The organism is Leucobacter sp. wl10, from assembly GCF_003569785.1.
GTDB lineage: Bacteria > Actinomycetota > Actinomycetes > Actinomycetales > Microbacteriaceae > Leucobacter.
In genome coordinates this window covers 40931-97905 of record NZ_KZ983998.1, presented here as the reverse complement: position 1 = coordinate 97905, position 56975 = coordinate 40931, and the positions used below count along the sequence as shown (strand labels likewise).

Sequence of the window (56975 nt, the reverse complement as noted above, 5' to 3'; positions counted from 1 at the left end):
GCGCGTCGAGATCCTCGTCGTGCCGACCGACGAGGAGGCCGAGATCGCGCGGCAGACGCATCGGCTCGTCGGTTAGCCGGGCCGGGCGGCCCGCTGTTGATCCTGAGGTGTACGTCGCTGAATCGGTGGCGACGGGGCTGCCGCTCAGAAGGCCCCTCGCCTGCGCGGCTCCGACGCCTCACGACAGGGCACCTCTCCGTGGTTCATCGCGGACCGCGTGAAGATTCGCGGCATCTTCCACGGATTCCGCAGCCCATTCGCATGCGCGGTTCTCGATCCGCGTCCAGGATGGGGAGTACCAGAAGACCGAAGGCGAGTGCATAGGAGCAACGTGACATCGACGACACGCACGATTCACCTGGGTCGGAGGGAACGGCCGAAGCGCGGATCGCTGCTGCTGGTCATCCCGGGGGTCGCCTCGGTCGTGCTGCTGGGCGTCCTGCCGCTGTTCATCGTGGCCCGGAACAGCTTCGCGGTCGCCGACGACTACGGCGGGATCACGGGCGGCTTCACGCTGGAGAACTACGCGAAGCTGCTCGATCCCGTCTACTCGAAGACGCTGCTGTTCTCGCTCGGTCTCGGCCTGCTGAACACGGTCGTCTGTATCGTGGTCGGCTACCTGACCTCGTACTACATCGTCTCGCGGCCCGAGGGGAGGCAGGGGCTGCTCCTGCTGCTCATCATCATCCCCTTCTGGACCGACTTCCTGGTGCGCACCTTCGCGTGGATCACGATCCTCGGATCAGGCGGCCCTATCGCGGGCCTGCTCGGCGTCTTCGGCGTCTCCGGGTTCTCGATGATTCCGAGCAACGTCGCGGTCGTGCTCGGCTTGCTGTACGCCTTCCTGCCGACCGCCATCTTCCCGATCTACGCCTCCATGCGCTCGATCGACCCCTCGCTCAAGGAGGCCGCGACCGACCTCGGCTGCAGCTGGTGGGGCGTGCACCGCCGGGTGATCCTGCCGCTCAGCCGCCCCGGTATCCTTGGGGCCGCGCTGCTCACCTTCATCCCCACCATGGGGGTGTTCGTGATCCCGGTGCTGCTCGGCGGTGGCAAGGATCCGCTCGTGGGCAACCTGATCGTCACGCTCTACACCGAGTTCCGCAACCAGCCGATGGGCGCGGCCGTGTCGATGGTGCTGCTCGTGCTCATGGTGCTCTCGATGGGCCTGATCGGACTCCTGATGAGGCGCACCTCGAATCAGAAGGGGGCGTAGCCCGTGGACCGCATCGTGAACGGCATCGCCCGCGCAGTGTTCGTCTTCCTCTACCTGCCCATCGCGGCGGTGATCGTCTACTCGTTCAACGCGGCGGGCACGAACACCCGCTTCGAGGGGCTCACCCTGCAGTGGTACGCCGAGCTGTTCCAGGACGGCGCGCTCATGCAGACGCTGCGCACGAGCGCCGTCGTGGCCGTGCTGTCGGCGACCGTCGCGACCGTCGTCGGCATCATGTTCGCGCTCGGCATGGCCCGCTACCGGGGCCGCGGCAAGGGCGGCCTGATCGCCCTCATCGCCCTGCCGCTCGTCGTACCCGAGATCGTGCTCGGCGTCGCTCTGCTGAGCGTCTTCAGCGCGACGAAGGTACCGCTCGGCATTACGACCCTCGTGCTCGGCCACCTCATCGTGTCGCTGCCGCTCGCGACGCTCGTCCTCATGAGCTCGGCCGCAATGCTCGACCCGAGTCTGCCCGAGGCCGCCGCCGATCTGGGTTGCACCCCGTGGCAGACATTCGTCCGCGTCTACTTCCCGCTGCTCCGCCCCGCGGTGATCGCGGCCTGGCTGCTGAGTTTCACCACGTCGTTCAGCAACATCGTGATGTCGACATTCCTGAGCGGCGTCGGATCGACCACCCTCCCGCTGCGGATCTACTCGAGCCTCAAGACCGGGCTCACCCCGAGCATCAACGCGCTCGGCGCACTGCTGATCCTGCTCACCCTCGTGCTCGTGCTCGCGGTCGGCGTCACGCAGATGCGGCGCATCCTCGTGGACTCCCGCTCGTAGCACGCCGAACCAGCTCTACCCCAATCCATGGAAAGGAACACCGTCATGAAGAAGAAGACTCTTGCGGTCGTCGGCATCGCCGGCATCGCCGCGTCGCTGGCGCTGACCGGCTGCACCGGCGGGGGCGGTTCCCAGCAGCTCAACGTCTACGCATGGGCCGACGAGATCCCGCAGAGCGTGTTCGACGCGTTCACGAAAGAGACCGGCATCACGGTCAACGTCGACAGCTTCGACAGCAACGAGACCATGATCTCGAAGCTCGCCGCGGGCAACTCGGGCTACGACATCGTCGAGCCGAGCCAGTACGCTGTGCAGCAGCTCGTCGGACAGCAGCTCATCGAGCCGCTCGACAAGTCGAAGGTCGAGGGCATCGACAACATCGCCTCGACCTTCGCCGATCCGAGCTACGATCCCGGCCTCGAGTACTCGGTGCCCTGGGTATGGGGCACCACCGGCCTCATGTACAACTCCGAGTGCACGGGCGGCGAGGAGATAACCAGCTGGAAGTCGCTCTTCGATCCGAAGTGGAACGGCAAGGTGAACATGCTCGACAACATGCTCGCCGCGTACATCGCCGGTCTGCAGGTCAACGGCTTCGACGCCAACAGCACCGATGAGCAGGAGATCGCCAAAGCCACCGAGTCGCTCATCAAGCAGAAGCCGATGCTCGCCGGCTACAACTCCACGAACTACGGCGACCTCGTTGCGAACGGCGACGTCTGCATCTCCGAGGCATGGGGCGGCACCAGCACCGCGAAGATCGTCGAGGAGAACAAGAACGTCCGTTACGTCATCCCTGAGGAGGGCGGCAGCCTCTGGGTGGACGGCCTCGCGATCGCGAAGGGCGCGCCCAATCAGAGCGCTGCTTACGAGTTCATCAACTTCCTGCTGCGCCCCGAGATCGCGGCGATGGCGACCAACGACGGCGGTCTTGCGAGCGCGAACCAGGCGGCTCAGCAGTACGTGACCGATCAGGGCCTGCTGGCGAACGTGGCTGTCTACGCCTCCGAGGAGCAGGTCGCCAATGCCGACTTCATCGTCGACCCAGGCAAAGCCATGAAGTTCTACCAGGACGGCTGGACTCGGGTGAAGGCCTCCTGACCGGCGCCCGCCGATTCGAGCGAACAGCGATTGGGATCATGAAGACGCAGACCACGACCATCACCGTACCGGCCGTCGAGATCGAGGGCATATCGAAGAGCTTCGGCGGCCACCTCGCGGTGCATCCGCTCGATCTCGAGATCCGGGAGAACGAGTTCTTCTCGATCCTCGGCCCCTCGGGGTGCGGCAAGACGACTCTCATGCGCATGATCACCGGGTTCGAGAGGCCCTCGAGCGGCCGCGTGCTGCTCGGCGGCGCCGACGTGACGAAGGTCCCGACGCGCAATCGCGATCTCAACATGCTGTTCCAGAGCTACGCGCTCTTCCCGCACCTCACGGTGTTCGACAACGTGGTCTTTGAGCTGAGGGTGCGCCGCGTGCCGAAGGCCGAGGCCAACCTTCGGGCTCAGGAGGCGCTGGAACTCGTGAAGCTCGCCCACCTCGGGGACCGGAAACCCGACCAGCTCTCGGGCGGCCAGCGGCAGCGCGTCGCCCTGGCGCGCGCCGTGGTCTCCGGCCCCAAGGTGGTGCTGCTCGACGAGCCGCTCGGCGCGCTCGACCAGCAGCTCCGCAAGGAGATGCAGTACGAGCTGAAGCGCATGCAGCGCGAGGTCGGCATCACCTTCATCTATGTGACGCACGACCAGGAGGAGGCGCTCACGATGTCGGACCGCATCGCGGTCATGTCCGAGGGCGTGGTGCAGCAGGTCGGGGGGCCGGAGGACATCTACAACCGGCCCGAGACCCGCTTCGTGGCGGGCTTCATCGGCAGCTGCAACCTGCTCGACGTAACGGTGCCAGCGGGATCCGCCGGCCAGGAGACCGGCGCCGTGCTCGAGGGCGTCGGCGTGCTGCCCGGCGTGCTGGCCGAGGACCTGCCCCGTGAGCAGGCGGCGACGCTGCTGCTGCGGCCCGAGCGCATCGACGCGCGCCGCGACGGCGACGGCGTGTCCGGCACCGTCGAGACGCTCACCTTCCTCGGCGAGGAGTGGCACGTCCACCTCGCGATCGGCGGACGCACGATCAGGGTGTCGCTGCCCAGCCTCGTGAAGGAGCGCGACCTTCCTGGGCTCGCGATCGGCGAGGAGCTCCGCATCGGCTGGCGCCCCGAGGATGCGCGGATCGTGATCCGCTGAGCCGCCCTTCCTCCCGACTCCACCCCGCGCCGCCCCGCGGCGCCCCACCCGAGCAGACCACGCAAGCAGAGGAGGACTCGATGAGAGTCGCCGTCGTCCAGACGTCGCCCGGCATCGACGCCGACGTCAATTTCGCCACCATCCGCCGCTACACCGCCGAAGCCGCCTCGCGCGGCGCCCGCCTCGTCGTCTTCCCGGAGGAAGCGGCGCTGCTCGCCGACGACGAGATCAAGCCGCGGTTCGCGGAGATCCTCCGCGAGGTGTGGCCCCGTTTCGAGGCGCTGCTCGCGGAACTCGCCCGCGAGCACGACGTGACGATCATCGCGGCGGGCTACGAACCGAACGAGGCCGGGCTGCCGTACAACACGATCCTCGCCTTCGGACCCGGGGGAGAGGAACTCGCCCGCTACCGCAAGATGCACACCTATGACGCGTTCGCGTACCAGGAGTCCGCGTACGTCACCCGAGGTTCTGAGCTGCCCCCGGTCATCGATGTCGAGTCGCGGCGCGTCGGCATCGCGAACTGCTACGACGTGCGCTTCCCCGAGTTGTTCCGCAGCATGGCCGACCGCGGCGTCGACATCATCTCGCTATCGGCCGCGTGGGTCTCCGGCAAGGGCAAGGAGGAGCACTGGGAGGTGCTGACCAAAGCCCGCGCCATCGAGAACGTGAGCTGGTTCCTCGCCTCCGCCACGGTCGGCCCCGACTCGGTGGGCCTCAGCCGCGTGATCGACCCGTTGGGCGTGGTCGTTGCGGCCGCCGACGCGCACGATGAGGGCCTCGTCATCGCCGACATCGACGACGAGCGCACCCGGGGCGCCCGCGAAATGCTACCCGCGCTCGACAACCGCCGTATCGAACTCGACTACAGCGTCCGGTAGGCGAACGACCCGAAAGGAACCCTGATGCTCTTCCACACAGGAAGCACCCCGCACGGCCTCTCCGGTGAACTGCGGGCGAAGCTCGAGCGCTTGAGCTTCCCCACGCTCGGCCATTACCTCGAGGAGGGGTTCGTCGATCCCGCGATCCGGCGGATCGCCGCCTCGGGCGGCCGCGTCATCGGCACGGCCTTCACCGTGCGCACCACCGCCACGGACTCGACCGCGTTGCACCATGCAGCGGGCATGATCGAGCCCGGCCAGGTGCTCGTGATCGACACGGGCGGGGACCGCAGACACGCCCCGCTCGGCGAGGTCGTGGCGGCTCAACTCGTCGTGCGCGGCGTTGCGGGCGCGGTCGTCGACGGCGTCGTCACCGACATCGACGAGATCGAAGGGCTGGGGCTCACGGTGCACGCGCACGGTACGAGCATGCTCACCACGAAGCTGCACGGGATCGACGCCGGCGGTGTCAACGTGCCGGTGACCTGCGGTGGGGCGGTCGTCCATCCGGGCGACGTCGTGCTCGCCGACGCCAACGGCGTGCTGGTGGTGCCGGTCGACGTGCTCGAGCGGATCATCGACGTCGCGCTCCAGGACGACGCCGAAGAACCCGATCTCGTGGCCGACCTGCGGCGCGGCGCACAGCTCGGCAGCTTGACCGGTGCGAGTGCGACCGTCGAGGCCCTGCTCGCCGGCGACGCCCCGCAGTAGCGGCACCCACTCCCCCCCCTCGGCGGGGGATCGGCCGATCGGGCCGGTGCTTCGCCGTGCCCGAAAACCCTGGAAAGGATCGAACATGATGCTGAAAGCCGCCATCAACGGTGGTCGCCCGACCGAGGAGCACGCCGCGGTGCCGCGCACGACGGAGCAGATCGTTGAGGCGAGTCTCGCCGCGATCGCCGCCGGCGCAGACGTCGTGCATGCGCACGTCATCACGAACGAGGGGGAGCAGACCATTCATCCCGACGCGGTGGGGGCCTGGGCGCGCGCGATGCGCGCCGCCGATCCGACCGTCGTCATCGGCACCACCACCGGCCTCTGGACGGTATCCTCGCACCAGCAGCGCATGGCGCACGTCGCCGCCTGGCCGGCCGACGCCCTGCCGGACTTCGCGTCGGTGGCGTTCTGCGAGGAGGGCGCGGCTGAGGCTGCCGAGCTGGTGCTCGAGCGCGGGATGATACTGGAATCCGCCGTCTGGTCGATGGACGACGTGCCCGCCCTGCTCGCCTCGCCCACGCTGCACCGCAACGTGCGCGTGCTCATCGAGCCCGAGACCGAGAACGCCGACCTCGCCGTCTCGCAGTGCCGTGAGATCGCGGGGGTGCTGCGCGAGGCCGGGGTCACCGCCCCGCTTCTCTATCACGGCTACGACGAGACGGTGTGGCCCGTGGTCGAGGCCGCCATCGCGGACGGCTGCGAGACCCGGATCGGGTTCGAGGACGGGGTGACGCTGCCCGACGGTTCGGCGCCGCGCGACAACGCCGACCTGGTGCGTGCCGTGCGCGAGCTGGAGCGTCGCTGACGCGTCCCCGCGCTTCTCACCGCTACCCTGTATGGCAGTGGTGAGAAGGGCGGCGGGCATGCTGGACGACCTGGATCGGAGACTCATCGAGATGCTCGCGCGAGACGGGCGGCGCAGCTTCGCCTCTCTGGCCGACGAACTCGGGGTCTCCCAGTCGACGGTGCGCGCGCGCCTGTCGAAGCTGCGCGAGGACGACGTGCTGCAGATCGTCGCGCTGTGCAATGCCCTGCTGCTCGGCCACCAGGTCGTGCGTCTTTTGCTGCGGGTGCGCAATCTGACCCCTCGCTCCGTCGCGAACGGGCTGCTCGGGATCAGCCAGATCAATCACGTCGCGCTCGTGGCGGGCTCTCACGACCTCTATCTCGAGGCGACCTGCCGGGATCAGCCGCAGCTCATCGACCTGCTCGACGAGATCCGTCGGCACCCGGGCATCGCCTCGATCCAGCCGATCATCGTGACCTCCCTCGCGAAGGACTACACCTGGGAGGGCCTGCGCGGCACGGCCGGACAGAGCATCAGCGACCCGGACGGCTGAGCGGCCGGCCGGCGCGATTCGCGGGGATCGGCTCGCGGAACCCCTGCCACAGGTAGGTGTCCTTCATGACCTCGAGCACCGTGAGCGTTTCGAGATCCGAGATGCCGCGGATCCGGCGCAGATCCTGCAGCACGATCCTGCCGAGCTCCTGCGCGTCCTGCGCGACCACGTCGAGGAAGATGTCGTAGTAGCCGAGCGCGCACGCCACGTATTTGACGTTGGGATGGTCCGCGATCTCCTCGGCGACGCGCGCGACGGGCTGCTCGGTGACGCGAATGCCGATGTGGGCTGCGATCCCGCCGATCTTCGTCTCGTCGTACATGCCGGCCACGTAGATGATGCCGAGCGAGACGAGGCGATTGTAGCGCTGCCGGACGGTGGGCTCGGAGAACCCGATCCGCCGCCCGATCTCGGAGAACGAGAGCCGCCCGTCGACCCGGAGCTCGTCGATGATGTCTCGGTCGACGTCGTCGAGCAGGGAATCCTCTTCCTGCTGCTTCGTAGCGTACACGGAGCCAGTGTAGCCGGGCTCCGCGGGCGCCGTCCCGCGCTCCCTGGCCCGCTCCGAAGATGCGGGATCTGCCGAAGATCTGGAATCCTCCTCGTGATCCCGTGCACCTTCGGCCGGTGCGGCGTGCGTCGCCGTCGCGCGACCCAACCGAATGTCGGAGGTCGCCGGTAGCATGGAGTCCGTGGTTGCCGCACTGTATCGCCGTTACCGGCCAGAAACGTTCGCCGAGATGATCGGCCAGTCCCAGGTGACCGATCCGCTCATGACGGCGCTGCGCACTGAGCGCATCGGCCACGCGTACCTCTTCAGCGGCCCGCGCGGCTGCGGCAAGACCACCTCCGCCCGCATCCTGGCCCGCTGCCTCAACTGCGCCCAGGGACCCACCGATACGCCGTGCGGCTCCTGCCCCAGCTGCGTCGAGCTGAGCCGCGACGGCGGCGGGTCGCTCGACGTGGTCGAGATCGACGCCGCGAGCCACGGCGGCGTCGACGACGCGCGCGACCTGCGCGAGCGGGCGGTGTTCGCGCCGGCCCGGGACCGCTTCAAGATCTTCATCATCGACGAGGCGCACATGGTGACGCCCGGCGGCTTCAACGCGCTGCTCAAGATCGTCGAGGAGCCGCCGCCCCACGTCAAGTTCGTGTTCGCGACCACCGAGCCCGACAAGGTCATCGGCACCATCCGCTCCCGCACCCACCACTACCCGTTCCGGCTCATCGCGCCGGGCACGCTCATCGACTACGTGCAGTCGCTGTGCGAAAGCGAGGGCGTGCGGGTCGAGCCCGGCGTGCTGCCGCTCGTCGTGCGCGCGGGCGGGGGGTCGGTGCGCGACACGCTCTCGATCCTCGACCAGCTCATCGCCGGCTCGGAGGGCGACCTGGTCACCGCCGACCGCGCAGCCGGGCTGCTCGGATTCACCCACGCGGAGCTGCTCGACGACGCGGTGACCGCGCTCGGCGCGCACGACTCGGCGGCCGCCTTCCGCGCCACCGATCGCGTGGTGCAGACGGGGCAGGATCCGCGTCGCTTCGTCGAGGACCTGCTCGAGCGCCTGCGCGACCTCATCGTGGTGAGCGCCACCACCGTCGACGGCGCTGCGGCGGTGTTCCGCGGTGTGCCCCAGGACCAGCTCACGCGCATGTTCGAGCAGGCCCAGAGCTTCGGCGCCGGAGAGCTGTCGCGCGTCGCCGACGTGGTGAGCGGCGCGCTCGACAAGATGGCGGGCGCCACCGCACCCCGGCTGCAGCTCGAGCTGATGGTGGCCCGGGCGCTCGTGCAGAGCGGGGGCGAGGCGTCCCGCGGTCGTGCGCAGGCGGCGGCCACCCCGGCGGTCGAGCGGGGACCGGCCCCGCCGGTCGAGCGGGGACCGGAAGACGGCGCCGCAGCCGCTGGGCGCGCTCCCGTCCCGCAGCAGACCCGACCCGACCCCCTCGCGGCGCTCGCCGCCGCGCGCAACGCCGTGAACGACCCGGCGGCGGCACAGACGCTGCCGCAGTCGGACAGCGATCCCGCGCAGGCCGCGACCGGCGCCGGCCGGCAGGAGCAGAACGCCGCGCAGACGGCGGCCTCGATCCGCGAGTTCCTGCGCGAGGACTCGGCGGGAACCGAGTCGCAGCGAGGGGAGCAGGCTCAGGACGGGCCGCCACCATCACCGGACGGGCGGGCCGATGCCGGCCGCTCGGACCCCGCGGCTGCCCCACCGGACGGGCGACATCCCAATGAGGGGGCCGCATCGTTCGGGCGGCCGATCTCCGACGTGCTCAGCCCGGCTGACATCGCGAGCATCGGCGCCGACCGTGCCGCCCCGTCCCGATCCGCGCAGCCGGCCCTGGACGATGGAGGAGCGCAGGAGAAGCCGTCGCCGGAGCACCGGGCTCCGGACCGGCGCTCGGGCACCGATGAACTCGCCGCCGCACCGCCGAGCGGAGGGGCCGGGGCGGGCGCGGAGGCGCCGGGGAACGCAGAGGCTTCCTCGGGCGGCTTCGAGGACCTGGTCGAGCTGTGGCCCGAACTGCTCGAGGAGATCCTGCACCAGGATCGCGACTCCTGGAACGCGGTGCGCGCGGTGACCCCGCTGGCGCTCGAGGGCGACGTGCTCACCGTGGGGCTCGCGTCCCAGTCGGACCTCGCCGCGTTCAAAACGGTCGGCGCCGGCCCGCTGCGTGAGACCATCCACGCCGCCATCGGCGTGAGCGTGAAGTACGTGCCGAAGCGCGTCGCTCCGCGCGAGAACCGCGGCGCCCAGGGCGAGGGCCCCGGCGGAGGGCAGCAGCGCGCTCCGCAGGCCGACGCAGAGGAGCCTCATCGAGCGTCGCGCTCCGAGGCGCAGACGGCCGACATGAACGATCCGGTGCAGCGCGCGGCGGCGAGGCTGAGCGCACTCGGCCCGGCGCTCGCCGCCCCTGCGTGGGCTGACCCGGCGCCCGCGGATCCGGAGGACGCAGGGGAGGGACCCGCCGAACTGACGTCGACCGAATCGGCATCCGCGGGAGCGGGCAGTGCTCGCCAACCGCTACCGCCCGAGCCCGCACCGGACGCGGGGCACGGGGAGCAGCGGTCCGAGGTATCCGGCACTCCCGAGACCGACGACGAACCTCGCGAGGGCGACCCCGCTCGGTACGATCCGGGCGCCTACGGCGACGGCGCCTATGGGGATGCGGATCCCCTCGACGACCCCTTCGGCGACGGCGATCCCTACGCCGGGGCCGACCGCAGCGCCGACGGGAGCGCGGACGCGGCGGGATCCGCGGAACCCCGGCCCGCGGATCCCGCATCCACCGCGCCCGAGCCCGCGAACCCGCAATCGGGGGCCCCTTCCGCGGCCGAACCCGCGGATCCCGCCCAGCCCGCCCGGCCCGCGGATCCCGAACCCGCCGAACCCGCTCCGGCGAAGCGCTCCGCCCCGGCTTTCACCCGCTACGGCGAAGCCGTGGTGCGCGAGGTGCTCGGTGCGAGGTTCGTCGAGGAGCGCCCGCTGCCGCCGCGATAGCGGACCGTTCCCGATTCGCCGCACCCGCACCAGACCGATTCCACGAGGAGACGAGGAGACACCGTGTACGACGGCATCGTCCAAGACCTGATCGACGAGTTCGGCAGGCTTCCCGGTATCGGCCCGAAGTCGGCGCAGCGCATCGCCTTCCACATCCTGCAGACCCAGAACTTCGACGTGTCGCGCCTCGCCGAGCTGCTCGTGGAGGTGCGCGAGAAAGTGCGCTTCTGCGAGGTGTGCGGCAACATCACCGAGCAGGAGCGGTGCTCGATCTGCCGCGACCCGCGGCGCGACCAGGCCCTCATCTGCGTCGTCGAGGAGCCGAAGGACGTGGTGGCGATCGAGCGCACCCGGCAGTTCCGCGGGCTCTACCATGTGCTCGGCGGCGCCATCAGCCCCATCGACGGCATCGGCCCGGATGACCTCAGCATCCCGGCGCTCATGCGTCGGCTCAGCGCGGCAACCGGCGACGAGGCGGTGCGCGAGGTGATCATCGCCACCGACCCCAACCTCGAGGGCGAGGCGACCGCCGCGTACCTCTCGCGCCTGCTCGTGAGCATCGAGGTGCCTGTCTCCCGCCTCGCCTCGGGGCTGCCGGTCGGCGGCGATCTGGAGTTCGCCGACGAGGTCACCCTGGGCCGCGCCTTCGAGGGGCGCCGGCAGGTGTGATCCGAAGCGGTGACGGACGAAGCGGTGACAGACGAAGCGGTGCAGCGACGAACGAGGACGAGTATGACGAATACGAGCGCACCCGCGGGATGGTACGACGCGGGCACCCCGGGTCGGCTCCGCTGGTGGGACGGCAGCCAGTGGACCGCGCACGAGTGCGAGGCTCAGGCCCGGCCGGTGACGGCCGAGACGTCGCGATCGGCCGCGCTCCCGACGCAGCCGCTCCATGACCCGGGTATCCCGATGGGCTGGTACGCCGTGCCCGGCACCGCCGAGACGCGGTGGTGGGACGGCGGCCACTGGACGGCGTATCGCATCGCCGGCGGAACTCCCCGCGGCAGCTGGTACGCCGTCGAACCGCCGGGCGTCGCCTACGCGTTCGGCGTGATCTTCCTCGCGCTCGGTCTCGTCCAGGCGAGTCTTGCCCTCGTCTCGCCCTCGGCGGTGCTCGCCGCCGTCGGCCCCCTGCTGCTCGGCGTGTTCTGGCTCAGCGCGGCGATCGCGCTCTCCGCCGTGCGCGGCAGACCCGCACCGGCGATGGCCGCAGCCGACCCGGAGGCGGTGCAGCCGCTTCCCGGACGCGCCGAGGGCCCGGGCGCGGGCTGGGTGCCGCTCACCCCGAGGCTCAGCCGCTGGTGGTCGGGGGCGCGCTGGGGCGAGTACGTCCTCGAGTCGGGACGAGTGCGTCCGACCCACGGCGGCGCCAGGACCTTTCGGGTCTTGAAGGTCATGGCTGCGGTGGCGCTCTGGGGCGGTCTCCTCGTGATCGCCGCGGGCGTCGTGCTGCTCGCGACCGGATGGCTCGGGTCCGCGACGTGGATCGGCGCCCTCGTGCTCATTGGGGGTGTCGCGTTCGCCGTCGTGGGGGCGATCCTCATTCCCGTCGTGCACTCCCGCCGCCACGCGCTGCTGCTGCCCGAGCAGGCGCCGGCGCCGTCCGTGTGAGGGCCCCTCGCCTCCGCTCCGGATCGGGGTGGGTACGTAGAACCGGGCATTCTCCGAGTAGTAGACTGAATACTCGCGTAGAAATCTGAGGAGGAACCCGCGTGGCGTTGATCGTGCAGAAGTTCGGGGGTTCGTCCGTTGCCGACGCCGAGAGCATCAAGCGCGTCGCCAAGCGCATCGTCGAGACCCGCAGGGCGGGCAACGAGGTGGTCGTCGCGGTGAGCGCCATGGGCGACACCACCGACGAGCTGCTCGACCTCGCAGCCGAGTGCACGCCCATCCCCGCACCGCGCGAACTCGACATGCTGCTCACCGCGGGGGAGCGCATCTCGATGGCGCTGCTCGCCATGACGATCAAGGGCATGGGGATCGAGGCGCTCTCGTTCACGGGCAGCCAGGCGGGCATGATCACGACGGCCGAGCACGGAGCGGCGAAGATCGTCGACGTCACCCCGGGCCGCGTGCGCGAGGCGCTGGATCAGGGCGCCATCGCCATCGTCGCCGGTTTCCAGGGCTTCAGCCGTGACTCCCGCGACATCACCACGCTGGGGCGGGGCGGATCCGACACCACCGCAGTCGCGCTCGCGGCCGCCCTCGGCGCCGACGTCTGCGAGATCTACACCGACGTGGACGGCGTCTTCACGACCGATCCCCGCATCGTGCCGCTCGCCCGCAAGATCGACGCCATCACGGCGGAGGAGATGCTCGAGCTCGCGGCCGGCGGCGCCAAGGTGCTGCACCTGCGCGCGGTCGAATACGCCCGCCGCCACGGCGTCGTGCTGCACGTCCGCTCCTCCTTCTCCGACGAGCCGGGCACCATCGTCTACGACCCCGCGAAGGGGCATCCGAAGGGAGATCAGGTGGAAGAGCCGATCATCACTGGTATCGCCGCAGAGAAGAGCGAGGCCAAGGTCACCGTCGGCGGAGTGCCGGACGCGCCGGGCAAGGCGGCGCAGATCTTCGAGATCGTGGCGAAGACGAACGCCAACGTCGACATGATCGTGCAAAACGTCTCGGCCGCGCAGACCCACCGCACCGATATCTCGTTCACCATCCCTCTCGGCGACGGCCGACGCGTGATCGAGGCGCTCGAGGCCGAGCGCGAGGCGCTGGAGTTCGAGAACCTGCAGTACGACGACCAGATCGCCAAGGTCGCCGTCGTCGGCGCGGGCATGCGCACGAGCACCGGAGTCTCGGCGCAGCTCTTCCGCGCGCTGTACGAGGCCGACATCAACATCGAGATGATCTCGACCTCCGAGATCCGCATCTCCGTCGTCACGCGCGCCGACCTCATGGAGAAGGCCGTTCGCGTGCTGCACACCGCTTTCGGCCTCGACGCCGACGCCGAGGCCACCGTCTACGCCGGCACCGGTCGCTAGACCCGCGAACGTCATCAGAACAGGATCCCGAACCATGGCAGAACAGCAGGGCTTCAACGTCGCGGTCGTCGGCGCCACCGGCCAGGTGGGTGCCGTGATGCGCCGCCTCCTCGACGAGCGCGACTTCCCGATCGCCTCGCTGCGCTTCCTGTCGAGCGCCCGCTCGGCGGGAACGCGGCTCGAGTTCCGCGGTGCGCAGATCACCGTCGAGGACGTCGAGGCGGCCGACAAGAGCGGCATCGACATCGCGCTCTTCTCGGCCGGCGGCGCCGCGTCGAAGCAGTACGCGCCCCTCTTCGCCGACGCCGGTGCGATCGTCATCGACAACTCGAGCGCGTGGCGCCTCGATCCCGATGTGCCGCTCGTGGTGAGCGAGGTCAACCCGCACGCCGTCGACGGCGTGGTGGCGGCGGGGCGCGGCATCATCGCCAACCCCAACTGCACCACGATGGCCGCGATGCCCGTCATGAAGGCGCTCGACGCCGAGGCGGGGCTTGAGCGCCTCGTGGTCACCACCTTCCAGGCGGTATCGGGATCGGGTCTCGCGGGCGCCCGGGAGCTCACGGGCCAGACGGTCGCCGCGGTCGAGGCGGGCGAGATCGAGCGGCTCGTCCACGACGGCTCGGCCGTCGAGTTCCCCGAGCCTCAGATCTACGTCAAGCCCATCGCCTTCGATGTGCTCCCGCTCGCCGGATCGATCGTCGACGACGGCCAGGGCGAGACCGACGAGGAGAAGAAGCTGCGCAACGAGAGCCGCAAGATCCTCGAACTGCCCGAGCTGCGCGTCGCGGGCACCTGCGTGCGCGTGCCCGTGTTCACGGGGCACTCGCTGTCGATCAACGCCGAGTTCGCCCGCCCCGTCTCCGCGGATCGCGCGCGCGAGGTGCTCGCCTCGGCGCCCGGCGTCGAGCTGAGCGAGGTTCCCACCCCGCTTGAGGCCGCGGGTCGGGATCCCTCGTTCGTCGGCCGTATCCGCGAGGACCAGTCGGCGCCCGACGGCCGCGGACTGGTGCTCTTCATCTCGAACGACAACCTGCGCAAGGGCGCGGCGCTCAACGCCGTGCAGATCGCGGAGCTCGTGGCGCAGCGGCTCGCGGCCTGAGGCCGCGCCTCGGAGGAGCTCTCCGGCGGGGCCGGCCGCGTCCCCCGCGGATGCGGCCCGCCGCGTCCCCGCTCACGGCAGCGCATTGAACTGCCGCAGCCGCGCTCCTTCCCCCTCGACGTCGACAACGGTCAGGCTCGCCGGCGAGACCGGGTCGATGCGGTCGGCGCCGAGCCCGAGAAACCGGTCCAGGACCGCTCTGATCGTTCCGCCGTGCGTGACCACGAGCACGGGGCCGGGGAGCGCGACCGCCGTTCGCACCGCGCCGGACACTCGCTTGCGAATGGCCGCCGCGGGCTCTCCGCCGGGCGGCACGAGCGCGCCGGCGCGCCAGCGGTGGTATGCCGGGCCGATCACGGCGGGGGTCGCGCCCTCCCAGTCTCCCAGTCCGTGCTCGATCCAGGCGTCGTCCACGATCGGTTCGAGGTCGCTGAGCAGCGCGGCGCTCATGCGCGCTCTCGCGAGAGGCGAGGCGATCACGGTCGCCGGGTGCCACGGCGCGATGAGTGCGCGCAGCGCGGCGACGTCGGCCCGCCCCCGCTCGGACAACTCGATGTCGGTGCGTCCCTGAAGGCGCTGGGCGCGGTTCCAGTCGGTCTCGCCGTGGCGGACGAGCAGCAGCGTCGTCACAGGCGAGCACCGTCCCGGCCGAACTGGGCGGAGGGCCGCTCGGGAAGCCTCAGGCGGGTCGAGTCGCCCGGCTGCGCCGCCCGGTCCGCCACGACGGTGACGCGCCGCCCGTCCGCGACCCGGCCGGTGACGAGGTGCCGTCCGCCCTGCGGGGTCGACTCCAGCACGCGGATGTCGACGGATCCGGAGTCGTCGAGCAGCACGTCCTCGGGCCGGTACATCACGTGCGCGACGCCGGGGGTCCGCGCATCCGCTACGCCGATCGCGCGTCCGGCGAACACGAGGCCGCCGCCTTCGACCTCGACCGGCAGCAGCACCGCCGCCGGGCTGCCGAGGAACGACGCCACGAACACCGTCGCCGGACGTTCGAGCAGCTCCTGCGGGGTGCCGAACTGCTCCAGGCGCCCCTCGTTCATCACCGCGATGTGCGTGGCCAGCGCGAGTGCCTCGATCTGGTCGTGCGTGACGTACACGCTGGTCGCGCCGCTCTCGCGGTGCACGCGCCCGAGCTCGGAGCGCGTCTCGACCCGCAGACGCGCGTCGAGGTTCGACAGCGGCTCGTCGAAGAGCACGATGTCGGGCTTCGGCGCGATGGTGCGGGCGATCGCGACGCGCTGCTGCTGGCCGCCGGAGATGTCGGCCGGCGTGCGGTCGGCGAGCTGCGCGATCTCCAGCGACTCCAGCACCTCTCCCACCCGCGCGTCCCGGTCGCGGCGCGACCAGCCCGCCACGGCGAGCGGCCACGCGACGTTCTGCCGCACGGTCATGTGCGGCCACAGCGCGTAGCTCTGGAAGACCATGCCCAGCCCTCGCTTGGACGGCGGCACCGATCGCCCCCGCGCGCCGTCGGCGACGATCCGGTCTCCGAAGGCGATCGTCCCGGAGGTGGGGTCCTCCAGCCCCGCGACCATCCGCAGGGTGGTGCTCTTGCCGCATCCCGAGGGCCCCAGCAGCACCAGGAACGCTCCCGACGGGATCTGCAGCGACAGCTCGCGCACGGCATCGTGGTCGCCGAAGCGCTTGCCGAGGCGGTCGAGGGTCAGGGCGGTCATGCGGATCTCCGATCTCTCTCCAGCAGCCGGGCCGCCAGGGTGGCGGCCACCGAGATGGCCGCGATGATGAGGGTGATGGCGGCGGCCTGCTGCGCGAAGCCCTCCGAGGCGTATCGGAACGTCATCATCGACAGCAGCGGGGTGGCTGGCGTCACCAGCAGCACGACGACCGAGAGGTCGCGCACCATGGTGACGAACACGAGGATGCCGCCGCCGGCGAGCCCGCGCGAGACCAGCGGCACGGAGATCCGCGCGAAGCGCCGTGCCCCGGAGGCCCCGGTGAGCACCGCCGCCTCGTCGAGTTCACGGGAGACCTGGCCGAGCGCGGCGTTCGCGGTCTGGAACGCGAACGGGATGCTCGCGGCGATGCCGGCCAGCGCGATGATCCAGAACGTGCCGTACAGCGAGCCGAAGGGGCCCGTCGCTGAGCCGAACTGGGCGATGAACGCCGCCCCCAGCGCCACGCCCGGGATGAGGAACGGCACGTAGCTGAGCAGGCCGATGATGCCGTTCGCGGTCTTCGCTCGCGGCATCGCGCGGATGACCCAGGCCGAGAGCATCCCGATCAGCACGGCTCCGACGGCGACGGTCACGCCGAGCATTAGGGTGCCGCCGAGCGCGCCGAGCACGGTCGGGTCGCGCAGCACGCCTCGCATGCCCTGCGAGATGGCCGGGTCGGACTCGCCGGTCCAGTAGTGCAGCGTCAGTCCCCCCTCGAGGCTGTTGGTGCGGCGCAGCAGGGTGCTGCCGGCGAGCAGGATGCCGGGGACGACGGCCGTGAGCAGCACGATCGTCCAGCCGAGGGCGGCCAGCGGCAGGCGCCAGATGCCGGTGCGGGCGATGCGCACGCGGCTGGCCTTGCCGGTGATGGTGGAGAACGAGCGTCCGCGGGTGAGGCGGGTTCCGCTGAAGAGGATGAGGCCGGCGATGACGACGAGCAGGATCGACAGCACGTATCCGCGCTCGGTGTCTCCGGTGGAGATGGCCCCGTAGAGCCGGGTGCTCAGGGTCTGGAAGCGGACGGGCAGCCCGAGCAGTGCGGGCGCGGCGAAGTTCGACACGCCCTCGGCGAAGGCGAGGAGGAAGCCGGACAGCATCGCCGGGGTCACAGCGGGGAGCACGATGCGGGCGGCGACGCGCAGTCGCGAGGCGCCGGTGATCTCGGCTGCCGCCACGAGGTCGCCGCCGACGCCGGCGAGCGCGGCGGCGATTACGACGAAGCTCAGGGAGAAATAGTGCGCGACCATGGTCAGGATGACCGGGACCGGCCCCCAGGCCAGCCAGTCGGGGACCGGCACGCCGAGGGAGAACAGCAGGCCGGCGGAGCCGCCGATCCGGTCGTTGCGGAAGACGCTCTCCCAGGCCAGGGCGATCGCGAAGCTCGGCAGCGCGAACGGGATCGCGGCCAGCACGCCGATGATGCGCCGTCCCGGGACGTCGCTCATGACGACGATCCAGGCCAGGCCCGCGCCGATGACGGTGGAGAGGACGCCGGTGCCCAGCCCCACCAGGAGCGACCCGCCGAGCGGCTGCCAGAACAGCGCGGACGACATCGGGCTGAACAGCACGTCGGTCCAGGCGCCGTCGGCGTCCTTCCCGACGGTGGCCGCGACCAGTCCCGCCAGCGGGAGGGCGACGAGGATGACGAGGATGACGAGCACGACGGCGGCCAGCCAGACGACCGGCCGGCGCGCCGCCGCGCTCGCGCGGGCGAGGATCCTCACTGGATGGTCAGGAGGAAGTCCGCGACGGCGGAGCGGCGCTGGGCGGATGCCTCGGGGTCGATCTGCCAGGCGCCGAGTTCGTCGAGGCCGAGCGCGTCGGCGGGCGCGGTGACGTCGGTGCGGGTGGGGTAGTCGCCGGCGACGTAGAAGGGCTCGAAGCCGACGCCGCCGGTGTCGGTGTCGTCGCCCATCATGAAGTCGATGAGCAGGCGTGCCGCGGCCGGGTTGGCGGCGTTCGCCGTCACTCCCAGATAGGCGGGGAAGAGGATGCCCGGCGACGGCGCGACACCCGCGGCGACCTGAAGCGCCCAGCCCTCATCCGCGTTGTCGCGGCGGTCGGAGTACGAGGTGAACCCGACCGGCGGGGCCTTCTGGCCGGTCGCTCCGACGGCCGCGTTGACGGTGTCGGTGTCGTCGACGAGCACGACGTCGTTGGCGTAGAGGTCCTTCATGAACTGCAGGCCGGCATCCGGCACGCCGTCGTCCAGCGAGATCTCCTTGCCGAAGTAGTCGGAGTAGGCCGTGGCCATCTCGTCGGAGCGCAGCGACATTTCGGTGGCGAGGTCGAGGTAGTCGCCCCGCACGCTCGGGTCGACCAGCAGAACCCTGCCCGCCCATGCCGGCTCGGTCAGCTCCCACAGGTTGGACACCGGAGGACCCGCCGGGTTGGCCTCCTCGTTGTACATCAGCACTTTGGTGGAGAGGCGGTTGGCGACCAGCGGGGTGCGGTACTGGTCGGGCAGGGCGTCGGCGACGCGCGGGGGCACGTAGGGTTCGAGCACGCCGCCGGCGAGCAGCTCGGTCACCACGACCGGCGCGTCGGAGACGTAGGCGACGTCGGCCGTCGCGGAGCCTGCGGCGTTCTCGCTGGCCAGGCGAGTGATCAGCTCGCTGGAGGAGATGTCGCTGGCGACCAGGTCGATGCCGGGATACTTCTTCTCGAAGGACTTCTCGATCGCGGCGATCCGGCTGGTGAAGGAGTACACGACGACCTGGCCCTCCTCGGTGGCGCGCTGGACGAGCTCCTCCTGGCTGAGCGCGTTCCAGTCGGTGTCGTCGGCGGAGGCGGGCGCGGAGGAGGCGGGCGCGGAGCAGCCGGAGAGGCCGGCGGCGAGTGAGCCCGCGATGACGAAGACGGTGGTGGTGAGGAGGGCGTGGCGGAGCGATCGCCGGGTCATGGTCGTTCCTAACTGTGGGGGTGTGCGGATCGTGCGGGGATGCGGTCGGCCGACGTCATCGGTCGAAGCGGTCGAGCAGGGATTCCAGGCGGTCGAGGGAGCGGATGGCCCGCTCGGGTGCGTGGCGGGCGAGGGTGAGGACGAGAGCGTTGGCGATGGCCATGGGCACGGTCAGGGAGAGGAACTCGTCGCCCCCGCCGCGGGGCGCGGCGAGCACGGCATCCGGTTGCGGCGAGAGGGAGAGCAGCGTGTCGGTGATGAGGGCGCGGTACGAACCCGCCTCGCCGGCGGTCTCGAGCACGGGGATGAGGTCTCGCGGGGCGCGTCGGAAGGCGCAGGCGAGGATGAGGTCGTCGGGCTGGAGGGTGGCGAGCTGTTCGGCGACATCGCGGACCGGGCCGTCGAGGGCGGTGACGCGGATCCCGCTGCGACGCAGGCGGCGCTGGAGCAGTCCGACGAGCACGGTGGCGTTGCCGTGCCCGAACAGGTAGACATGGCCCGCGGAGGCGATGCGGCGGGCGAGGTCGTCGATCTCGTCCTGGGCGACGTGGCGGGGCAGCTCCGCCAGGGCCGCGATCTCATCGTCGACGAAGCCGCCGAGGACGTCGTCGGGGTGTCGTTCCAGGCGCCCGCGCACCCGCTGCGAGGGGCCTCCCCCCGCGAGGTAGTCCTGGCGGAGCGCGTCGCGCAGGCGGGGGTAGCCGTCGAAGCCGAGTCTCTGGGCGAGTCGGGTCGCGGCCGACTGGTGCAGGCCGAGGGGCTCGGTGAGCTCGGCCGCCTGCCAGAACGCCGCCTCGGCGGGCCTGGCCTGCAGCACGGCGATGAGCCGGCGGTCGGTCGCCGTCAGCGTGGGGCCGTGGTTCTTCGCCAGGTCGGTGATGAGCACGCTCTGGACGTTAGGCGCAATTTCACTTGCAGTGAGTGCAAGTCGTGCGATTTCACGTGTCGTTCATCCGGTCGTCGTCACCTGGCCACACCCGGCGCGCTTCCGGCCCGCCGTCTGATACTCCTGGAGCTGCGTCAGCGCCCTACCGGGCGGCCTCGAGCGTGATGAGGGAGGCCTCAGGCCGGCAGGCGAATCGCACCGGTGCGTAGATCGAGTTGCCGAGGCCCGCGCTCACGTTGAGGAACGCGGCCCGGTGGGCGTCGTACCAGACGCTCAGGCCGCGCGCCTGCGCGTTGGGCAGATCGCAGTTCGAGGTGAGCGCGCCCACGCCGGGCACGCGCACCTGGCCGCCGTGGGTGTGGCCCGCGAGGATCAGGTCGGCCCCCTCGTCGAGCAGCTCGCCCAGCGCCCCCTGATAGGGGGCGTGCACCACCCCCAGGCGCAGTGCGGCGGTCTCGCCGCCGTCGTCCGCCGCGTGCAGCGCCGCCAGCTCGGCGCGCATGGCGCCCGCGTCGTCGTAGCGGATGTGCGGGTCGTTCAGCCCCAGCAGTTCCAGGCGGCTGCCGCGCAATTCGAGGCGCGCCGCCGAGTTGTTGAGGTTGATCGCGCCGATCCGCTCGAGCCCGTCGGTGAGCGCCGCATGATCGATGTCGGGCACGCGCGTGCTCAGCCGGCTGGGGGCCGAGAGGTACTTCAACGGGTTCTTGAGGATCGGGCCGTAGTAGTCGTTGGAGCCGCACACGAACGCCGTGGGAGCGGTCTGCGCGAGCGGCTGCAGCGCACGGAGCAGGGCGGGCGCGGCCTGCAGGTGTCCCATGAGGTCTCCGGTGAGCACGACGAGGTCCGGCCGCAGCTCGGCGAGCGAGCGCACCCAGTCGATCTTGCGGGTCTGCCAGGGGGCGAGGTGCAGGTCGGAGAGGTGCAGCACGCGCAGCGGGGCGGCCCCCTCCGAGAGCAGTGGAAGGGTGTGACGGCGCACGGTGAACAGCCGGCGCTCGACGACCGTGGACCAGAGGAGGACCCCCGCCGCGGTCAGCCCGAGGGCCGCCGCGACGGGGTGCGAGGGGCGCTGCACGACGGTCAGCCGCCCCGGCCGCAGGCGAGCGTCAGCGTCACGGTGCTGCTGGTGCGAGCTTCGGAGCCGCTCTCCGGGCTCACCGCGGTCACCTTGTTTCTTCGCGGATCCTCCCTGCCGCCGCCCTCGCAGGTGAAGTCGATGCTCGAGAAGCCGGCGCCGTTCAGTTTCGCCTTGGCGTCGTTACCGGTCGAGCCCACGAGCCCGTCCGGCACCTTCGTCGCCTCCCCGTTGCTGCGGTAGATCGTCACGCCGGATCCCAATCCGACCGACGAACCGGCAGCGGGATCGGTGCTCGCGACCTGACCGCGAGCCACGGAGGAGTCGACCTCGCCGCCGTCGGCGACGTTGAAGCCGAGCTGGCTGAGCATCGAGGACGCCTCTTCGAAGCTCTTCCCCTTCAGATCGGGTACCGTGACCATGGTCTGCTGCACCGAGGCCGCCGAGGGCTGTGGGAAGGCCGTTCCGCCGTACTTCGCGTCGGCGACATTCATGATCGCCGGCCAGATGGTCTGATCGGCGAACATCAGGTTGCCGAAGGGCTGGGTGGAGACGCGGCCCCAGCTGCCGTCCGCCAGCTGCACCGGTCCCGCGTTGCCCACCCACGTCGCCGTGGCCACCCGCGTGCTCGCTCCGGCCGTCCAGTTGTCCTTCACGTCGTCGGTGGTGCCGGTCTTCGCGAGGTGGGCCACGCCGATCGCCGAGCGGGCGTGCCGGGCGAGGCCGTTGTTCACCGTGTACTCCAGCGCGTAGGCCACGCCGGCCGCCACTTCGGGGGCGATCCCCTCCGAACATTTGCTCTTGGTGAACGGCACCGGCTCGTTGTCCGGCCCGAGTATCTGGTCGATCGGCACGGGGGTGCAGACCGTGCCGTTGCCCGCGAAGGCGGCGTAGGCCGAGGCCACCGTGAGCGGCGCGATCTCGTCCACGCCGCCGTAGACATTCGAGGGCACCATCGAGAGGTCGCGGGGGTCGCCGGAGATGGTCGGGTTCTTGATCTTGCCCACGCTGTCCTGGCTGACGTTCCCCAAATCCGCATCCGCCTGCGTCCACGTGGGTTGATCCGACGCCCGTTTGAAACCGAGGTTCTTCGCCGTCTGGAACGTGTCGCAGAGATCCATGCGCTGCTGCATCGACACGAGGCCGCCGTTGATCGACTGAGAGATGGCCGTGAGCACCGGCTGGTTGCCCCTGGTGCGCTCGTTGTCGTTCGTGAAGCCGAAGGTGCCGTAACTGTAGACCCCGTCGGGCATGCAGGACGCCCTGAACGATTGATACGGCACATTGGGGCGGCTATTGACGTTCACAACGTCGCGCACCGAGCGCCCGCTGCGGATCCACTCGGCCAGCGTGACGGGTTTGAAGGTCGAACCTATCTGGAAGCCGCTCGATCCGCCGTACTCGAAGTCGGTGTTGTAGTTGATGTTCGTATATTCGGGGTTGGAATCGAGGAAGTCCTTGGCGTTGTTGAACGGCCGGTTCTGCACCATCGCGAGCACGCGGCCGGTGCCCACTTCGACACTGCTGGTGGCGCCTCCCACGTTGATGCCGTCCATGAGAGCGGGCACCGTGGCGCGCATGGCCCCGAGACCGGCGGCCTGCATGTCGAGGTCGATCGTGGTGTAGATCTGGTACCCGCCGCGAGCGAAGTTGAACTGCCGCTGCTCCGGCGTCTCGCCGAAGCTCGGATCGTTCTTGATGTAGAGCTGCACGTAATCGCAGAAGTTGCCGAGACCGAAGTTCTTCTCCGCGAGGTAGCATCCCTGCTCGCGCACGGTGATCTTCGGCTCGACGGGCGTGTTGATGGCCTCCTCGTGCTGGGCCTTCGTGATCTTGCCCGTTTTCAGCATGCTGTCGAGGATCTTGTTGCGGCGCTCCTGGTTGGCCGGGATGTTCTCCGGCACGTCGAGCTGGTAGATCGAGGGGTTGTTGACGATGGCCACGAGGCTCGCCGACTCGGCGAGCGACAGATCCTTGGCAGACTTGCTGTAGTAGTACTGCGCCGCCGACTCGATGCCGTAGATCTGGCGGCCGAAGAGCGCGATGTTGAGGTAGCCCAGCAGGATCTCGTCCTTCGGGTACTTCTTCTCGATGCTGATGGCGTAGCGCATCTCCTGGAGCTTGCGCTCCATGCTCTGATCCATCGCCTCCTTGTAAGCCTGCTGCTGCTTCTTCTCATCGGAGATGGCGTACGCATCCTGGATGAGCACGTTGCGCACGTACTGCATGGTGATGGTCGAGGCGCCCGAGAGGTTCTGGCCCGTCGCGTTCTGCAGCACCGCGCGCCCGCTCGCGAGCACGTCGACGCCGCCGTGCGTGTAGAAGCGCGGATCCTCCTCGGCCACCGCCGCGTCCTTCACGAACTGCGAGATGCTGTCCCACTCCACCATCTCGCGATTCTGATCGTAGAACTCCGCGAGCTTGTAGACGGTGGTGTCGCTGCCGGTCGCGTAGATCGTCGACGGCTCGGCGAGCTTGCCCGGGTTGAGGTGGTTCGGGAGGCTCTCGAAGATGTTGATCGCCGACTTCGCCGTGATGCCGCTGAAGGCGACGACGGGGGTGACCGCGGCGGTGACGAGCACCCCCGCGATGACGCTCATGGCAATGGCTCCGATGATGCCTCCGAGGGCACCACCCGCGCTGCGCGGCTTGAGCGAGCGCACGCGCGAGGACTGTGATGTCTGACGGGTCATAGAATCAAGGGTAAGCGACATTGCTGACAAAACCGCTGAGCGGCATGCCCGCCGTCGGCGTCGCCCGCCCACCGTTACCGACCACCGAGGGAGATCCGCACGTGAGTGAACCGACCGAAGCCCCGCGCTGGGAGTACTTCGTCACGCCGCTGCTGCTGCACAACGAGGCCCAGATCCTCAACAACTGGGGAGCCCAGGGATGGGAGCTCGTGCAGATCATCGAGGGCCCGGCCGGCGGCAACGTCGCGTATCTGAAGAGGAAGGCCTGAACATGACATCTGCAATCGAGGAGCGCCTGAGCGAGCTCGGCTTCGAAATCCCCGAGGTCGCCGCGGCCGTCGCGGCCTACGTGCCCGCGCTGCGGGACGGAAACTACGTCTACACCGCGGGCCAGCTGCCCTTCGTCAAGGGCGCGCTCCTCGCCACCGGCAAGGTGGGCGAGGGCGAGGGCCTCGTCACGCCGGAGCAGGCCACCGAGCTCGCGCAGCTCTGCGCGCTCAACGCGCTCGCCGCCGTGCGCGGGGTCGTCGGCTCGCTCGACAAGATCACGCAGGTGGTCAAGGTGACGGCGTTCGTGGCATCGGATCCCTCGTTCACGGGGCAGCCCGGAGTGGCCAACGGGGCGTCGGTGTTCCTCGGCCGCGTGTTCGGCGATCTCGGCATCCACGTGCGCTCGGCGGTCGGCGTGGCGTCGCTGCCGCTCGACGCGCCCGTCGAGATCGAGTTCGTGTTCAAGGTCGCCGACTGAGTCGTCGCGGCTGATGCGATGGTGAGAGGGGCGGGTCCGCTGAGCCGGATCCGCCCCTCTTGTCATCGCGCGCAGTCGCTCGCGCTCCTCACCGCTACCCGGACGCCGTCACCGCGTCCCCTCCCGCATCCGGGCGGAGATGGTCTGCATGACCGCGGTGTCGGCGAGAGTGGTGGTGTCTCCCACTTCCTTTCCCTCGGCCACGTCCTTGAGGAGGCGGCGCATGATCTTGCCCGAGCGGGTCTTGGGCAGCTCGGAGACCACGAAGATCTGGCGGGGCCGCGCGATCGCGCCGATCTGGCTCGCGACGTGCTGCTTGAGGGCCTGCTCGGCGTCGTCCGGGGCGAGGAGGGTCTGCTGCGACTTGAGGATCACGAACGCGACGACGGCCTGGCCGGTGGTCTCGTCGTGGGCGCCGATCACCGCGGACTCGGCGACGGCGTGGTGCTCCACGAGCGCTGACTCGATCTCGGCGGTCGAGAGGCGGTGGCCCGAGACGTTCATGACGTCGTCGACGCGACCGAGCAGCCACACGTCGCCGTCCTCGTCCACGCGCGCTCCGTCGCCGGCGAAGTACTGGTCGCCGAACTTCGCCCAGTAGGTGTCGATGAAGCGCTGGTCGTCGCCCCAGATGGTGCGCACCATCGAGGGCCAGGGGCGGCGGATGGTGAGCAGGCCGCCCTGGCCGCGGTCCACGCGGTTGCCCGCCTCGTCGACGACGTTGACGTCGATGCCGGGGTGCGGCACCTGCGCGCTGCCCGGCTTGAGCGAGGTGAGGCCCGGCAGCGGCGAGATCATGATCGCGCCCGTCTCGGTCTGCCACCAGGTATCGACGATGGGGGCGCTGCCGGCGCCGATGATCTCCCGGTACCAGCGCCACGCCTCGGGGTTGATGGGCTCGCCCACGCTGCCGAGCACCCGGATCGATGACAGGTCGTACTGCTCGGGCACCTGGCGGCCGACCTTCATGCAGGCGCGGATCGCGGTGGGGGCCGTGTAGAGGATCGTGACCCCGTACTTCTGCACGATCGACCACCAGCGGCCCCAGTCGGGGGTGTCGGGGGTGCCCTCGTAGATCACCTGGGTCGCGCCGTTGGCCAGGGGTCCGTACACGACGTAGCTGTGGCCGGTGACCCAGCCGATATCGGCGGTGCACCAGTACACGTCGGTCTCGGGCTTCAGATCGAACACGTTGCGGTGCGTCGTGGAGACCTGCGTCAGGTACCCGCCCGAGGTGTGCAGGATGCCCTTGGGCTTGCCGGTCGTGCCCGAGGTGTAGAGGATGAACAGCGGATTCTCGGCGGGAAACCCCTGGGGCTCGTGATCCCCGTCGAACGCGGTGATCTCCTCGTGCCACCACAGATCGCGACCCGGAACCATCGCGACCTCGTTCTTCGTGCGCTCGACCACCAGCACCCGCTGCACCGACGGCTCGCCGCCGGTCTCCAGCGCCAGGGCGTCGTCCACGGTCGGCTTCAGCGCCGAGGCGCGGCCCTTGCGGTATCCTCCGTCGGCCGTGATCACTAGCTCCGCCCGGGCGTCGTCGATGCGCGCGCGGAGGCTCTCGGCGCTGAACCCGCCGAACACCACCGAGTGCGCGGCGCCCAGGCGCGCCACGGCGAGCATGGCGATCACCGTCTCCGGGATCATCGGCATGTAGATCGCCACACGGTCCCCGGCCGTCACGCCGAGACTCGTGAGCATGTTCGCGGCCCGCTTCACCTCGTGCGTGAGCTCCGCGTAGGTGAGGGTGCGCGTGTCGCCCGGCTCGCCCTCGAAGTGGATGGCGACTCGGTCGCCGAGGCCGGCGGCCACGTGCCGATCGAGGCAGTTCGCCGCGACGTTCAACTCGCCGTCCGCGAACCACTTCGCGAACGGCGGGTTCGACCAGTCCAGGATCTCGGTGAACGGCTTCGACCACTTCAGCCGCCGCGCCTGGTCCGCCCAGTACGCCTCGGGATCCTCCGCCGCGCGCCAGTACACCGACGAATCGTTCACGTTCGCCTGCGCACGGAACTCCGGCCGAGGCGGATACGTCTCCGCCTCCTCGCCGTGCCGCAGAGGGTGGCTTTCGATGGTCCCGTGCTGGTCAGTCATGGACGCCCTTATCCGATCATTCGAGTGTGGCCGCTCGCCGCCGCGCAGACCGTGCTCACGCGTCGGCGAGTCAAGCAGTGCAGGTCCAGGGTATACCTTCGCCCTCTCTCCACTCACCCTTCGCCCCACGAACGGAGAAACGCCGAGATATGCGTCGAGTTATCCACATTCGGGAGATCCGGGGTGCGGATCCGGCGACTTCTTGCTTCGCTGAGTCGCATGAACACCGCATCGCCGCTCGTCGGGCGGGCCCCGCCCCGGAGCCGCACGGACGGGCTCGGGATCGCCGCGCGTCGCGCGCTGGGCGGACTGCTGCCGCTCCTCGACGACCCCGAACTGCGCGACGTGCTCGTGCAGGTGCGCGACGGTCAGGGCAGTCTCTGGCTCGACCGCGGCGGGAGCATGCAGGAGGTGACCGGGTGGGTCGCCGATTCCGACTCGGTGCACCATCTCGCCACGGAGCTTATCGCGGCGGGCGGCCGCCATCTCGACGAGCTGCACCCCTGCGCCGACGTGAGCCTGGGCGACGGGATCCGGGTGCACGCGGTGCTCCCGCCGATCGCGGCCGGCGGGGCGGCGGTCTCCATACGCGTGCCCAGCGTCCGGCCGCTCGACTTCGGCGAACTCGTGCGGGGCGGCCTGTGCGATGCCGCGATGGCCGCCGCGCTGCGCGGCTCGGTGCGGGCGCGGCGCAACCTGCTCGTGACCGGCGGAACGGGGAGCGGCAAGACGACCGTGCTCGCGGCACTGCTCGAGGCGGCGCCCGCCCACGAGCGCATCCTCGTGATCGAGGACGTGGGAGAGCTGCGGCTGCGGCACCCGCACGTGGTCTCGCTCGAGGCGCGCCAGGCGAGCGCGGAGGGAACGGGGGAGGTGAGGCTCGACCGGCTGCTGCGAGAGGCGCTGCGCATGCGCCCCGACCGCATCGTGCTCGGAGAATGCCGCGGCGCCGAGATCTCGACCCTGCTCGGGGCGCTGAACACCGGACACGACGGCAGTGCGGGCACGCTGCACGCGAACCGCATCGAGGACGTGCCGGCGCGGCTGGAGGCGCTGGGCGCGCTCGCCGGTTGGAGCGCCGAGGCGCTCGCGCGTCAGGCGGTCTCCGCCCTGCACGGCGTCATCCACCTCGAGCGCCGCGGCGGGTCCCCTCGCATCGCCGCGGCGGGGCGGCTGACGCTCGGGGCCGACGGGCTGCTCGGGATCGAGCGGGTGCGCCCGTGAGGCGCCGCGGAGCGTCGGGCGGGGCCGCCGGCGCGGCGGGGCGCGGAAGGGGAGCGGCGTCCCGTTCCGGGGCGGAGGCGCCGCCCGTCGATGCGGCCGAGACGGCGCTGCGATGCTCGGCCCTGTTGCGGGGAGGCGTTCCTCCGGCGCGGGTGTTCGAGCTGCTGGCCGCGGAAGCCCCGGCGGGGAGCATCGCCGCGGAGCTCTCGGCGCGAGTGGGGGCGGGTGAGACGGCGGTCTCCGCGCTCGCGGGGCAGGGCTCGCCGGAGTGGCGCGTCATCGCGGTCGCCTGGGCGCTCGCCGAGGAGAGCGGAGCTCCCCTCGCCCCCGCTCTGGAGCGCATCGGCGGGGCGCTGCGGGCGATCGAGCAGCTGCGCGGACGCCGCACTGTGCTCCTCTCCGGGCCGCGCGCCACCGTGCGGCTGGTCTCCGCGCTGCCACCGCTCGCGCTCCTGCTCGGCGGGCTGCTCGGCTTCGATCCGCTGCCGGTGCTGTTGAGCCCCGCCGGGGCGGTGCTGGTGACCATCGGGATCGCGCTGCTGCTTTCGGGCATCACCTGGGGACGTGCGCTGCACCGCAGCGTCGAGCGCTCGGACCGCATCGCCGGGCTCGAACTCGAACTCGTGTGGATCGCACTGGGAGGGGGCGCGCACCCGAGGGCGGCGTGCCGCAGAGCGGTCGATCGCGTCGACGACATCGGAGCCGAGTGGGTCGCGTTCGACAGCTTCGGGCGCGAGGGGACGCTCGCCGCGGTGATCGGTGCGGCGGCGCGCTCCGGAACGCCGATCGGCCCGATGCTGCTGGAGGAGGCTTCCGCCGGGCGTATCCGCGCCCAGGCGGAGCTCGAGCGGGAGGCGGAGCGCCTGGGTGTGCGGGTACTCGTGCCGCTGGGCGTCTGCGTGCTGCCCTCGTTCATCGTGCTCGGCGTCGTGCCGGTGCTCATCTCGATGATCGGCGGCCCCTGAACGGGCGGGCGCGAGGCACACGATTCGCCCACAGCAGACCCGAATATACGATTCGGCACCTCTTCTCCACAGATTGCACGCAGCCGATCCGCGACCGGCTTCGTCGCACGAGGATGGGATCCACCGGCGCTCGCCGGGAGCCGTGCGCGACGAAGGGAGACCCCCGATGAATGTCAGACTCGAACTCGTGTCGGACCGGCGCGACAGCGTGCCGAGCGGTTCCGCCGGCCGGCCGGCCGCGGCACGACCCGCGCTCGCCGAGCGGCGGATCGCGGCTGTCGAGACGGATCGAGAACTCGTGTTCCGTGCGCCGTCGCGGTCGTGCAGGAGAGCACGCATACGAGAGCTGCTCGAGGACGAGCGCGGTGCGGTGACCGCCGAGTACGCCATCGTGATCATGGCCGCCGTCGCCTTCGCCGGTCTGCTCGTCGCCATCATGCGGTCCGACGAGATCCGGGCGATGCTCGTGCAGCTGGTCGAGAATGCGCTCGGCACCGGCGGGTGAGCGGGGTGAGGCTCGCGGGGCGCTGCTCGGGGCCGAGCGCGCGCTGCGGCGGGTGCTCGCCGATGAGCGGGGCACGGTCACCGCCGAGTTCGCGATCGTGCTGCCGGCGATCCTGGTCGTGCTCGGCCTCACGATCGGCGGCATCCTCATCGCCGCGCATCGCATTACTCTCGTCTCGCTCGCGGGGCAGGTTTCGCGGCTCGAGGCCCGCGGAGACGGCGACCGGGCGGCAGCGGTGCTCGCCGAGTGGGGATCGCGGATCGAGGTGAGCCGCAGTCGCGCCGGCGGCCTGCACTGCGTGACCCTGCGGTCGCGGCCCGGCGGGGGCCTGCTCGCCGGGATCGGGGTGGAGAGCCTCTCGTGCGCCGCGATCAGCGGCGAGGGGAGCGTCGAGTGAGCGCCCCGGCCCTCCTCGCGTGCGCCGCCGCCGCGCTGTGCCTCGGGCTCCCCGTAGTCGCGGCGTCGGCGCAGCTGGAAGCGCAGCATCGCGCGGAGAACCTCGCCGATGCCGCCGCGCTCGCGGCGGCGGACGCGCTCGCGGGCTGGGTCGACGCGGAACCGTGCGAGCTCGCCCGACGGGTTGCGGCCGCGGGCGAGGGGAGGCTGAATCGCTGCGAGATCGACACCGCGCGCGCCGAGGCGCTCGTGGAAGTGAGCGTCGCGGCCGCACTCGGCGGGGCCGAAGGCGAGGCTCGTGCGGGGACCGATCCCGTGGGCGGGGTCGAGGGAGGACCGGTGGGCGCGAACGGCTGGGCCTGGCCCTCCGATCTGCGAGGGGTGACGCAGGGCTTCCACGACGGATTCTCCATCGACCTGGCCGTCACGCAGGAGGGCGCGCTCTACGCCCCCTATGACGGCGTCGTGGTGTGGGCGGGGCCGGACGGCGGCGGCGTACCCGCGACGTGCCTCGCGCGACCCGAGTGGTGGCGCGGCCCCAACTGGACCGTTCTGATCCGTCACGAGTACCGCGGTCGGGTGTTCTACAGCTCGCACAACCACATGGAGCCCGGTTCGCCGCAGCGGTTCGGCGTGGCGCCGGGGATGCGGGTGGGTGCGGGGCAGCGCGTGGCGACGTCGGGAATGAGCGGTTGCACCAGCGGTCCGCACACCCACTTCACGCTCTCCTCGCAAGAGGCGAACTCCTTTCCCGACCTCGATCCGTTCGAGTATCTGGGGCCTCCGTGATCGACCCGCCGCGGTCCGTCGCGCGGGTTCGCCATAATAGAAGCAGCGCGCTTCCGGCCGCGACGGAGTCATCGTCGATGGCGGATTCTCACATGAGAGTGTGTATCGTGTCGGTGCAGAATGGTGGCCCGAGTCGAGAAGGCCCGCGTGCGCAGAGCTCGAAGCAACGAATGGAGACCGGTGGAGGGTGCGAAGAAACTCGTGATCGTCGAGTCGCCGACCAAGGCGAGGACGATCGGCGGATACCTGGGAGATGATTACGAGGTCATCGCCTCCGTCGGCCATGTGCGCGATCTGGCTGAGCCCTCCGAGCTGCCGAGCGAGCTGAAGAAGGGCTCGTTCGGCAAGTTCGCGGTCGACGTGGAGAACGACTTCGCCCCCTACTACGTGGTCAACGACAACAAGAAGAAGACCGTCGCAGAACTCAAGCGGGCGTTGAAGGGGGCGGACGAGCTCTGGCTCGCCACCGATGAGGACCGCGAGGGCGAGGCCATCGCGTGGCACCTGCTCGAGGTGCTGAAGCCCAAGGTGCCCGTCCGCCGCATGGTGTTCCACGAGATCACCAAGGAGGCCATCGAGCAGGCGAAGCAGAACACACGCGACCTCGACATCGCACTCGTCGATGCGCAGGAGACCCGGCGCATTCTGGACCGCCTCTACGGTTACGACGTCTCGCCCGTGCTCTGGCGCAAGGTGGCGCCGAAGCTCTCGGCCGGCCGTGTGCAGTCGGCGGCCACCCGCCTCGTCGTCGACCGCGAGCGCGAGCGGCAGGCCTTCCGCGCGGCCGAGTACTGGGATCTCTCCGCCACGTTCCGCCCCGGTTCCGACGCGGACGACGCCACCGCGTTCGAGGCCCGGCTGGTGCGCCTCGACGAGCAGCGCCTCGCCACGGGCGGCGACTTCGGCGACGACGGCGAGCCGACGGCCAGGGCGGCGAAGGTCGGCGTGATCCGTTTGGAGCAGCAGCGGGCCGAGCGCCTCGCGGCGCTGCTTTCCGAGGGCGCCGAGGCCGAGGTGCGTGCCGTCGAGACGAAGCCGCACACTCGGCGCCCGGCCGCGCCGTTCACCACCTCCACGCTGCAGCAGGAGGCCTCGCGCAAGCTCCGTTACAGCTCGCGGCAGACCATGTCGTTCGCGCAGTCGCTGTACGAGAACGGCCACATCACCTATATGCGAACCGACTCGCCCACGCTCTCGAAGCAGGCGGTCCAGGCGGCCCGCTCGCAGGCCGCCGAGCTCTACGGCGCCCACACGCTGCCGGAAAAGCCGCGTGTCTACGCCGGCAAGTCGAAGGGCGCGCAGGAGGCGCACGAGGCGATCCGCCCGGCGGGAGACGCCTTCCAGCGCCCGAGCGAGCTCAAGGGCAAGCTCTCCCAGGGGGAGTACGCGCTGTACGAGCTGATCTGGAAGCGAACCGTGGCCAGCCAGATGGCCGACGCGAAGGGATCCACCGACACGGTCGCGCTCGCGGTATCGGTCGCGGAGCCCGGCGCGGCGGCGCCGACTGCGGCCGAGTTCACCGCGAGCGGCACCGTCATCACCTTTCCCGGCTTCCTGCTCGCCTACGAGGAGGGCCGCGACGAGAAGCGCGGAGACGGGTCCGGCGATCAGAACGTCTCGCTGCCGCGGCTCGCATCCGGTCAGCGGCTCGCCGTCGAGAGCCCCGAGGCCAAGGGGCACGAGACCAGCCCGCCGCCCCGGTACACGGAGGCCAGCCTCACCAAGCGGCTCGAGGAGCTCGGCATCGGCCGTCCCTCCACCTACGCGGCGATCATCAGCACGATCATGGATCGCGGGTACGTGGCGAAGAAGGGGCAGGCCCTCGTGCCGAGCTGGATCGCGTTCTCGGTGGTGCGCCTGCTCGAGCAGCACTTCAGCGAGCTGGTCGACTACGACTTCACCGCCGAAATGGAGAACGACCTCGACCGCATCGCGGCGGGGGAGGAGGCCCGCGGCAAGTGGCTGGGCGAGTTCTACTTCGGAAACGACGCCCACCCGGGGCTGCGGGGTGTCGTCGACAACCTCGGAGAGATCGACGCCCGCGCGATCAACACGATCAGGATCGATGACCAGATCTCGCTGCGCAACGGCAAGTACGGCCCCTACCTCGAGGTGTTCGACGAGAAGTGCGAGGTGGGGGAAGACGGCGTGCTCAAGCCTCGCAGCGTCAACATCCCCGACGGGATGGCGCCCGACGAGCTGACCCCCGAGCGGGCGCACGAGCTCGCAGACGCGGAGCCCGCCGAGGACCGCGTCGTCGGGTCGCACCCGCGCACGGGCAGGCGCATCGTGGCGAAGAACGGCCGCTTCGGGCCGTACGTCACCGAGCTCCCCGACGAGGACGAGGAGCTGCCGAAGGGGCAGAAGCCGCGCACCGCGTCGCTCTTCAAGAGCATGGACCCGGCCACCGTCGATCTGGAGACGGCGATCGCTCTGCTCGACCTGCCTCGCGTGGTGGGCGTCGATCCGGAATCGGACACCGAGATCACGTCGCAGAACGGCCGGTACGGCCCCTACCTCAAGAAGGGCTCCGACACCCGCTCGCTCCCCAGCGAGGACGCGATCTTCTCGATCGACCTCGCCGGCGCGCAGGAGCTCTTCGCACAGCCCAAGTACGGTGCTCGCAAGGCGTCGAGCGCGCTGAAGGAGTTCGACGCCGATCCCGTGAGCGGCAAGCCCGTGCGCGTGCGAGACGGCCGCTTCGGCCCGTACGTCACCGACGGCGAGACCAACGCGACCATCCCGCGCGGCGACAGCGTCGAGGACATCACCTTCGAGCGGGCCATCGAGCTCCTCGCCATCAAGCGCGCGAAGGGTCCCGCCAAGAAGAAGGCTCCCGCCCGGAAGACGGCGGTGAAGAAGGCCCCGGCGAAGAACGCCGCGAGCAAGGCGTCCTCCGAGAATGGCGTCGACCCGGCGCGCTCGGCCGCGGCCAAGAAGGCGGCGGAGACGCGCAGGGCGAACGCCGCGAGGAAGGCCGCCGAAGCCGCGGGCTGAAGCGCGTCCGGTTGGATCGGAGCGCGCGGAGTGGACGAATCCGAGTAAAGGAGCGGGGCAGATGAGCGGTCTCTTCATCACTTTCGAGGGCGGCGACGGCGCGGGCAAGAGCACGCAGGCGGAGCTGCTCGACGCATGGTTCGAGGAGCGCGGGTACGAGGTGGTGCGCACCTGCGAGCCCGGAGGCACGAGGCTCGGCTCCGCGCTGCGCTCGCTGCTGCTGCACGGCACCGTCGGTGAGGGCTTCGACGAGGTCGGCGCGGTCGATCCCCGAGCCGAAGCGCTGCTCTACGCCGCCGACCGCGCCCAGCACGTGGCCAACGTGGTGCGCCCGGCTCTGGAACGCGGAGCGGTCGTGGTGCAGGACCGCTACATCGACTCCTCGCTCGCCTACCAGGGCGCGGGACGCGTGCTCGACATCGCAGAAGTGCGCCGAATCAGCGATTGGGCCGCCCAGGGGCTCTGGCCCCACCTCACCGTGCTGCTGGACCTCGACCCCGACACCGCCGCCGCCCGGCGCCGGGCTCGTGGCGGTACTTCCGACCGCCTCGAGTCTGAGGCCGACGAGTTCCACCGCGCGGTGCGCAGCGGGTTCCTCGCTCTCGCGCAGGCGGATCCCGACCGCCACCTCGTGCTCGACGCCTCGGAGGCCGTCGACGAGCTGCACACGGCGATCCTCGCCAGCGTCGCACCGCTCGTCTCGAACGCCGGCTGACGCTCTCGTCTACCGGGCCCGGCCCGGTAGATCGGCTCGGAAGACGACCGACCCGCTGGCCGCCTCAGCCGGTCAGGCGGTCGTAGAGCTCCTGCAGGCGGTCGCCCGAGATGTTCACAACCTCGTCGGAGAGTTCCGACATCACGGCGGGCATCGACCGGACCTCACCGTCGACGATGATCGCCATCTGATTCTGAGGTGCGGCGCGCCCCACGAGCTTCCCGGTGAGGTCGCCGAGCTGCGCGGCGTCCTCCGACTCGAGGCGGAGCTCGATCAGCTTCGGTGTCGGGTCGGCGTCCTCGCTCGCCGCGACGAGCGCCGCTCGCCCTCCGCTCGTCGAGAACCGCATCTCGGGATCGATGCGCACGCACTGCGGGGTGGTGCTCGTGGAACCGGGAGCATCGAACATGTCGGCCGCATCGTCGGCGCAAGCCCCGGGGCCGATGCTCTCGACCGCGGCGAACACGACCTCCGCGGTCAGCGGCTTGCCGCTGTCATCGCCCGAGCCCGACGGAGCGCACCCCGAGGCGCCGAGCGCGATCACTGCGAGTATCACGGTGGTCGGCACCCATCGGCGAGACATGCTCCCATGCTAACAAGCCGGGCAACCATCGGGTCGGAGCGCCCGAGAGCCCCGGCTCGGCGATCACTCCGAGATGCCCGGGCCGGGAGCCTGCATCGAGCGCTCGAAGCGCGCAGCGGCGGCATCCGGGGCGACCCCGCGGGGGTCGTCGTCGCCGACGACCGCGCCGAACCGCGACGGCAGCGTCGCCTGCGACGCGGCACGCAGCTCCGCGAGCGGCAGCGTGAAGCGATCCTGCACCTCGATCGCGGCGGCCTCCCCCGAGCCGTCCGTCACGCCGATGCGCAGCACCGGGAAGTCGCGCCCCGAGCACAGGCCGCGGAACTTGACCTCCTCCTCGTGCGGCACGGCGACGAGCACGCGCGCCTGCGACTCCGAGAAAAGCGCGGCCGTGTCGTCGACGCCGTCGCGCGAGACGATCTCGTCGATCCACACGCGTGCGCCCACGCCGAAGCGCAGCGCCCCGTCGGTGAGCGCCTGCGCCAGCCCGCCCTCGGAGAGGTCGACCGCGCCCGAGAGCAGGCCGCCCAGCGCAGCCGCGTGCAGCAGCTCGGCCAGTGCGCGCTCGTCGTCCAGCACGGCCACCGGCGGCTTGCCGCCGAGGTGGTCGTGCACGGTGCCCGCCCACGCCGAGCCGTCGAGCTCGTCCCGTGTCGCACCGAGCAGGTAGAGGTGCTCGCCCTGATCCTGCCATCCGCTCGGCACGCGGCGCGCCACGTCGTCGATGATGCCGAGCACGCCCACTACCGGGGTGGGGTGGATGGGGGTGTCGCCCGTCTGGTTGTAGAGCGACACGTTGCCGCCCGTCACGGGCACCTCGAGCGCGAGGCAGGCGTCCGAGAGGCCCTCGACCGCGCGCGAGAACTGCCACATGACCTCGGGGTTCTCGGGGCTGCCGAAGTTGAGGCAGTCGGTGACCGCGGTCGGCACGGCGCCCGAGGCGGCGACATTGCGGTAGGCCTCCGCGAGCGCGAGCTGCGAGCCGACGTAGGGATCGAGCTGGCAGTAGCGCCCGTTCGCGTCGGTGGCGATCGAGACGCCGAGGCCCGAATCCTCGTCGACGCGGATCATGCCCGCTCCGTCGGGGAAGGAGAGCGCGGTGTTGCCGAGCACGTACTTGTCGTACTGGTTGGTGACCCAGGAGACGTCGGCCTGGTTCGGCGAGGCCGCGACCGCGACCATCTGCGAGCGCAGTTCGTCGCCGGAGCCCGCGCGGGCGAGACCGGCCTCGCGCACGCCGTTCGCCTGCAGCGCGTCGATCCACGAGGGGTACTCCACGGGGCGCTCGTACACGGGGCCGTCGACCGCCACGGTCGAGGGGTCCACGTTCACGATCTCCTCGCCGCGCCAGTTGATGACGAGGCGGCCGGTGTCGGTGACCTCGCCGAGCACGCTCGTCTCGACGTCCCACTTCTTCGTCACCTCGAGAAAGGCGTCGAGCTTCGACGGGTGCACGACCGCCATCATGCGCTCCTGGCTCTCCGACATGAGGATCTCCTCGGCGGTGAGCGAGGGATCGCGCAGCAGCACACTGTCGAGCTCGATGAACATGCCGCCGTCGCCGTTGGCCGCGAGCTCGGAGGTGGCGCAGGAGATGCCGGCCGCGCCGAGATCCTGGATACCCTCGACGAGCTCGCCGCGGAACAGCTCGAGGCAGCACTCGATGAGCACCTTCTCGGCGAAGGGATCGCCCACCTGCACGGCCGGGCGCTTGGTCGGCCCGCCCTCGCTGAAGCTGTCGGAGGCGAGGATCGACGCGCCGCCGATGCCGTCGCCGCCCGTGCGCGCACCGAAGAGCACGACCTTGTTGCCCGCGCCGGAGGCGTTGGCGAGGTGCAGGTCCTCGTGGCGCAGCACGCCCACGCCGAGCGCGTTGACGAGCGGGTTGGCCTGGTAGACGCCGTCGAACACCGTCTCGCCGCCGAGGTTCGGCAGGCCGAGGCAGTTCGCGTACGACGAGATGCCGGCGACCACGCCGTGCACCACTCGGGCCGTGTCGGGGTCGTCGATGTCGCCGAAGCGCAGCTGATCCATCACGGCGACGGGGCGCGCCCCCATCGAGATGATGTCGCGGATGATGCCGCCCACACCGGTCGCGGCCCCCTGAAACGGCTCGATGTACGACGGGTGGTTGTGGCTCTCGACCTTGAAGGTCACGGCCCAGCCCTCGCCGATGTCGATCACGCCCGCGTTCTCGCCCATTCCGACGAGCAGGCGCTCCTGCATCTTGTCGTTGACCTTCTTGCCGAACTGGCGCAGGTAGATCTTCGACGACTTGTACGAGCAGTGCTCCGACCACATCACGGAGTACATGGCGAGCTCGCCCGAGGTGGGGCGGCGGCCCAGGATCTCGCGGATCCGCTCGTACTCGTCGGGCTTCAGGCCCAGGGCGCCGTACGGCTGCTCCTTGTCGGGCGTCGCGATGGCGTCGGCGACGGTATCGGGGCGGGGGTCGGCGGGGGCCTGGGCGGTGTCAGTCACGCTCGATGTGCTCCGTGAATCGGGTTCGGGATCGGCGACCGGGGCGCGCCGAACGTACGGGATCCAGTCTACGCGGTCGGCCCGTGGCCCGCCGCGTGTCCGGCGCCGCCCGGGACACGGGCATCACCCAGCGGCACCGATTCACCTCCGGGCACCTCGTTCCGGCGAATCCGAGGTGTTCGGAGGTGAATCTGTGCGGGAAGGGGCGTGGGGAAGCGGGAAGGGGGAGGCGTGCGGGCGCAGCGGCCTGCCGCTGGTGATTTTCAGCCGAACGGGGGAGACTGAGAGGCATGAGTGATCCGAACACGAACGCACCCCGTCCGAACTCCCCGGCGCAGGAGCCCGCGCAGGACGCGTCGCAGCAGGGTGCTCAGCAGCCCTTCTCCTGGCAGACCTCGCAGGGCCGGGAGCACGACGCTGCCCAGGCGCCGCAGCAGCGCCCGCAGCCGAAGAGGCGCGAGAAGGCGCCCAGGCCGGAGGGCTCGGGCGCGGGTCTCTCGACCTTCCTCAAGGTCAGCATCATCCTGCTCGCGGGTCTCACTATCGCCTCGATCTCGCTGCTGTTCATCGGCGACTTCGAGGGCAAGTTCGAGCGGGTGTTCTCCACCTTCGCGCTGTTCGCGGTGTTCGTGCTCTTCACCGCCCTCGATACGCGCAGGGAGCAGAAGTCGGAGTGGTACGCGCCCGTCGCGCTGATCGCCAACGCCTACATCCTCGGTCTGCTGCTCATCGTGATCTGGATGACTCCGTACGACTCCTTCTCGCTCATCTGGGAGATCTTCTGGAAGTCGGTGTTCGTGATCCTCGTCACGAGGCTCGTGATCTTCTGCTGCCAGGTGCTGCTGCAGATCGGCGAGCGGCTGCCCGTCGTCGTCGCCCGCTTCGCCTTCGTCACGAGCGTGCTCGCGGTGCTGTCCGGGATACTGTTCACCGCCCCCGTGGGCATCGAGGCCTTCGACCTGCACATCCCGGACCTGTACTGGAAGATCGCGACCGCCCTGCTGATCCTCACCGCGCTCGGCCTGTCGATCACGCTGCTGCTGCGCTGGTCCTACGGTTCGGAGGCGCGGGAGGCCGCTCGTGCGGCTGCCGCGACGGCACGTGCGGCGGCCTCGCAGCAGGCGCAGCAGCCCGGGCAGGGTGCTCCGCAGTTGCAGGTGCAGCAGCCCGCCCAGGTGCAGGCCCAGCCGCTGCTTCCGTGGCCCACGTTCCCCGACGGGCGCCCGCTGCCGGCTCGCCCCGACGGACAGCCTGACTTCTCGGCGCTGGGCCCGGGCCAGGCCGGGCAGCGGTAGGCGGGTTCCGGGGCCAGGTACACGTCGGGCCGAGACTCTCCCCCGACCGCCTCGACCGCCGCCCTGCTCGCGACTCCTGCCGAGGGAGGGGCATGGCGAGGGCGTAGCAGACACCGACGAAACGCCGATTTCATCAGTGATTTCGTGAACGCGACTTGAACATCGGATGAAGGTGAGCCTAATCTTCTTCCGATGACTCGGGTCCGCGCGTGAGCGGTGCCGGGTCTGACCGCGCCGGCGTCCATGCGCCCGGCGCTTCGTTCGCCCGCCGATTCCGAGGAGACAACCGTGTCGACACGCCTTATCCGAACCGCCTCCGTCGCGGTGCTGACGCTCAGCGCCGCTCTCGCGCTCTCCGCCTGCTCGTCGGGCGCACCCGCAGACCCGGGCGCTGAGAAGGGCGGCACGAGCGAGACCGCGAGCACCGTCGTCATCACCGACAACCGCGGCGAGGTGGAGGTCCCGGTGAACCCCAAGACGGTCGTCGCGCTCGACAACACCGTCTTCGACACGCTCGACGAGTGGAACATCGAGCTTGCCGCGGTTCCCAAGGGCGTGATGGGCAGCGTGTGGCCCGACTACATCGACGATCCGAAGGTCGCCGACGTGGGCAACCACCGGGAGCCCAACCTCGAGACGATCGTGGCCGCGCAGCCCGACCTCATCATCGGCGGCTACCGCTTCGCCGACTACTACGATCAGATCAAGGAGCAGAATCCGCAGGCCGCGGTGATCGAGATCGCCCCGCGCGAGGGCGAGGACCAGTTCGAGGAGCTCAAGCGCCAGACCGAGATCCTCGGCCAGATCTTCGACCGCGAAGAAGAGGCCGCAGCGCTGAGCGAGCAGCTCGACGGCGCCGTCGCGGATGCCAAGAAGGCCTACAATGGCACCGACACCGTGATGGCGGTCAACACCTCGGGCGGAAAGATCGGCTACCTCGCTCCGAAGGTGGGGCGCTCGCTCGGCCAGGTCTTCCCGAAGCTGGGCTGGCAGCCGGCGCTCGAGATCGAGGGCGCCACCGACAACGACCAGGGCGACGAGGTGAGCGTCGAGGCCATCGCCCAGTCGAACCCCGACTGGATCGTCGCGCTCGACCGCGACGCGGCCTTCGCTCCCGAGAACCGCGAGGAGGGGTCGGCTCCCGCCGACGAGCTCATCGCGAAGTCCGAGGCGCTGCAGAACGTCACCGCCGTGCAGCAGGCTCAGATCGTGATCCTCGATCCGAACTTCTACCTGACCGAGGGCATCCAGGCCTACACGAAGCTGTTCACGCAGCTCGGGGAGGCCTTCTCCGCCGCATGAGCCCCGGAGTCGAGCCAGCGGCGGCCGGTGACGGTCGCGAGAGCGGGGCGGTCGTCCGTGGGGGCGAAGGCCCCGCTCGGCGCACCCGCAGCATCGGCGGCACCCGTGCGGTGGCGCCCGAACTCGCGCCGCCGCCCCGCCGCCGCTGGCTGCTGATCGCGGCGATCCTGCTCGTGCTCGGCATGCTGGCCGCGTCGCTCGCCGTCGGCGTCTACGACATCTCGGGCCAGGAGTTCGGATCCGAGATGTTCTGGATCACGCGCGTGCCCCGCACCGTCGCGCTCGTGCTCTCCGGAGCGGCGATGGCCACGAGCGGTCTCGTGATGCAGATGCTCACCCAGAACCGCTTCGTCGACGCGACCACCTCGGGTACCACCGAGTGGGCGGCGCTGGGCCTCTTGCTCAGCGCGCTGCTGGTGCCGGATCTCGGCCTCGTCGGCCGGATGGCGGTCGCGAGCGGCTTCGCGTTCGCCGGAGCCATGGTCTTCATGCTGATCCTGCGCCGCATCGTGATCCGCACCACCCTCGTGGTGCCGCTCATCGGCATCATGCTCGGCGCGATCATCAGCTCGCTGACCACCTTCCTCGCGGTGCAGTTCAACCTGCTGCAGATGCTCGGCACCTGGTTCATGGGCAGCTTCACGGCGGTGGTGCGCGGGCGCTACGAGGTGCTGTGGGTGGCCGCGATCGTGACCCTGCTCGTGTTCGTGATGGCGGATCGCATCACGGTGGCCGGGCTCGGCAAAGACGTGGCGACGAGTGTCGGCGTGCGCTACGAGGCGATCCTCATCGGCGGCACCGCCCTGGTGGCGGTCGCGGCGGGCGTCACCACGGTGGTCGTGGGCTTCCTGCCGCTCATCGGCCTCGTCGTGCCGAACGTCGTCTCCATGATTCGCGGCGACCACGTGCGCAGCAATCTCCCGTGGGTCTGTCTCGGAGGCGTCGCACTGGTCGTCGCGTGCGATCTCATCGGGAGGGTCATCATCATGCCCTTCGAGATCCCGGTCTCGATGGTGCTCGGCCTCGTCGGCTCGGTCGTGTTCATCGCGCTGCTGCTCAGACAGCGGAGGATCCTGTGACGAGCAGCATCGTGAAGCTCGCCGGCAGCGGTGAGCCGCCCGCCCTCGACGCGCCCCGGAGCGGGCGACTGCGGCGCGCCCTGCCGTTCGTCGCGGTCTACGTCATCGCGGCGGCGCTCGCCGTGGCGATCCTCGTCTACGACAACCCCGCGCCTGTCGGCAGCCCGGGATTCCGGATCATCGCCCAGACGCGCCTCACGTCGCTCGGCACGATCGCCTTCGTCGCGGTGAGTCAGTCCCTCGCCACGGTGATCTTTCACACGGCCACGTCGAACCGCATCCTCACCCCGTCGATCCTCGGCTTCGACGCGCTCTACGTGCTCGTGCAGACGGCGCTCGTGTTCGTCTTCGGCACCGCTGCGGCGAGCATGGAGGGCATTCCGAAGATCATCGCGCAGAGCGCGCTCATGGTGCTGTTCGCCTCGCTGCTCTACGGCTGGCTGTTCTCGGGCAAGCGGGCGAATCTGCACCTGCTGCTGCTCGTGGGGGTGGTGCTCGGCATCGGCTTCGGCTCGGTCTCGACATTCATGCAGCGCACCCTGACCCCGAGCGAGTTCGACGTGCTGAGCGCGCGGCTCTTCGGCAGCATCGGCAAGGGCAACCCCGACTACCTGCCGATCGCGGTGAGCATCGTGCTCCTCATCCTCGTGTTCGTCTGGACGCGTCGCCGCACCTACGACGTGGTCGCGCTCGGCCGCGACGTGGCGGTGGGGCTCGGGGTGGACTATCGGCGCGAGGTCGTCACGATCCTCGTGCTCGTGTCGGTTCTCATATCGGTCTCGGCCACGATGGTGGGGCCGATGACCTTCTACGGATTCCTGGTGGCGACGCTCGCCTACCAGTTCGCGCGCGGGGACTCGCACGCCGAGATCATCCCGCTCGCCATCGGCCTCGGGCTCGTCACGCTGCTCGGAGCCACCTTCGTGCTCAAGCACGTCTTCGCCGCGGCGGGCCTCGTCACGGTGATCATCGAGTTCGCGGGCGGGCTGCTGTTCCTGGTCGTCCTGCTGAGAAAGGGAATGCGTTGACCGAAGCGAGCGCTCGCACCGCGGCCGCCGGCATCGAGCTGTCCGGGGTCGAGAAGGGATATGCCGGCCGAAGGGTGCTCGGCCCCGTCGACCTCGCCATCGAGCGGGGAGGGGTGACTGCGCTGATCGGCCCCAACGGGGCGGGCAAGTCGACGATGCTCACCATCATCGGGCGCCTGCTCGACGCGGATAGCGGTCGCGTCGTGGTCGGCGGTCTCGACGTGCGCGCCGCGAGGTCGAGGGAACTCGCGAGGGTGGTGTCGATCCTCAAGCAGGAGAACCACTTCGTGGCGCGGCTGACGGTGCGGCAGCTCGTCACCTTCGGCCGTTTCCCGCACTCGGCCGGCCGGCTCACGGAGACCGATGAGCGCGCCGTCCACGCCGCGATCGCGTTCCTCGACCTGGCGGGGATGGAGGACCGCTTCGTCGACGAGCTCTCGGGCGGACAGCGGCAGCGCGCGTTCGTCGCGATGGTGCTCGCGCAGGACACCGACTACGTGCTGCTCGACGAGCCGCTCACGGGGCTCGACATGCGGCACGCGGTCAGCATGATGGCGCAGGTGCGGGCCGCCGCCGACGCCCTGGGCAAGACGATCGTGCTGGTGATCCACGACGTCAACTTCGCGGCGGCCTACGCCGACCGCATCGTGGCGCTCGCGAACGGGCGCGTCGTCGCCTCCGGAACGCCCGAGGAGATCGTCACCTCGGAGGTCCTGGAGCGTGTCTTCGAGACGCCCGTCGAGGTGCTCGAGCACGGGGGCCGCCGGGTGGCCGTGTACTACCGGCCCTGAGCGTCGCGCCCGCCGCCTCCCCGCGCTTCGGGGAGGCGATCGAGGGGCGGGGAGGCGGTTCTTCGGGTTTCTGTCCCCTGGGCGTCGATCGCCTACTCGGGCGTTACCGCCCGGCCCGGCCCATCGCCGAAGAGAGCCGAGACGGCCGAGACCCCCTCGGCCGCGCGCCCGGATCGGCCGAGCTCCCGCAGCCGCACGGTGGGCCGGTGCAGCAGGCGACCGGCCAGGTGCCGCAGGGCGGCCTCGGTCTCCGCCGCGCCGCTGCCGTCGGAGCCGCGGCCGCGAATTCTCGCGATCTCGTCCTCGAGGACCTCGTCGACGAACGAGCGGAGCTCCCGCAGCGCGGGCACCGCCTCGCGCTCGGCCCGCATCGCCGCGAACTCGGCGGCGGCGGTGCGCACGATGTCCCGGGCCTGAAGTTCTGCCCCGAGCTCGGGGATGGGGGCGTGCAGGGCGATCGTCTCGAGGTCGAGCAGCTCGACGCCGGGAACGCTCGCGACGTCGGGCGCGATGTTGCGCGGCAGCCCCATGTCGATGAGCAGCCGGGGCCTGATGCGGGTGCGCGCCGGCGCTTCGAGGCGCCCGAACCGGGCGCAGAACGGCGGACTGCCCTCGGTGACGGTCTCGTCGAAGCGGTCGCGGGTGAGCAGCGGTTCGTTCATGCTGCTGCAGGCCACCACCAGGTCGCTGCTGCGCAGCTCCGTATCGAGCGCCTCTGTCGTCACGGGACGGAGGGCGTGGGAGGCGGCGAACGCCTCCGCCCGGCCCGACGGCGAGTAGACGCCGATGTGCTGCGCCCCGCGCGAGCGCAGCGCCGCCAGACTCGCCCCCGCGTAGGCGCCGGTGCCGATGAGCAGGATGCGGGCGGTGCCCCAGTCGCCGACCCGGCTGTCGACCATCGCGAGGGCGAGCTGCACGAGCGAGCGGCCCTGGGACTGCAGGCCGGTGCGGTGCTTGATCTGCTTCGAGACCACCATGGCGTGCTGGAAGAGCCGCTCCAGCTCCGTGCTCGACCGGCCGGAGGTGCGCGCCGCGTCGATGGCGCGCCGCACCTGTCCGGCGATCTCCCCCTCGCCCACGGCGGCCGATTCGAGTCCGCCGGATACCGCGAACAGGTGCTCGGCCACCGCGTCGCCGCGATGCACGGAGCAGACTCCCGCGAGCTCGTCGGGGGCGAGTTCGGCGGCCCGCGCCAGCCCGTCGAGCGCCTGCTCGGGGGCGAGGCCGGGCGCATCGAGATAGGCCTCGAATCGGTTGCAGGTGGCGAGCACGACGGCGCCGCGCGCGAACTCCGCATCGCTGAGGGCGGCGGTCACGGTCTCGGTGCGCCGCTCGATGCGTTCGAGCAGCTCGAGGTCGGCATGCCGATGATCGACAGAGAGGCAGAGCAGCATGAAAATTCTCGACAGGTGTCTTGATCGGGGGTAATTCTTGGATCGGGATCGGGGCCGCGCCCCAAGCTGAGTAGATCAGATGTGTCACATCAGATCTATAAGCTAGCATCTCGACCGATGAACTTCCTCCCAGCCTCGCACCCACTCGCCGACGGCCGCACGAGCGACGCCCCGCTGATACGGGCTCTCCGCGGCGATCGTCCCGAGCGCGTCCCCGTCTGGTTCATGCGCCAGGCGGGCCGGTCGCTGCCCGAGTACCGGGCCATCCGCGCAGACCATCGTATGCTCGACGCCTGCGTGAATCCCGAGCTCGCGAGCGAGATCACGCTGCAGCCGGTTCGGCGGCACGGGGTCGACGCCGCGGTCTTCTTCAGCGACATCGTGGTTCCGATGCGCCTCGCCGGTGTCGAGGTCGACCTGGTCGCCGGCCGCGGCCCGGTGTTCGCCCATCCGGTGCGCACCGCGGCCGACGTGGCCCGCTGCCGCGCCGAGTTCACCGCCGACCGTCTGCGCGATGCGCTCGATCAGGTGCGCGAGGCGGTGCGTCTCACGGTCGCCCGGCTCGGCGGCACGCCCCTCGTCGGGTTCGCGGGCGCGCCCTTCACGCTCGCCGCCTACCTCGTCGAGGGCGGTCCCTCCCGCGATCACCTGCGCGCCCGCACCCTCATGCACTCCGATCCGGAGACCTGGCGCGAGCTGCTCGAGTGGGCGGCGGATCTCAGCGGGGTCTTCCTCGAGGCGCAGGTCGAGGCCGGTGCGAGCGCGGTGCAGCTGTTCGACTCCTGGGCGGGATCGCTCAGCGCGACCGACTACCGCGAGCACGTCGCACCCGCCTCGCGCCGCACGCTCGACGCGGTGCGCGGCCTCCGATTCGGGCACCCGCTCCGCGAGGGCTACGCGGCGCACGCCGCGACGGTGCCGATGATCCACTTCGCGGTCGGATCGGGGCACCTGCTCGAGGAGCTCGCCGGCGTCGGGGTGAGCGCCGTCGGCGTCGACTGGCGCACGCCGCTGGACGAGGCGAGCCGCAGGCTCGGCGACACCGTGACGCTGCAGGGCAACCTCGATCCTGCGTATCTCGGCGCGCCGCCGGAGCAGCTCGAGGAGCACCTCGAAGACGTGCTGCGCCGGGGTTCGCGGGCGCCCGCGCACGTGCTGAACCTGGGGCACGGCGTGCCGCCCGAGACCGACCCCGCCGTGCTCACGCGCATCGTGGAACTCGCGCATGCGCGCTGACCCCGCCGATCACCGCGACGGCACCGTCGCGGTGATCGGCGGCGGCGTCTCGGGGCTCGTCGCGGCCCGCGACCTCGCCCGCGCCGGCGCGCGCGTGGTGCTCGTCGAGGAGGGGGACCGCCTCGGCGGGCGCGTCCGCGGCGAGACGGTCGACGGCGTAGCGGTCGACATCGGCGCCGAGGCCTTCGCGACCCGGGGCGGCGCGGTCGCGGCGCTGCTGGCCGAGCTCGGTCTGGCCGACGAGATCGTGCGCCCCGCGCCCCTCGGCTCCTGGGTGGTCACGGGGACGGGCGCGGTTCCGCTTCCCGCCGCCGGTGCGATCGGCATCCCCGCCGCTCCGCTCTCCCGAGACGCCGTGCGGGCGCTCGGGCCCGTCGGGGCGCTGCGGGCGGCTGCCGAGCCGATGCTGCCGCGGCACCTGGGCCGCGGTGGATCCCTCGCGGAACTCGTGCGAGCCCGCCTCGGTCCGCGCGTGCTCGCGCGCCTCGTGCGCCCCGTGGTGCTCGGCGTCCACTCGGCCGACCCATCGGACATGACCGTCGCCGACGTGCCCGGCCTCGCCGCCGCGCTCGAGCGCAGCGGTTCGCTCCTGGCCGCCGGCCGCGAGCTGCGCGACAGCCGCGCCGCGGCCGGGGGAGCGGTCGCCGGCCTGCGCGGCGGCATGGGCGCCCTCGTCGCCGCGCTCGCCGCGGAGCTCGACCGCGCGGGCGTCGTCGTGCGCACGGGGGTCGCGGCGGGTCGCCTGGAAGCCGAGCGGGACGGCCGAGGGCGCCGGGTCTGGGCCGTGACCGGCGCGCGGGGCGAGCCGCTCGTCCGCGCGGACGCCGTGATCCTGGCCGTTTCCGAGGCCGCGGCCCGGCGGCTGCTCGGCGCGCCTCCGGCGGCTCCGAGCGGGCGCGTCGAGGTGGTCGCGCTCGTCGTCGACGACCCCCGACTCGACAGCGCCCCCCGCGGCACGGGGGCGCTCGTCGCGGAGTCCGCCTCCGGCATCGCGGCGAAGGCGCTGACGCACGCGACGGCGAAGTGGCCCGACCGCGCCCGCCTCTTCGGGCCTGGCCGCCACCTGATCCGCCTCTCCTACGGCCGCCTCGGGAGCGCTCCCGCGACCGGCGGCCTGGGCGACGAGGCTGCGCTTCGGCTCGCGGTGCGCGATGCCTCGCGCATTCTCGGGATCGAGCTCGGCGAGGCATCGGTCCGCCACATGATCCGCCGAGAGTGGGAGGCTGGAAACGCTCGGCAGGGCGACCCGGCGGCGGGCGACGCGCTCGAGGCGCCGCCGGGCGTCGTGTTCGCGGGGGACTGGGTGAGCGGCACGGGCCTCGCCTCGGTGATTCCCGGCGCACGCGCCGCGGCCGAAGAGGCCGCGCGCACGACCATCGACAGCGACGGAGCCACCGTCCCCCACCGCGAAGGAGCCCAGCAGAGATGAACGACCGCGAAACCGCCGCGCGCGTGCGCCGCTCCGATTCGCCGGTGGCCGCCGCGCCCGGCCTGATCCGCATCGGCACCCGGGGGAGTGCGCTCGCCGTCGCGCAGACCACCACGGTGGCCGAGACGGTCGCCGCGGCCACGGGCCTCGAGGTGGTCCTCGTCATCGTCACCACGCACGGCGACACCTCGCGCGCCCCGCTGTCGCAGCTCGGGGGCACCGGCGTCTTCGTGAGCGCGCTGCGCGACGCGCTGCTGGCGGGCGAGTGCGACCTCGCGGTGCACTCGCTGAAGGACCTGCCCACGGCCCCGTGCCACGGCATCGCCCTCGGCGCGGTCCCCGGGCGGGCCGACGCGCGCGACGCGCTGTGCGCCAGGGACGGGCTGGCGCTCGCCGAGCTGCCCGAGGGCGCCCGGGTGGGCACCGGATCGCCGCGCCGCGTCGCGCAGCTCCTCGCAGCGCGGCCCGACCTCGAGGTGCTCGACCTGCGCGGCAACGTCGACACCCGGCTCGGCCGCGTCGGCGCCGACCTCGACGCGGTCGTGCTGGCCGCCGCCGGGCTCGATCGCCTGGGGCGCTCGGCGGCGATCACGGAGCGCTTCCCGCTCGCCGCGGCGCCGTCGGCCCCCGGGCAGGGAGCGCTGGCCATCGAGGCGCGGAGCAGCGACGCCGTGATCGCCCCCTATGCCGCCGCGCTCGCCGCGCTCGACGATCCCGAGTCGCGCGCCCGCGCCCTCGCGGAGCGCGCGCTGCTCGCCGCCCTCGAGGCGGGGTGCTCCGCGCCCATCGGCGCCACCGCCCGAGTCGACGACGGCCGGCTGGTGCTCAGCGCGAGCGTCTACCGGCTCGACGGCCGCGAGCGGCTGACCGCGCAGGCCGAGCTGCCCTGGATCGAGGGGCACCTCGACCACCTCGGCGCCCCGGAGCAGCTGGGCAGGGCCGTCGCCGACGATCTGCTCGCCCGGGGCGCCGCCGCGCTCGCGCCGCTCGGAGGCGAGCGGTGAGTCCGGAATCCGCGGAGCGCGCCGCTGCCCGGAGCGCCGGCGCACCCGGCGGGCGGAGCCTCGCCGGACGCCGGATCCTGGTGCCCCGCGGCGGGGCGCTGGGCGACCGCCTCGCGGCCGGGATCCGCGAGCGCGGCGGCGAGGCCGTCGTCGCGCCGCTCACCGTCACCGCGCCGCCCGAGCGCCCGGATGCGCTCGCCGCGGCCGCGGACCGCTGGAACAGGGGCTCCTACGACTGGCTCGTCGTCACGAGCGCCGCCGGGGCTCACGCCTTCGCCGAGGCGGGCGCGAAGCCCCGCTCGTCGCCGGTCGCGGCGGTGGGGCCGGCCACCGCCGACGCCCTGGGCGAGCGCGGCTTCGAGGTCGCGGTGCAGCCGGGGCGCGACTTCTCGGCGCGCGGGCTGGCCGAGGCCCTCATCGAAGCGCTCGCGGGCCGTGAGCGGCGACGCCTGCTGCTCCCGCTCTCCGAGATCGCGGGCACCGACCTCCAGGCCGCACTCACGGCCGCCGGGCATTCCCCGGAGCGCGTCACGGCCTACCGCACCATTCCCGCGCCCCGCGACGCCGAGCTGGAGACCGCCGTCGCGGCGGGCGGGTTCGACGCGATCCTGGCGATGAGCGGATCCGGGGCGCGCGAGATCGCCCGCCGATTCGCCCCGATCCCCGCCGCAACCGCCGTGGTCGCGATCGGCGGCCCGACCGCGCGCGCGCTCGCAGACTTCGGGCTGCGGGCCGGGGCCATCGCCGAAGAGCACACCTCAGGGGGCCTGCTCGCCGTGCTCGCGGCGCTGCCCCTCCCACCCTCCGACCACTCGAATCGATCAGAAGGACACCCCGCATGATCCCCACCGTCCGACCGCGCCGCCTGCGCACCACCCCGGCCATGCGCAGACTGATCTCCGAGACCCGCCTGCACCCCGCCGAGCTGATCCTGCCCCTCTTCGTGCGCGAGGACATCGGCGAACCCCGCGAGATATCCTCCATGCCGGGCGTCTTCCAGCACACCCTCGACTCGCTGCGCCGCGCCGCGGCCGAGGCCGCGGAGGCCGGTGTCGGCGGCGTCATGCTGTTCGGCGTGCCGAGCGTGCGCGACGCCCGCGGCAGCGCGGCCGACGATCCGCGCGGCATTCTGAACCTCGCCACCCGCGCCGCCGTCTCGGAGGCGGGGGACGCGCTCGTCGTGCAGACCGACCTCTGCCTCGACGAGTTCACCGACCACGGCCACTGCGGCGTGCTCGACGACCGCGGAACGGTCGACAACGACGCGACCCTCGATCGCTACCGCTCCATGGCCGTCGCCCAGGCCGAGGCGGGCTCCGCGCTGCTCGGGCTCTCCGGCATGATGGACGGGCAGGTGGCCGCCGTGCGCGACGCCCTCGACGAGGCCGGTCACCGGGACACGGCGATCCTCGGCTACTCCGCGAAGTACGCGTCGGCGTTCTACGGCCCGTTCCGCGAGGCCGTCGACTCGCAGCTGACGGGGGACCGCCGCACCTACCAGCAGGATCCCGCCAACCGTCGCGAGGGCCTGCGCGAGGCCGAACTCGACGTTGCCGAGGGCGCCGACGTGATCATGGTGAAACCCGCCATGAGCTACCTCGACGTGCTCGCCGATGTCGCCGCGGTCAGCCCCGTGCCCGTCTGGGCGTACCAGGTCTCCGGCGAGGCCGCCATGATCGAGGCGGCGGCCGCGAACGGGTGGATCGACCGGCGCCGTGCGGTCGAGGAGTCGGTGATCGGCATCAAGCGCGCGGGGGCCGACGCGATCCTCAGCTACTTCGCCGTCGAGCTCGCGGGGTGGCTGCGATGAGCGCCGCATCGACCCCGCGATCCGTCACGAGCACCGAGCGCAGCGCGGCGCTCGCCGAGCGCGCCTCCCGCGTCATCCCCGGCGGCGTGAACTCCCCCGTGCGCGCCTTCGGCTCCGTCGGCGGCACGCCGCGCTTCCTCGTCTCCGGGCGAGGTCCCCTGGTCACCGACGCCGACGGCAACGAGTACGTCGACCTCGTGGCCTCGTGGGGTCCCGCGCTGCTGGGGCACGCCCACCCCGCCGTGGTCGAGGCGGTGCAGGCCGCGGCCGGGCGCGGGCTCGGCTTCGGCGCCTCCGCGCCCGAGGAGGCGGAGCTCGCCGAGGAGATCATCGCGCGGGTGCCCGAGGTCGAGCGGCTGCGGCTCGTCTCGACGGGCACCGAGGCCACCATGACCGCGATCAGGCTCGCGCGCGGGGCCACCGGCCGCCCGCTCATCGTCAAGTTCGCTGGGCACTACCACGGTCACTCCGACGGGCTGCTCGCCGAGGCCGGGTCGGGGCTCGCCACCCTCGCCCTGCCGGGATCGGCCGGGGTCACGCCCGAGACCGCGGGCCAGACGCTCGTGCTGCCCTACAACGACCCGACCGCGCTCGCCGCGGCGTTCGCCGAGCACGGCGACCGCATCGCAGCCGTCATCTCCGAGGCCGCGGCCGCGAACATGGGCGTGCTCCCGCCCGAGCCCGGCTTCACCGCCGCGATGATCGACCTCGCGCATCGGCACGGGGCGCTCGTGATCCTCGACGAGGTGCTCACGGGCTTCCGCGCCGGGCCGTCCGGATACTGGGGGATCGAGCAGGCGCGGGTGCCCGAGGGCGTCTCGCCCGATCTGTTCACCTTCGGCAAGGTCGTGGGCGGAGGCCTGCCGCTCGCCGCGCTCGGCGGCCGCGCCGAGATCATGGAGCTGCTCGCCCCGCTCGGTCCCGTCTACCAGGCGGGCACGCTCTCGGGCAATCCGCTCGCGGTCGCCGCGGGGCTCACGACGCTGCGGCACGCGGATCTCGCCGCGTACAAGCGTCTTGCGAGCGCGGCCGAGGCGATCGTCTCCGAGGTGTCGAGCGCGTTCACCGCGGCTGGCGCGCCCTTCCGCGTGCAGCGAGCGGGAACCCTGTTCAGCGTGCTCTTCGGGGAGTTCCCCGAGGCCCCCCTCGACTACGCGACCGTGCAGGGGCAGGAGGTCGGGCGCCACCGGGCGTTCTTCCACGCCATGCTCGAGCGGGGCGTCAACCTGCCCCCGAGCGCGTTCGAGGCCTGGTTCGTCACGGCCGCGCACGACGATGCCGCCCTGGAGCGGATCGCCGCAGCCCTGCCCGCCGCGGCCCGGGCTGCCGCGGCGTCGTAGGCGCGGGCCCGGGCGCGTCGGAGGGGCTGCGGTTCACGGATCCGCGGTCCTCGCCGGCCCCGGATCCACCGTTCTCGCATCTCGCAGCGAGACGCCATGAGCCACCCGAGACGCCACCTAATTCGCGTTGCTTTCGTGGTGTCTCGGGAAACCGATGGCGTCTCGGCGCAGCCGGGCGGCCACACCGGGCGGGCTACACCGGGCGGGCTACACCGGGCGGGCTACACCCGAGCCGCGAGCGCCGCGACAGCGCTCGTGAAGAACCTCAGGCCGTCGACGCCGGAGCGCATGGCCTCGGGCATGTCCGGGCCGAAGCCCGGCTCGACCGCGTGCTCGGGGTGCGGCATGAGGCCGACGACGTTGCCGCGCTCGTTCGTGAGCCCCGCGATGTCGTTCAGCGAGCCGTTGGGATTGACGCCCGCGTAGCGGAAGGCGACGAGCCCCTCGCCCTCGAGCCGCTCGAGCGTATCGTCGTTCGCGATGTAACCCCCGTCGCCGTTCTTGAGCGGGATCACGATCTCCTCACCGCGCTCGAACTCGCTGGTCCACGCGGTGTCGGCGTTCTCGACCACGATCCGCTGGTCGCGGCGGATGAACTGCTGGTGCGCATTGCGGATCAGGCCGCCCGGCAGCAGGTGCGACTCGACGAGCACCTGGAAGCCGTTGCAGATGCCGAGCACCGGCATGCCCCCGTGCGCCGCGCCGATCACCTCGGTCATGATCGGCGAGATCGCCGCGATCGCGCCGGGGCGCAGGTAGTCGCCGTAGCTGAAGCCGCCCGGCAGCACGATGGCGTCGACGCCCTGCAGATCGTGATCGGCGTGCCAGAGCGCGACGGGCTCGGCCCCGGCGATGCGGATGGCGCGCTGCGCGTCGCGATCGTCGAGCGAGCCGGGGAAGGTGACAACGCCGATCCTCGTCGACATCAGAGAGTCTCGCCGTCGACGGCGATCGAGACGACGTCCTCGATGACCGCGTTCGAGAGGATCTCGTCGGCCACCTGGCGCACCTCGGCGAGCACCTCGTCGGTCACCTCGCCCTCGACCGTGAACTCGAAGCGCTTGCCGATGCGCACGTTCTCGAACTTGCCGTGGCCCAGGCGGGCGAGGGCCCCTGTGGTCGCCTTGCCCTGCGGATCGAGCAGCTCGGCCTTGGGCATGACGTCAACAACAATCGTGGGCACTGGAGAGCCTCCAACTCGAGAACACAGAAGTCTGGCCCAGTCTACCGTGCGCTCGGCAGTCGGACGCCGTGGTCGAAGATCCGGGATCTGCGATGCGTATGCGATTCCGAGGCGGATCGGGCATATCTTCTGCAGATCCCGTATCTGCGGCAGGGCGGCCCCGGATCAGGCCCCGCCCGTCAGCCGCGCATGCAGCTCGCGGTACCGGGCGCGGGTCCGCGCCACGATCTCGTCGGGGAGCACGGGCGGCTCGCCACGCCTGTCCCAGTTGGCCGCGAGCCAGTCGCGCACGATCTGCTTGTCGAAGGAGGCGAGGCGCTTCGCGCGCGGCAGCGAGGCGTCGAAGTACGCCGAGGCTTCCCAGTACCGCGAGGAGTCGCTCGTCAGCACCTCGTCGGCCAGCACCAGCTCTCCGCTGCCCGGATCGCGCCCGAACTCGAACTTGGTGTCGGCGAGCACCACGCCCCGCGCCGCGGCCAGATCCCGGGCCTCGGCGAAGATGCGCAACGAGGCGTCGCGCAGCGCCGCCGCGGCCTCCTCGCCCACCAGCTCGACCGAGCGCTCGTAGCTGATGTTCTCGTCGTGCTCGCCGAGCGGGGCCTTGTACGCTGGGGTGTAGATGGGCGCCTCGAGCAGGTCGCCGTCCTCGAGGCCCGCCGGCAGCTCGATGCCGCACACCGCCCCGGTGCGCCGGTACTCGGCGAACCCCGACCCCGTGAGCGCGCCGCGCACCACGCACTCCACCGGGTGCATCTGAAGGCGGCGGGTGAGCATGGCACGGTCGGCCACCTCCTCGGGAACGGCGGGGGCCCCGGATCCCGCGCCCGCGAGGTGGTTGGGCACGTCGATGCGCGAGCACCACCAGTTCGACAGGGCCGTGAGCAGCGCGCCCTTGCCCGGGATGGGCGGCTCGAGCACGTGGTCGAACGCGCTCACGCGGTTGCTCGCGACGACGAGCAGCTGCGCGTCGGAGCCGTCGGCGGGCACGTAGAGGTCGCGCACCTTGCCGGAGTAGATGTGCTGCCAGCCGTCGAGCTGCGGGGGCGGGGAGAGTTGCGTCACGCGTCCATTCTTCCACCTGCTCGTTCTCCGAAGCGCCCGAGGTTCGATCCGTGTGCGCCTTTCGGGCGCTCGCATCGCGATGGGGCGCCCGAAAGGCGCACACGGTTTCGGGAGGACGGACGGGCGGGCGGGCGGGGGTGCGGACCGGGCGGGGGCGGGCACAGGGGATCGGCGGATCCCCGCCGCGTTTCTCGGCGCAATGTCGGCGGATACCGGTAGTCTCATTAGCGTACGCTGGTGTTTGCCCCGGCGGCGCCCACCGGCGGATGACGACACGCGAAGTGGCATCGACCTGATGAGGAGCACCATGATCCCGCTGGGACCGGTTGTAGCGCGGAGCCGGGTGAGGGCCGCGAGAGCTGCGGTGTGGTCGTATCTGGTCGACTCGGGGCGCCGGTCGGAGTGGTGGCCCGGCCTGCAGCTGGAGCCGGGGGTCGGCGGCGCCGTCGCCGTCCGGTCCGCGGCCGAGGAGGGGGGCGAGGCCTCGCCCGCGCGCGAGACCGAGGGCGCGGTCGACGTGTGGGTCGAGGGCCACGCGTTCGGCTTCACCTGGCGGGAGTCCGGCGAGGAGCGCACGACCGCGGTGCTGCTGACGCTGCGCTCTCAGGGCCACGAGACCGGCGTCACCGTCACGGAGACGGGGTTCGACGCGCTCGCGGCGCCCGCTGAACGCGCGGCGGTCTCCCAGCAGGAATGGGGCCGGCTGCTGGCGGAGCTCGCCGGAGCCGTCGAGGCGGCGGCCGAGGCGGCGTCTGACGGGGCGCTCGAGGTCGCGCCGCTGGAGATCGAGGGCGAGGTCGACGCCGAGCTGGTCGAGGTCGAGGCCGTGGAGATCGAGGTCGAGGCGGAGCCGCAGGTGGGAGATCGCCTCGAGCTCGACACGGGATCGGTGCCCGTCGTGGAGGCGCAGGACGCGCGCGACGCCGAGGTCGGCGACACCGCCGAGGCCGGCGACACCATCGAGGTCGAGCGGCTGGCCGTGCCGGGAGAACCCCGCGACTCCGACGACCCCGAGGAGCCGGACTTCGACAGCATCATCCGCGGTGCGTAGCATCGCGGGGGATCCGGTCCGGGCCGCGCCGTGAGCGCCGCTACGCGACCCGAGCCGCGATGTCGCCGCGGTGCTGGCCTCCCTCGAGGCCGATGAGCGCGACGGCCTCGTAGGCTCGGGATCGGGCCTCGCCGAAATCGCTGCCCCGTGCCACGACCCCGAGCACGCGTCCGCCGGTCGCGATCCAGCCGTCATCGTCGGAGCGAGCGGTCGCCGCGTGCACGAGGTGCACGCCGGGCACCGCCGCGGCTCCCTCGAGCCCGGTGATCCCGCGACCGGTGACGACCTCGCCCGGGTAGCCCTCGCTCGCCACGACCACGATCACCGCGGGATCCTCGGAGAACTCCGGTGCGGGCTGCGCCGCGAGCTCGCCGCTCGCCGCGGCCAGCAGGTACCGGCTGAGCGGCGAGTCGAGGCGCGCCAGCACCACCTGCGTCTCGGGGTCGCCGAAGCGCGCGTTGAACTCGATGACCCGCACCCCCTTCGGCGTGACGATGAGCCCGCAGTAGAGCAGCCCGACGAAGGGTGTGCCCTCGGCCTCGAGCCGGCGCACGGTCGGCAGCGCGACCGTGCGGGTGATCTCGTCGACGAACGACTCCACGCCGCCCGGCAGCCACGGCAGCGGCGAGTACGCGCCCATGCCGCCGGTGTTGGGCCCCTCGTCGCCGTCGAAGACGCGCTTGTAGTCCTGCGCCGGGCTCAGCGGCAGCACGTCGTGCCCGTCGGCGAAGAAAAAGAGCGATACCTCCTGGCCGTCGAGGTACTCCTCGATCAGCACGTCTCCGTGCGGGGCCCACGTGGCGACGTGTTCCAGAGCCGCGGCGCGGTCCTCCGTCACCAGCACGCCCTTGCCCGCGGCCAGGCCGTCGGCCTTCACCACGTAGGGCGCGCCGAACTCGTCGAGCACTGGTCCGGCGTCCGCCGGCGAGGTGACGCGCACGGCGCTGCCCGTCGGCACGCCGGCCTCGTCCATCACGCGCTTGGCGAACGCCTTCGAGCCCTCGAGCCGGGCGGCGGCCCGATCCGGCCCGAACACGGGCACCCCCGCGGCGCGCAGCGGATCAGCCACGCCCGCCACGAGCGGCGCCTCCGGACCGACCACCACGAGGTCGAATGCGCACTCGCGCACGAACGCGGCGACCGCCTCGGGGTCCGTGTACGCGAGCTCGGGGGTCTCGACCCCGCTCGCCGCGATGCCGGCGTTGCCCGGTGCGCAGACGATCTCGTGATTCGCCCCCTCGGCGAGAAGCGCGAGGACGATGGCGTGTTCGCGGGCACCCGGCCCCAGGACGAGGATCTTCACCGTCCCAGGATAGTGTCCGCGGCTCGGGGCGCCGCATTCCGGGCCTCGACGAGCGAACCGGAGTCGCAAACGGCGGCTTCGCGGAGAGGGAGGCGGCTGTTCGCGACTCGCGTTTCGGGACACGAGGGGCGGAGCGCCGGGCGGGCGGGCCGGCCGGGCCTGGCAGTGCGGGGCCGGACGGGACCGGACGCCGGAGCGGAACGGGGCGCACCCGCGGAACCGGGGCCGGGAGGGGCCGGCGGTAAGGTGTCACTGTGGCGAAGCGAAGGATCTCCGAGGCCGACGGGCTGGCGGCACTCGCGGCGGCGCTGGACGGGGGCGCCGGGCGGGCCGTCGTCGCGACCGCCGTGCGCTACCTGCTGGAGGAGCTCGCGGCGCTGGCTCCGGGCAACTCGGTCGAGGTGCGGGTGCCGCCCTTCGGCGCGACCCAGTGCGTGGCGGGTCCCCGGCACACGCGCGGCACCCCGCCGAACGTCATCGAGACCGACGCCGAGACCTGGCTGGCGCTCGCGACCGGAAGCCTCGACTGGGAGACCGCGCTGAGCGAGGCGCGCGTCACCGCCTCGGGATCCCGCGCCGACCTGCTGGGCCTGCTGCCGATCGTCCGCCGCCCGCGCTGATCCTCAGGCGGTCCTGAGAGAATAGGGTCATGAACAACGAAGAGGACGTTGAGGCCCACGAACCGGCGGAGGACCCGCTCTTCGCCCCCCGGGGGGAAGAGGTCGAGCGCGAGGTGACGCTGCAGCGGTCGGTGCGCTACGGGCGCGTGATCGTGGGGGCGGCGGTGCTCGGCGCGATCGCCGCCGCCCTGGCGTCCCTGTTCTTCCCGATCGAGGAGGACGCGGATTACACGATGGCGCAGGTGGCCGGCTTCGCCGCGCTGATCGGCGGCGCGATCGGCCTGGGTCTCGGCGGCCTCGTCGCGCTGCTGCTCGGCCTGGTCGCGCGCCGGCAGCGGGGAACGGGGGTTGCAATTCAGTCCGACGTGCGATAATTGCGGAATCACTACGGATCGGAGCCGCTCGCATGCTTGGAAACCTCACCGGAGTGCACCTGCTCGCCATTCTCTTCGTGGTCCTGCTGCTGTTCGGTGCGCCGAAGCTCCCGGGTCTGGCGAAGAGCCTCGGGCAGTCGATGCGCATCCTCAAGAAGGAGGTG

Annotated in this window: 54 protein-coding genes (1 of these 54 cut by a window edge); 38 read left to right on the top strand and 16 right to left on the bottom strand. The window is 71.4% G+C overall.

Annotated features, from left to right (window positions below):
- From D1J51_RS11905 to D1J51_RS11865, 9 genes are all read left to right on the top strand, one after another.
- Positions 1–76: the 3' portion of an acetate/propionate family kinase gene (locus D1J51_RS11905; RefSeq protein ID WP_119075481.1), read on the top strand. 1106 nt of this gene lie to the left of the window's left edge; the window shows 76 of its 1182 coding nt (coding positions 1107–1182); the start codon falls outside the window, past its left edge; the stop codon is at positions 74–76.
- 255 nt (positions 77–331) lie between these two features.
- On the top strand, positions 332–1216 hold the full coding sequence (locus D1J51_RS11900; protein WP_240423199.1) for an ABC transporter permease: 885 nt from the start codon (positions 332–334) through the stop codon (positions 1214–1216).
- A 3-nt stretch (positions 1217–1219) separates the two neighbouring features.
- On the top strand, positions 1220–2002 hold the full coding sequence (locus D1J51_RS11895; RefSeq protein WP_119075479.1) for an ABC transporter permease: 783 nt from the start codon (positions 1220–1222) through the stop codon (positions 2000–2002).
- A 45-nt stretch (positions 2003–2047) separates the two neighbouring features.
- Positions 2048–3103, top strand: coding sequence for an ABC transporter substrate-binding protein (locus D1J51_RS11890; RefSeq protein ID WP_119075477.1), 1056 nt, complete (start codon positions 2048–2050; stop codon positions 3101–3103).
- Positions 3104–3141: 38 nt separating this feature from the next.
- On the top strand, positions 3142–4239 hold the full coding sequence (locus tag D1J51_RS11885; RefSeq protein WP_119075476.1) for an ABC transporter ATP-binding protein: 1098 nt from the start codon (positions 3142–3144) through the stop codon (positions 4237–4239).
- A gap of 80 nt (positions 4240–4319) precedes the next feature.
- Positions 4320–5120: a carbon-nitrogen hydrolase family protein gene (locus D1J51_RS11880; RefSeq protein ID WP_119075475.1), complete on the top strand. Its 801-nt coding sequence runs from the start codon at positions 4320–4322 to the stop codon at positions 5118–5120.
- 24 nt (positions 5121–5144) lie between these two features.
- Positions 5145–5831 (top strand): RraA family protein, encoded by a 687-nt coding sequence (locus D1J51_RS11875; RefSeq protein WP_119075473.1) that lies wholly within the window; start codon positions 5145–5147, stop codon positions 5829–5831.
- 85 nt (positions 5832–5916) lie between these two features.
- Positions 5917–6642: a 3-keto-5-aminohexanoate cleavage protein gene (locus D1J51_RS11870; protein WP_119075471.1), complete on the top strand. Its 726-nt coding sequence runs from the start codon at positions 5917–5919 to the stop codon at positions 6640–6642.
- 31 nt (positions 6643–6673) lie between these two features.
- Positions 6674–7177 carry an Lrp/AsnC family transcriptional regulator gene (locus D1J51_RS11865; protein WP_240423198.1) on the top strand — a complete coding sequence of 168 codons (504 nt, stop codon included), beginning with the start codon at positions 6674–6676 and terminating at the stop codon, positions 7175–7177.
- Here D1J51_RS11865 and D1J51_RS11860 read toward each other — a convergent pair.
- Positions 7158–7688, bottom strand: coding sequence for an Lrp/AsnC family transcriptional regulator (locus D1J51_RS11860; protein ID WP_119075468.1), 531 nt, complete (start codon positions 7686–7688; stop codon positions 7158–7160). The genes D1J51_RS11865 and D1J51_RS11860 overlap by 20 nt on opposite strands.
- 181 nt (positions 7689–7869) lie before the next feature.
- Between D1J51_RS11860 and D1J51_RS11855 the strand changes: the two genes are divergently transcribed.
- The 5 genes from D1J51_RS11855 (at position 7870) to D1J51_RS11835 (ending at position 14772) form a co-directional block, all read left to right on the top strand.
- Positions 7870–10677, top strand: coding sequence for a DNA polymerase III subunit gamma and tau (locus D1J51_RS11855; protein WP_371414087.1), 2808 nt, complete (start codon positions 7870–7872; stop codon positions 10675–10677).
- A 63-nt stretch (positions 10678–10740) separates the two neighbouring features.
- Positions 10741–11346, top strand: a complete 606-nt coding sequence (recR, locus tag D1J51_RS11850) for a recombination mediator RecR (protein WP_119075465.1) — start codon at positions 10741–10743, stop codon at positions 11344–11346.
- Positions 11347–11409: 63 nt separating this feature from the next.
- Positions 11410–12291 (top strand): DUF2510 domain-containing protein, encoded by an 882-nt coding sequence (locus tag D1J51_RS18190; protein WP_205547878.1) that lies wholly within the window; start codon positions 11410–11412, stop codon positions 12289–12291.
- 101 nt (positions 12292–12392) lie between these two features.
- Positions 12393–13670 (top strand): aspartate kinase, encoded by a 1278-nt coding sequence (locus D1J51_RS11840; protein ID WP_119075463.1) that lies wholly within the window; start codon positions 12393–12395, stop codon positions 13668–13670.
- 34 nt (positions 13671–13704) lie between these two features.
- Positions 13705–14772 carry an aspartate-semialdehyde dehydrogenase gene (locus D1J51_RS11835; protein ID WP_119075461.1) on the top strand — a complete coding sequence of 356 codons (1068 nt, stop codon included), beginning with the start codon at positions 13705–13707 and terminating at the stop codon, positions 14770–14772.
- 72 nt (positions 14773–14844) lie between these two features.
- Here the strand turns inward: D1J51_RS11835 and D1J51_RS11830 are convergent, their stop codons facing one another.
- The 7 genes from D1J51_RS11830 to D1J51_RS11800 form a co-directional block, all read right to left on the bottom strand.
- Positions 14845–15402: a histidine phosphatase family protein gene (locus D1J51_RS11830; RefSeq protein ID WP_119075459.1), complete on the bottom strand. Its 558-nt coding sequence runs from the start codon at positions 15400–15402 to the stop codon at positions 14845–14847.
- Positions 15399–16454: an ABC transporter ATP-binding protein gene (locus D1J51_RS11825; protein ID WP_119075457.1), complete on the bottom strand. Its 1056-nt coding sequence runs from the start codon at positions 16452–16454 to the stop codon at positions 15399–15401. The genes D1J51_RS11830 and D1J51_RS11825 overlap by 4 nt, the downstream gene beginning before the upstream one ends.
- Positions 16451–18178: an ABC transporter permease gene (locus D1J51_RS11820; protein WP_119075455.1), complete on the bottom strand. Its 1728-nt coding sequence runs from the start codon at positions 18176–18178 to the stop codon at positions 16451–16453. Before D1J51_RS11820 ends, D1J51_RS11825 begins: the two co-directional genes overlap by 4 nt.
- Positions 18175–19356, bottom strand: a complete 1182-nt coding sequence (locus D1J51_RS11815) for an ABC transporter substrate-binding protein (protein ID WP_119075454.1) — start codon at positions 19354–19356, stop codon at positions 18175–18177. Before D1J51_RS11815 ends, D1J51_RS11820 begins: the two co-directional genes overlap by 4 nt.
- Before the next feature lie 55 nt (positions 19357–19411).
- The gene (locus D1J51_RS11810) at positions 19412–20242 is read right to left on the bottom strand and encodes a MurR/RpiR family transcriptional regulator (RefSeq protein ID WP_119075452.1); all 831 of its coding nucleotides are present in this window, start codon (positions 20240–20242) and stop codon (positions 19412–19414) included.
- A gap of 142 nt (positions 20243–20384) precedes the next feature.
- Positions 20385–21317: a metallophosphoesterase gene (locus tag D1J51_RS11805; RefSeq protein WP_119075450.1), complete on the bottom strand. Its 933-nt coding sequence runs from the start codon at positions 21315–21317 to the stop codon at positions 20385–20387.
- A 5-nt stretch (positions 21318–21322) separates the two neighbouring features.
- Entirely contained in the window at positions 21323–24010 is a 2688-nt protein-coding gene (locus D1J51_RS11800) for a transglycosylase domain-containing protein (RefSeq protein ID WP_240423196.1), read from the bottom strand.
- A gap of 101 nt (positions 24011–24111) precedes the next feature.
- Here D1J51_RS11800 and D1J51_RS11795 point away from each other — a divergent pair, with 101 nt between their 5' ends.
- Both D1J51_RS11795 and D1J51_RS11790 read left to right on the top strand, forming a co-directional pair.
- Entirely contained in the window at positions 24112–24279 is a 168-nt protein-coding gene (locus tag D1J51_RS11795; protein ID WP_119075515.1) for a DUF4177 domain-containing protein, read from the top strand.
- Between the two features lie 2 nt (positions 24280–24281).
- A complete protein-coding gene (locus D1J51_RS11790; RefSeq protein ID WP_119075447.1) occupies positions 24282–24758 on the top strand; it encodes a RidA family protein in 477 nt (158 codons plus the stop codon).
- Positions 24759–24866: 108 nt separating this feature from the next.
- On the opposite strand, the gene acs is transcribed toward D1J51_RS11790, so the two are convergent.
- Entirely contained in the window at positions 24867–26855 is a 1989-nt protein-coding gene (gene acs / locus D1J51_RS11785; protein ID WP_119075446.1) for an acetate--CoA ligase, read from the bottom strand.
- Positions 26856–27074: 219 nt separating this feature from the next.
- Between acs and D1J51_RS11780 the strand changes: the two genes are divergently transcribed.
- From D1J51_RS11780 to tmk, 7 genes are all read left to right on the top strand, one after another.
- On the top strand, positions 27075–28079 hold the full coding sequence (locus D1J51_RS11780) for a CpaF family protein (protein ID WP_119075444.1): 1005 nt from the start codon (positions 27075–27077) through the stop codon (positions 28077–28079).
- A complete protein-coding gene (locus D1J51_RS11775) occupies positions 28076–29044 on the top strand; it encodes a type II secretion system F family protein (protein WP_119075442.1) in 969 nt (322 codons plus the stop codon). The genes D1J51_RS11780 and D1J51_RS11775 overlap by 4 nt, the downstream gene beginning before the upstream one ends.
- Before the next feature lie 166 nt (positions 29045–29210).
- Positions 29211–29549 (top strand): DUF4244 domain-containing protein, encoded by a 339-nt coding sequence (locus tag D1J51_RS18415; RefSeq protein ID WP_240423194.1) that lies wholly within the window; start codon positions 29211–29213, stop codon positions 29547–29549.
- On the top strand, positions 29527–29946 hold the full coding sequence (locus tag D1J51_RS11765; RefSeq protein ID WP_240423192.1) for a TadE family type IV pilus minor pilin: 420 nt from the start codon (positions 29527–29529) through the stop codon (positions 29944–29946). The genes D1J51_RS18415 and D1J51_RS11765 overlap by 23 nt, the downstream gene beginning before the upstream one ends.
- Entirely contained in the window at positions 29943–30734 is a 792-nt protein-coding gene (locus D1J51_RS11760) for a M23 family metallopeptidase (RefSeq protein WP_119075441.1), read from the top strand. Before D1J51_RS11765 ends, D1J51_RS11760 begins: the two co-directional genes overlap by 4 nt.
- Positions 30735–30914: 180 nt before the next feature.
- On the top strand, positions 30915–33731 hold the full coding sequence (gene topA, locus D1J51_RS11755; protein ID WP_119075439.1) for a type I DNA topoisomerase: 2817 nt from the start codon (positions 30915–30917) through the stop codon (positions 33729–33731).
- Positions 33732–33792: 61 nt separating this feature from the next.
- Positions 33793–34446, top strand: coding sequence for a dTMP kinase (gene tmk / locus D1J51_RS11750; protein WP_119075437.1), 654 nt, complete (start codon positions 33793–33795; stop codon positions 34444–34446).
- 64 nt (positions 34447–34510) lie between these two features.
- Here tmk and D1J51_RS11745 read toward each other — a convergent pair whose 3' ends face one another.
- Entirely contained in the window at positions 34511–35029 is a 519-nt protein-coding gene (locus D1J51_RS11745) for a SecDF P1 head subdomain-containing protein (protein WP_162903797.1), read from the bottom strand.
- A 63-nt stretch (positions 35030–35092) separates the two neighbouring features.
- Positions 35093–37510 (bottom strand): phosphoribosylformylglycinamidine synthase subunit PurL, encoded by a 2418-nt coding sequence (gene purL / locus D1J51_RS11740; RefSeq protein WP_240423190.1) that lies wholly within the window; start codon positions 37508–37510, stop codon positions 35093–35095.
- 290 nt (positions 37511–37800) lie between these two features.
- Between purL and D1J51_RS11735 the strand changes: the two genes are divergently transcribed.
- The 5 genes from D1J51_RS11735 to D1J51_RS11715 all read left to right on the top strand — a co-directional run bounded on the left by D1J51_RS11735 (position 37801) and on the right by D1J51_RS11715 (position 43005).
- Positions 37801–38805, top strand: a complete 1005-nt coding sequence (locus D1J51_RS11735; RefSeq protein ID WP_119075434.1) for a hypothetical protein — start codon at positions 37801–37803, stop codon at positions 38803–38805.
- A gap of 288 nt (positions 38806–39093) precedes the next feature.
- A complete protein-coding gene (locus D1J51_RS11730) occupies positions 39094–40107 on the top strand; it encodes a siderophore ABC transporter substrate-binding protein (RefSeq protein ID WP_205547877.1) in 1014 nt (337 codons plus the stop codon).
- Positions 40104–41186: an ABC transporter permease gene (locus tag D1J51_RS11725; RefSeq protein WP_119075431.1), complete on the top strand. Its 1083-nt coding sequence runs from the start codon at positions 40104–40106 to the stop codon at positions 41184–41186. Before D1J51_RS11730 ends, D1J51_RS11725 begins: the two co-directional genes overlap by 4 nt.
- Positions 41183–42214, top strand: a complete 1032-nt coding sequence (locus D1J51_RS11720) for an iron chelate uptake ABC transporter family permease subunit (RefSeq protein ID WP_119075429.1) — start codon at positions 41183–41185, stop codon at positions 42212–42214. Before D1J51_RS11725 ends, D1J51_RS11720 begins: the two co-directional genes overlap by 4 nt.
- Complete coding sequence (locus D1J51_RS11715) at positions 42211–43005, top strand: iron ABC transporter ATP-binding protein (RefSeq protein WP_371414086.1); 795 nt, start codon at positions 42211–42213, stop codon at positions 43003–43005. The genes D1J51_RS11720 and D1J51_RS11715 overlap by 4 nt, the downstream gene beginning before the upstream one ends.
- A gap of 92 nt (positions 43006–43097) precedes the next feature.
- On the opposite strand, the gene D1J51_RS11710 is transcribed toward D1J51_RS11715, so the two are convergent.
- Positions 43098–44399 (bottom strand): glutamyl-tRNA reductase, encoded by a 1302-nt coding sequence (locus D1J51_RS11710; protein ID WP_119075428.1) that lies wholly within the window; start codon positions 44397–44399, stop codon positions 43098–43100.
- A gap of 117 nt (positions 44400–44516) precedes the next feature.
- Between D1J51_RS11710 and hemE the strand changes: the two genes are divergently transcribed.
- Genes hemE through D1J51_RS11680 form a run of 6 tightly spaced genes read left to right on the top strand, consistent with a single transcriptional unit; the run spans position 44517 to position 51218 of the window.
- The gene (gene hemE, locus D1J51_RS11705) at positions 44517–45635 is read left to right on the top strand and encodes a uroporphyrinogen decarboxylase (protein ID WP_119075426.1); all 1119 of its coding nucleotides are present in this window, start codon (positions 44517–44519) and stop codon (positions 45633–45635) included.
- Positions 45625–47064, top strand: a complete 1440-nt coding sequence (locus D1J51_RS11700) for a protoporphyrinogen/coproporphyrinogen oxidase (protein ID WP_119075425.1) — start codon at positions 45625–45627, stop codon at positions 47062–47064. Before hemE ends, D1J51_RS11700 begins: the two co-directional genes overlap by 11 nt.
- Positions 47061–48068, top strand: coding sequence for a hydroxymethylbilane synthase (gene hemC / locus D1J51_RS11695; RefSeq protein WP_119075423.1), 1008 nt, complete (start codon positions 47061–47063; stop codon positions 48066–48068). Before D1J51_RS11700 ends, hemC begins: the two co-directional genes overlap by 4 nt.
- Complete coding sequence (locus D1J51_RS11690; protein ID WP_119075421.1) at positions 48065–48910, top strand: uroporphyrinogen-III synthase; 846 nt, start codon at positions 48065–48067, stop codon at positions 48908–48910. Before hemC ends, D1J51_RS11690 begins: the two co-directional genes overlap by 4 nt.
- Positions 48907–49878 (top strand): porphobilinogen synthase, encoded by a 972-nt coding sequence (hemB, locus tag D1J51_RS11685; RefSeq protein ID WP_119075420.1) that lies wholly within the window; start codon positions 48907–48909, stop codon positions 49876–49878. Before D1J51_RS11690 ends, hemB begins: the two co-directional genes overlap by 4 nt.
- Positions 49875–51218 carry a glutamate-1-semialdehyde 2,1-aminomutase gene (locus tag D1J51_RS11680; protein WP_119075509.1) on the top strand — a complete coding sequence of 448 codons (1344 nt, stop codon included), beginning with the start codon at positions 49875–49877 and terminating at the stop codon, positions 51216–51218. Before hemB ends, D1J51_RS11680 begins: the two co-directional genes overlap by 4 nt.
- A 221-nt stretch (positions 51219–51439) precedes the next feature.
- On the opposite strand, the gene purQ is transcribed toward D1J51_RS11680, so the two are convergent.
- The 3 genes from purQ to D1J51_RS11665 form a co-directional block, all read right to left on the bottom strand.
- A complete protein-coding gene (purQ, locus tag D1J51_RS11675) occupies positions 51440–52144 on the bottom strand; it encodes a phosphoribosylformylglycinamidine synthase subunit PurQ (protein ID WP_119075418.1) in 705 nt (234 codons plus the stop codon).
- Positions 52144–52401 (bottom strand): phosphoribosylformylglycinamidine synthase subunit PurS, encoded by a 258-nt coding sequence (gene purS / locus D1J51_RS11670; RefSeq protein WP_119075417.1) that lies wholly within the window; start codon positions 52399–52401, stop codon positions 52144–52146. The genes purQ and purS overlap by 1 nt, the downstream gene beginning before the upstream one ends.
- 165 nt (positions 52402–52566) lie before the next feature.
- The gene (locus D1J51_RS11665) at positions 52567–53463 is read right to left on the bottom strand and encodes a phosphoribosylaminoimidazolesuccinocarboxamide synthase (protein ID WP_240423189.1); all 897 of its coding nucleotides are present in this window, start codon (positions 53461–53463) and stop codon (positions 52567–52569) included.
- 295 nt (positions 53464–53758) lie between these two features.
- On the opposite strand from D1J51_RS11665, the gene D1J51_RS11660 reads away from it, so the two are divergent.
- Complete coding sequence (locus tag D1J51_RS11660) at positions 53759–54514, top strand: SRPBCC domain-containing protein (RefSeq protein ID WP_162903796.1); 756 nt, start codon at positions 53759–53761, stop codon at positions 54512–54514.
- 40 nt (positions 54515–54554) lie between these two features.
- Here D1J51_RS11660 and purD read toward each other — a convergent pair whose 3' ends face one another.
- Positions 54555–55817, bottom strand: a complete 1263-nt coding sequence (purD, locus tag D1J51_RS11655) for a phosphoribosylamine--glycine ligase (protein ID WP_119075414.1) — start codon at positions 55815–55817, stop codon at positions 54555–54557.
- A gap of 254 nt (positions 55818–56071) precedes the next feature.
- Between purD and D1J51_RS11650 the strand changes: the two genes are divergently transcribed.
- The 3 genes from D1J51_RS11650 to D1J51_RS18560 all read left to right on the top strand — a co-directional run.
- Positions 56072–56437: a sterol carrier family protein gene (locus tag D1J51_RS11650; RefSeq protein ID WP_119075412.1), complete on the top strand. Its 366-nt coding sequence runs from the start codon at positions 56072–56074 to the stop codon at positions 56435–56437.
- A gap of 29 nt (positions 56438–56466) precedes the next feature.
- A complete protein-coding gene (locus tag D1J51_RS11645; RefSeq protein WP_119075411.1) occupies positions 56467–56811 on the top strand; it encodes a hypothetical protein in 345 nt (114 codons plus the stop codon).
- Positions 56812–56843: 32 nt separating this feature from the next.
- On the top strand, positions 56844–56975 hold a 132-nt coding region (locus D1J51_RS18560), incomplete at its 3' end, for a twin-arginine translocase TatA/TatE family subunit (protein ID WP_205547879.1).

What these genes read in the sequence shown, in the direction of transcription:
- D1J51_RS11885 (WP_119075476.1), top strand. Translation starts at nt 3,142, where the DNA reads ATGAAGACGCAGACCACGACCATCACCGTACCGGCCGTCGAGATCGAG.
- D1J51_RS11710 (WP_119075428.1), bottom strand. Translation starts at nt 44,399, where the DNA reads ATGCTGCTCTGCCTCTCTGTCGATCATCGGCATGCCGACCTCGAGCTG.
- D1J51_RS11680 (WP_119075509.1), top strand. Translation starts at nt 49,875, where the DNA reads ATGAGCGCCGCATCGACCCCGCGATCCGTCACGAGCACCGAGCGCAGC.
- tmk (WP_119075437.1), top strand. Translation starts at nt 33,793, where the DNA reads ATGAGCGGTCTCTTCATCACTTTCGAGGGCGGCGACGGCGCGGGCAAG.
- D1J51_RS11800 (WP_240423196.1), bottom strand. Translation starts at nt 24,010, where the DNA reads ATGACCCGTCAGACATCACAGTCCTCGCGCGTGCGCTCGCTCAAGCCG.
- D1J51_RS11725 (WP_119075431.1), top strand. Translation starts at nt 40,104, where the DNA reads ATGAGCCCCGGAGTCGAGCCAGCGGCGGCCGGTGACGGTCGCGAGAGC.
- D1J51_RS11825 (WP_119075457.1), bottom strand. Translation starts at nt 16,454, where the DNA reads ATGACCGCCCTGACCCTCGACCGCCTCGGCAAGCGCTTCGGCGACCAC.
- D1J51_RS11815 (WP_119075454.1), bottom strand. Translation starts at nt 19,356, where the DNA reads ATGACCCGGCGATCGCTCCGCCACGCCCTCCTCACCACCACCGTCTTC.
- acs (WP_119075446.1), bottom strand. Translation starts at nt 26,855, where the DNA reads ATGACTGACCAGCACGGGACCATCGAAAGCCACCCTCTGCGGCACGGC.
- hemB (WP_119075420.1), top strand. Translation starts at nt 48,907, where the DNA reads ATGATCCCCACCGTCCGACCGCGCCGCCTGCGCACCACCCCGGCCATG.
- D1J51_RS11880 (WP_119075475.1), top strand. Translation starts at nt 4,320, where the DNA reads ATGAGAGTCGCCGTCGTCCAGACGTCGCCCGGCATCGACGCCGACGTC.
- D1J51_RS11700 (WP_119075425.1), top strand. Translation starts at nt 45,625, where the DNA reads ATGCGCGCTGACCCCGCCGATCACCGCGACGGCACCGTCGCGGTGATC.
- D1J51_RS18190 (WP_205547878.1), top strand. Translation starts at nt 11,410, where the DNA reads ATGACGAATACGAGCGCACCCGCGGGATGGTACGACGCGGGCACCCCG.
- D1J51_RS11735 (WP_119075434.1), top strand. Translation starts at nt 37,801, where the DNA reads ATGAGTGATCCGAACACGAACGCACCCCGTCCGAACTCCCCGGCGCAG.
- D1J51_RS11780 (WP_119075444.1), top strand. Translation starts at nt 27,075, where the DNA reads ATGAACACCGCATCGCCGCTCGTCGGGCGGGCCCCGCCCCGGAGCCGC.
- D1J51_RS11865 (WP_240423198.1), top strand. Translation starts at nt 6,674, where the DNA reads ATGGCAGTGGTGAGAAGGGCGGCGGGCATGCTGGACGACCTGGATCGG.
- hemC (WP_119075423.1), top strand. Translation starts at nt 47,061, where the DNA reads ATGAACGACCGCGAAACCGCCGCGCGCGTGCGCCGCTCCGATTCGCCG.
- D1J51_RS11890 (WP_119075477.1), top strand. Translation starts at nt 2,048, where the DNA reads ATGAAGAAGAAGACTCTTGCGGTCGTCGGCATCGCCGGCATCGCCGCG.
- D1J51_RS18415 (WP_240423194.1), top strand. Translation starts at nt 29,211, where the DNA reads ATGAATGTCAGACTCGAACTCGTGTCGGACCGGCGCGACAGCGTGCCG.
- D1J51_RS11745 (WP_162903797.1), bottom strand. Translation starts at nt 35,029, where the DNA reads ATGTCTCGCCGATGGGTGCCGACCACCGTGATACTCGCAGTGATCGCG.
- D1J51_RS11790 (WP_119075447.1), top strand. Translation starts at nt 24,282, where the DNA reads ATGACATCTGCAATCGAGGAGCGCCTGAGCGAGCTCGGCTTCGAAATC.
- D1J51_RS11870 (WP_119075471.1), top strand. Translation starts at nt 5,917, where the DNA reads ATGATGCTGAAAGCCGCCATCAACGGTGGTCGCCCGACCGAGGAGCAC.
- purQ (WP_119075418.1), bottom strand. Translation starts at nt 52,144, where the DNA reads ATGTCGACGAGGATCGGCGTTGTCACCTTCCCCGGCTCGCTCGACGAT.
- D1J51_RS11645 (WP_119075411.1), top strand. Translation starts at nt 56,467, where the DNA reads ATGAACAACGAAGAGGACGTTGAGGCCCACGAACCGGCGGAGGACCCG.
- D1J51_RS11875 (WP_119075473.1), top strand. Translation starts at nt 5,145, where the DNA reads ATGCTCTTCCACACAGGAAGCACCCCGCACGGCCTCTCCGGTGAACTG.
- D1J51_RS11835 (WP_119075461.1), top strand. Translation starts at nt 13,705, where the DNA reads ATGGCAGAACAGCAGGGCTTCAACGTCGCGGTCGTCGGCGCCACCGGC.
- hemE (WP_119075426.1), top strand. Translation starts at nt 44,517, where the DNA reads ATGAACTTCCTCCCAGCCTCGCACCCACTCGCCGACGGCCGCACGAGC.
- D1J51_RS11660 (WP_162903796.1), top strand. Translation starts at nt 53,759, where the DNA reads ATGAGGAGCACCATGATCCCGCTGGGACCGGTTGTAGCGCGGAGCCGG.
- D1J51_RS11765 (WP_240423192.1), top strand. Translation starts at nt 29,527, where the DNA reads ATGCGCTCGGCACCGGCGGGTGAGCGGGGTGAGGCTCGCGGGGCGCTG.